Here is a 57,671-nt window from a genome sequence, read left to right on the forward strand (position 1 = left end):
CACCTGAAGCCGCCGCGCGAACATGTCCACAATGCGCGCGACTTTGCTCACTCCGATGATCTTGCCGTTCGGAATGTAGCCGACGTGACATTTCCCGAAAAACGGCAGCATGTGGTGTTCGCAGAGACTGAAAAATTCAATGTCGCGCACGATGACCATATCGTCGGACTCCGCCTCGAACAAAGCGCCGTTCACCACCTTTTCGAGCGTTTGCGTATAACCGCGGGTGAGGTAGCGGAGGCTCTTTTCCACACGGGCGGGAGTGTCGATCAGCCCCTCGCGTGTCGGGTCTTCCCCCATCTCCACAAGGAGATCGTGAATCTGCTGCTTCATGATGCCTCCCGGGTTACAGCACGCAGGCTGCGGCCTTGAGCCACGCGTCGGCCATGATCTGGTGGCCGCACGGGGTCGGGTGAACGCCGTCTCCGAGAATCTTCGCCGGATCTCCCGCTTTCGCCGCCGCCTCCGAGAGGACGCTCTGGAACGGAACGAATACGGTTTCATACTCTTCGGCAAGAGCTTTGACGACTTTGCGCCGCTCATTGATCTCGACGACCCAGGCCGGAGCCACCACGCCGGTCTCCAGCACGAACGGCTCGCACAGCACGAGCGAGCACTTCGGAAGTTTTTCAAGCGTCCAGTCGATCAGCTTCCGATAAAATTCCGCGTAGCGGGGGATTTCCACGCCGTTTCCGCTGGCAAATTCATGCCAGGTGTCGTTTACGCCGATCAGGATCGACAGCACGTCCGGATTCAAATTCAGCGTGTCGATTTTCCAGCGCGCATAAAGATCCACCACCCGGTTTCCGCTGATGCCGCGGTTGATGACCACCGGTTCGGCGCCGAGATGGTCCGCCTGCAGCCGCGCCGAGATGAAGAACGGATAACCCATGCCGAGACTCGTCGACGGATCCTGGCTGCATGTGCGGCCGCAGTCCGTGATCGAATCTCCCTGAAACAGAATCGTTTTGCTCATATTTCCTCTTGTTTAGTTCAACATGACCTGGCCGCCCGTGACCGGGATCGCCTGGCCGGTTTCGTAAGATTGGCAGACCGCGTAGACGATCGCTTTTGCCACGTCCGAGGGGTAGCAGCCGCGGTGCATCGGGATCTGTTTTTCGTAATGAAGTTTCACGTCCGCAACGGTTTTGGCGCCCGGAACCTTGCCGCTGTTCAGGTACTGCACGAAAAGTCCCCTGGTCGGATCCGACCAGAGCGGCCCGTCGAAGAAGTTCCCCGGGCAGACGCTGTTGACCTTGATCCGGTCGGTCACAAGTTCGAGCGCAAAGCTCTGCGTGAGCCCCACCGTGCCGAATTTGCTGCCCGCGTAGGCGCCGTTCCGGTTGCTCCCGACAAGTCCGCTCTTGGAGTTGACCTGCACGATGTCGGTCCACGCCGCGCAGCAGCGGTTCTGCCGCGCCATGACGGCGGAAACATGCTTGACGCAGAGAAAGTAGCCCGTGTAGTTCACGCTGGTGACGAACTCCCAGTCGCGCTTCTCGAAACTCTTGACCGAACCGGCCTTGAGTACACCGGCGTTCGCAACGAAGAGGTCGATCCCCCCGCATGTGAGCACGACCGAGCGGACCATCGCTTCGACCGATGATTCGTCCGCGATGTTGACCGCGACCGCGCAAGCGCCGCCCGGCGCCTTGAGTCTTGCCGCGGCGGACTGCGCTCCAGCCGCATTCAGGTCGGCGATGACAACCGTCGCCCCTTCGGCGGCAAGCTCTTCGGCGATTCCATAGCCGAATCCCTGCGCACCGCCGGTCACGACCGCGACTTTGCCGGAGAGCCTCACGCTCGCGCCGCCGGCGACCTTCTTCCGGTAGGATTCCGCCTCCCAGTTTTCGATGAAGCCGCGCCCCGCGTCGGAGAGCGTCCGCGGTCCGCCGAACGCCGCCGTGAGCTGCTGAACGAGCGCTCCGTCCTGCGCAAGCAATGCGACGGTTTCGGCGCCTCTGCCGGTCGCCCCGGCGCAGAACACCGCCTTGCCGGGGACTTCCACCACGAACGGTTTGTAACCGTATTTCTGTTCAAATGCGAGAATCTCCGCTTCGGTCGGATCGTCGGAGATCAGCGAATAGGATTTCGCATAGACAATGTGATCGGGCGTGAATGCGCCGCGTGCCGTGCGGAAGGGGGCCAGGGTTTTCACCGTCTTCGGCGTCTTGCCGTCCCCGAGCCAGCCGCGCAGTTTCGGCGCGAGTTCAAAGGCGAAATCCTCGTCGAGTTTTCCGGTTTCCGGCACGGTTGCGATGCCCGCTTTCTCGTAGACGGTGCGCAGCGTGGACATGATCCGGCTGTAGGCGTTGTCGATCTCTTCAGCGGAATTTCCGCCGACGAAAACGCCGTGGTTCTGCAGAAAGATCATCGATGCGGGCCGCCCGTGAGCGGCTTCGTATTTCACACTCGCATCATGGACGGTTTTCGCGAGCGTGAAACCGGGATCGGTCTCCGGAATCCAGAGCGCCTCCGGAAAGAGTTTCGCACATTCGGCCGGCCCGTTCTGCGAGCAGGTCAGCCCGTTGACCGCCGCCGGATGCAGATGCACGATGTAGGTGAACGGCATGAGTTCGTGCAGCGGCGCTTCCACCGAGGGACGGCGCGCGGCATTCCCCGTCACGGCGAAGGCCATGAGCTTCGTCACCATCGCTTCCCGTTCGGATGCGTCGGCGTATTCCGGCAGGGAAAAGACCCGGCGGATCACTTCGCGCTCCATCTTTACGAAATCGGACTCCGTGATGTCGGCCAGTGCGACTCCGCTGGGCTTGACATAGAGGAATTTTTCATCTTTGCAGGAGGTGTTCCCGCCTCCCGCAAGAACATAGGAGGGGTCGGCGCCGTAGCGGTTCGAGAGTTCGCGGATGATCGCAAGTGACATGATGAATCTCTTCCCTTTCTCTTCCCTGGAGGATGTTTCCGGTTTAAACGAACAAAGGCTCCCGAATTTTTCCGGGAGCCGCGCGGGCCCTGTCTGCCGGGCTTATCCGCGTTTGGCGAGGACCTCTTTCTCGTAGGCTTTCGCCTCGTCGATCCAGCAGGAGCCGGGGACGTCGTGGCGGCGGCAGTACTCTTCCCAGACTGCACCGAACGGAAGGGTTTTCGCCTCCTCCATCCAGGCGAGGCGGCTGCTCTTGTCGCCGGACTTCTCCGCCTTGCGGATGAGAGCGGCCGGTTCGGTCAGAGCCATCAAAAGCGCCTTGTACATGTTGCGCGCGCCGATCGTCCAGGCCATGACGCGGTTGATCGAGGCGTCGAAGTAGTCCAGCCCGATGTGGACGCGCTTGTCGTAGTTGTGGCGGACGATCTCCTCGGCGATCGCACGGAGTTCCTCCGTCATCGTGACGACGTGGTCGCTGTCCCAGCGGACGCCGCGGCTCACATGCAGCAGAATCTCGTCGAGGAACATCAGCGTGCTCGTGATCTTGTCGGAGATCACTTCGGTCGGATGGAAGTGGCCCGCGTCGAGGCAGAGCAGTTTGCCGTTCTTCATCGCGTAACCCATGTAGAATTCGTGCGACCCGACCGTGCAGCTTTCGGCGCCGATGCCGAAGAGCTTGCACTCAACCGCATCACGGTTGTAGCGCGGATTGCATGGAGACGCGAAGATCTTGTCGAGCGAATCGGCCAGCCGCTCGCGCGGGGAGAGCCGGTCGAACGGGGTGTCCTTGAAGCCGTCCGGCACCCAGAAGTTCGTGATGCATGTGTTGCGCAGTTTTTTGCCGAAGCTCTCCGCGATCGTACGGCAGGCGATGCCGTGTTCGACCCAGAACCGCCGGACGCCCGCGTCGGGGCTCGAAAGGGTCAGTCCGTCCCGCATCATCGGATGCGAGAAGTAGGAGGGGTTGAAGTCAAGCCCGAGATCGTGCTCTTTCGCCCAGTCGACCCAGCGTGCGAAGTGTTTCGGCTCGATTTCGTTGCGCTTGACCGGCCTGCCGTCGGTTTCCGCGTAGATCGCATGGAGATTCAGCCGCTTTTTTCCGGGGAGGAAGGAGAGCACCTTTTCGATGTCGGCGCGCAGTTCGTCGGCGTTCCGGGCGCGTCCCGGATAGTTGCCGGTCACGGCGATGCCGCCGTCGAGCGCGTCGCTGTTTTCAAATCCTGCAACATCGTCGCCCTGCCAGCAGTGAAGGCTCACCGGAATCTGGTCGAGCCGCTTGAATGCCGCTTCGACATCCACACCGAGATCTTCGTAAACTTTCTTCGCCGCATCAAACATGGAAGCCATCTTCTTACTCCTTAGGTTGCATTCACTCTGATTGACGATCCATTTTTCTGGTAATATAGCACTCCGCTGAGAGAGTGCAAGCCCCGAATCGGGTTTTTACACTTCCCGGCCGGCGAAAAACGCGAGATACCAGCGCAGCAGTCTCTCCCCCGAGAACATCCAGATCAGGCTGCCGAACGCGAGAAACGGCCCGAGCGGAACCGTCGTGCGGGCGAGTTTTTTTCCGCCGCGGAGCGCGCAGGCGACCCCGTAAATCGAGCCGAGCAGACTGCCCGCCAGCACCGAAAAGAACGCTCCGGGCAATCCGAGCAGAATTCCGGCCGCGGCAGTGTACTTGACATCCCCCCATCCGAGCACCTCCCGCTTTGCAACTGCGCGCCCGACGATGGCGAAAAGTGCGAGAAGTCCGCCCGCAACCGCTCCCGAGCCGAGAGCGAATCCCGCAGCGAGAAAGCGGTTTTCCACGCCCCAGATCGACGGGAACGCCGCCGAAGCCGCGACGCCGAACAGCATCGCCGGGAAGGTCGTCGCATCCGGAATGAGCCGGTGTTCGAAATCGATCCAGATCGTTGTGATGCAGAGCAGCGTCATCGCAAAATACGCCATCACCGTCGCGGGCGGCTGCCGGAAGGCGCCGACTTTCACGACGAGCAGTGCGAAGAGCAGACCGGTCAGCGTTTCAACGATCACGTAGCGCGGCGAAATCGGCGCCTTGCAGCTGCGGCAGCGGCCCCGCAGCACGAGATAACTTGCGATCGGAATGTTGTCGTACCAGTGGATCGGCGTGCCGCACTTCGTGCAGTGCGACGGCGCGGTCACGATCGATTCCCCGAGCGGCATCCGCCAGATGCAGACGTTGAGGAAACTCCCGAGACAGCTTCCGAGCAGAAAACTTGCGAGCAGAAAGAACCCGATCACGAATTCGTCGCCGAATCCCGCGCGCGTCCACCAGTAGTAATTCGCCTGATCGGTCAGGCGCAGAAGTCCGTTCAACATGATGGTTTCCCCTCCATCCCGGCGCGCATCTCTTCGATCGGGGCGGGCAGTCCGGTCCAGATTTCAAACGACTTCGCCCCCTGATAGAGCAGCATCGCGCTGCCGCCCGCGGCGGGAAGTCCGAGCTCTTTCGCGCGTTTGAGCAGCGGCGTGTCGAGGTAGATCGTGTCGAACACCGCGAGTTTCAGGTCGGGCGTAAGCAGTTCGAGGTCGAACGGCGGCGGATCCGCAAACTTCAGCCCGAGACTCGTGGCCTGGATGAGAAAGTTCGTCCGGGCGAACCAGTCTGAGAGCGTCCCGTTGTCGCGGGGGGAGGCGGTGTCGAGTTCGAGCGAGGGGAAGCATTTGCTCAGTTTTTCAGCGAGCTCCTCCGCCTTTTCGATGGTTCGGTTCGCGATACGGATCGTTTTTGCGCCGCGTCGCGCGAGGTGGAACGCCGTCGCATGAGCCGCGCCGCCGCAGCCGATGAAACAGAATTCCGCTCCTTCAACATCTTTTCCGAAATTTTCCCGGAGCGCCGTTTCGAGACCGTAACCGTCGGTGCTGGTTCCGGAGAGGCGGCCGTTTTCATCGACCGTGACGGTGTTCACGCTCTGCGCGGCAAGCGCGTCGGGATCGACTTCGTCGAGAAACGGGATGATCGCCGCCTTGTGAGGCACGGTGCAGTTGAAGCCGGCGAGCTGCCGCTTTGCGAATTCGACAAAGTCGCCGAGTTCGGCCGGGCGCACATGATATTTCACATAGGGGGAGCCGAGGTGGTGGAATTCGAATGCGGCGTTCTGCATCCCGGGGGAGCGGCTGTGTTCAACGGGATCGCCGATGACTGCATAGTTTCTCATGAAAAATTTACCGTTCAAACTGGAATTTTGTTCAATCCGGCGTTAATATACATGGTGTCAATGGTTATGGCAACAGCGAAAAACAAAAAATCGAATTGAAACCGGAGAAAACAGCGGAAATGAAGAAAAATCTGGCGGCGGCATGCGCCTTCGCGCTTTTCATTCTGGCAGCGGGAACCGGCTGCGAGGCGTTCAAGGAGGCGTGGGAGGAGGCGGTCACCTACGAGGATACCCCGGAGGAGGTCGAGGCGGAGGAGGCCGAGTCTCAGCAGAAAAAGTATGAACTTTCTCTGCATGCGATCGTAAAATATCCGCGGGCGACGGAGAACGAACAGGATATCCCGACGCTCGACGGGAAAACCATCTGGATTCGGAAGAACCAGCTTTTCAGCAGCAAGAACATCAAGCGGGTCAAGGCCGTTCCGCGTCCCGGCAACCCCGATCTCTACGATCTCGAGATCAAGGTCGACCGGTTTGGACGGCTGCAGTGGCAGCTGCTTTCGGGAAATCATGCGGGAGAACCGGTCGCGCTGATTGTGGACGGGACCTATTTCGTGAGTTTCTATCCGGAGCAGCCGGAGAACGACTCGACTTACTGGATCTTTCTGCGGGTCGGTCTCGATCCGGTTACGGCGCGCGGCATTGCCCGTAATGCGAAGAAAAACTATGAAATTATGAATCCGGGTGCATTCAGTCTGTTCTGAGCCCGGCGCATCCGGGGAATGAGGAGGAGTTGAAGAGACGATGAAAAGAAAAAAAATCGCGTTGTGGGCGGGGGCTCTGTCCATTGCGGTGCTGTTTTCCGGCTGCGAAGCCATTCAGGAGGCGTGGGAGGAGGCGATGGATCCCGACGCCGAAATCACCGACAACCCGAACAGCACGGAGTACAGGCGCAAATACGTCATTCATGTGAATTCGATCGTCCGCCATCCGAGCCGTTCTGGTGAGCTTGAACGGGAGATCCCGACGCTCGACGGCGGGACGGTCTGGATCAACACGAATCAGCTCTTCAGCAGCAAGAACATTCAGGACGCCCGGGTGGTTTCCCGTCCCGGCGACCCGGATCTTTTCGATCTGCAGTTTCTGGTCGACCGGTTCGGAAAGCTGCAGTGGCAGATGCTCACGGGAAATTTCGGCTCGGAGCAGGTTGCGCTCGTGGTGGACGGCGTCTACTTCGCAAGTTTCTATCCCGAGCCGCAGATGGATGGCGCGGGCGACTGGGTCACGCTGCGGGTCGGGCTGAACGCTGTGACCGCGCGCGGCATCGCGCGCAACGCGAAGAAGAACTACATCAATCTGAATCCCGACGTGATGCACTGGTTCTGACGGAGAAGGAGTTTCGCTGATGGGCAGAAAGAACGGTTATCCCTACCAGGCCGGTGTGATCGACGTCGGCGCGCATTCGACGCGGCTCGATCTTTTTGAGGTGGCTTCGGGGGGGCGGATCACGCTTCTGGAGAGCCTTTCCAGAACGGTGAATCTCGGGTACGACGTTTTCCGGCACGGTTCGGTTTCGCCGGAGAATCTGTCGGCGCTCGGAACGGTCATGGCGGATTTCTCCCGGAAACTCGCCGAATACCGGGTGCGGAGCTGCCGGGTCGTGGCGACTTCGGCTGTGCGCGAGGCGTTCAATCGGGAACTGGTCATCAACCGGATTCGCAGCGTCTCGAATCTTTCTCTGGAAATCCTTGAGAGTCAGGAGGAAACCAGAATCTGTTTTCTTTCCATGCGTGAGGCGCTGCGCCGGACGCTGCCGTTCGACGAGCTCGCGGGACTCTGCCTTATCGTCGGCACCGGTTCGCTGCTGGTGAGCTGGTTCGACGGAGGGCTCATGCGTTTTTCGGAGGCAGTTCCGCTCGGGACGAGCCGTCTGGTCGATGCGTTCGGACGCTCCTCGTTCTCAATCGAGCAGATTCTTGAAACGCTCCGGTCGCAGGACATCCGCCAGCGGCTGCGCGAAACTGTGGGATTGGATCCTGCGCGGCCGGTGACGCTCGTGGCGATGGGGGCTTCGGTTCGGATGCTCACCGGCGGCTTCGCCGGCGAGAGCCCCGAGGGCGGTGAGGATGAGGTGTTGAAACTTTCCTGTGACGATCTCGCCGCCGCTGTCAAGCGGGCGGTCGCCGCGGACCCGGCGGCGCTGGCTGCCGAATACAAGATTCCGGAGAGTTCCGCAGCGGGCGTGTCGGCATGCGCGGCGATTCTCGGATATTTCCTTGAGGAGTTCAACTGTGAAATGTTTCTCTGCCCCGGGGCAACGACCCGCACTGCGCTGATTCAGGATCTGGTCCGCCGCAGCCGGAAAGGGGAGAAGGATCCGTTTCACGACGATCTCGTCGCTGTCTGCGGCGCGGTCGGGCGCAAATACGGATACGACGCGCAGCACGCGGCCAACGTGGCGGGGATCGCTGCGGCGCTGTTCGAAAAGCTGCGGAGAAATTTTGAATTTGCCCCGCGTGCGGCGGTGCTGCTTGAGGTCGCCGCGTTTCTGCATGACATCGGGCGGTTCGTCGATACGCGCCAGCACCACAAACACTCGTGCTACCTCATCAGCAACCTGCAGCTGCCGGGGATGAGCGATACGGAGCTGCGGGTGGTGGCGGCTGTGGCGCGCTACCATCGCAAATCCGGCCCGAAGGAGTCGCATCCGGAGTACATGCTTCTCTCCGCCGAGGACAAGGTTACGGTGTTGAAACTTGCGGCGATTCTGCGCGTGGCCGATGCGCTCGACTGCACCCGGCAGGGGCGTTTTCGGCGGATGAAACTTATTCTGCGCGGACACACGCTGGTCATTCAGGTGCCGGCTTCGGGGAGTTTTCGCCAGGAGCGGCTCTATCTCGAACTCAAAGGGGGGATGTTCAACGAGGTGTTCGGCCTTGAGCTGAAGATTGAGGAGGTTCCGTTTGCATCATGACGAAGAAGAAGGAAACAGAGTTCAACGACAGCGAGCTTTTCATCAGCCGCGAGCTTTCGTGGATGGATTTCAACGCGCGGGTTCTTGACGAAGCGGAGTGTGTTGCCAATCCCGTGCTGGAGCGGTTGAAGTTCATTGCGATTTTCAGCAGCAACCTCGACGAGTTTTTCATGGTGCGCATCGCGGGGCTGCGCCAGCTTGTGAAGATGGGCAAGGAACTGCCGGACCCGGCGGGAAACCGCCCGTCCGACCAGCTCCGGAAGTTGCGCAAGAAACTTGAAAAACTGCTGCGCCGCCAGCACGACTGTCTGACGGACGAAATTCTCCCGGAACTTGCGAGACACGGGGTGCGGCTGGTTACGCCGGCCGGGATCGCTCCGGCGGTGCGCGGGGAGTTGTCGAGTTACTTCCGGGCGCAGGTTCTGCCCGTTCTGACGCCGCTGGCGGTCGATTCGGCGCATCCGTTCCCGATTCTGAACTCCGGTTCGATTGAGATCGCGGTGAGCATGCGTCCGGCGGGGCGGGACGAACTGGTCTACGCGTTTGTGGAGGTCCCGGAGTTGCTGCCGCGGTTCGTGGAGGTGCGCGACGGACAGCCGGGACGCGCATTTATGCTGCTTGAGGATCTGATTATGGACAACCTCGGGACGCTCTTCACGGGCTGTGAAATCGAAGAGTTTTTCCCGTTCCGCATCACAAGGGACATGGATTTTTCGGTCGAGGACAGCGACGCCGAAGATCTCATGCAGAGCATCGAGAAGAATCTGCTTCAGCGTCGCCACCGCGAACCGATCCGGATCGAACTCATCGCCGGCAGCCGCGGGCCGCTTGTGAAGTGGCTGGCCAGGGAGTTCCGTCTCGACGAGCAGTTCTGGTATTTCGTGCGCGGTCCGCTGCATTTGAAACAGTTTTTTGAACTGGTCGGCAAGGCACATCTGCCGGAATTGCTCGAACCGGCATGGCCTCCGGTGATGCCGTCGGCATTCTCCGGGGAACAGACGGTGTTCGAGACGATCTCCGCACACGGCAGCGTGCTGGTCGCGCCGCCGTACCACTCGTTTGCGCCGATCATCCGGTTTCTGGAGGAAGCGGCGGAGGATCCGGATGTGCTTGCGATCAAGCAGACGCTCTATCGCGTGAGCGGCAACTCCCCCGTGGTGCGAGCCCTGCAGCGTGCGGCCGAGAACGGCAAGCAGGTGACGGTCGTGGTCGAGCTCAAGGCGCGTTTCGACGAGGGGAACAACATCGTCTGGGCGCGGCTGCTGGAGGAGTCCGGCGCACATGTGGTCTACGGAGTGGCGGGGCTGAAGGTTCACTGCAAGGCGCTGCTGGTGGTACGGCGTGAAGAGGGGGCGATCCGTCGCTACGTGCATCTCGCGACCGGAAACTACAACGACAAGACCGCGGCGATCTATACCGACATGGGAATCATGTCGTGCGATCCGGATCTCTGTTTCGACGTGGCGAACCTCTTCAACGTGCTGACCGGCTACTCGTCGCCTCCGGCGGCGTGGCGCAAGATCGCGGCTTCTCCTTTCGACATGCGCCGCCGGGTTTCCGCACTGATCGAGCGGGAGATCGAACACTCCACGCCCGATCATCCGGGGCGGATCATCGCGAAGATGAACAGCCTGTCGGACGAGAAGATCATCCGGCTGCTGCACCGCGCGGCCGACGCGGGGGTCGAGATCGACCTCATCGTGCGCGGAATCTGCGGCTACAAGCCGAAGCCGGGGCAGGAGAATGCGCGGGTCATGAGCATTGTGGACCGTTATCTGGAACACACGCGGCTCTTCTACTTCGGCAACGGCGGGGATCCGGAGTACTATCTTGCGAGTGCGGACTGGATGTACCGGAATCTCGACCGCCGGGTCGAACTTCTGTTCCCGGTCGAGGATGAGCGGATCCGTGAAATCTGCCTGCGGCTGCTGCACTTTCAGCTCGCTGATACCGACAAGGGGAGACGGCTGCTCGGCTCGGGCGTTTACACCAGGCCGAAGGTCGATCACTATTCCGGTGCGCGCAGCCAGTACAACAGCTACCGTTATTTGAAGGAGCTTGCCGAGCGCGAAAAGCTGCGGACGACGGGCGAGGCGCTGAAGGTCTACACGAGCCCCGACCGCCCGGTTCCGAGTTTCAGCGACCTCTCCGGCGATGAACCCGGGGAGACGGAGGAGGAATGAGCGCCGTCCCGACGATCCGTCCGTTCCGTCCCGGCGACGAAACCGGCGCGGCGATGGTTGCGGCGGCCTGCTTTGAAGATTCGATGCGTCCGTTCTACACGGAGGAGGGGGCGCGTAATTTTGCGGCATACATTTATCCGGAGGCGATCGCGCGGCGACAGAGCCGGGAGCATCTGATGTTCGTTGCTCTGCTCGACGGGGAGATCATCGGCCTGATTGAGCTCGAAGGGTTCCGGCACATTTCGATGCTCTTCGTCTCGCCGGAGTTTCAGCAGTGCGGCATAGCGTCGCGGCTGCTCGAGCGGGCGCTGCGGTTTGCGAAAAAAGCGTCGCCCGGGCTTGCGGAGATCACGGTGTACTCTTCTCCGGGGGCGGTCGGGGCGTACCGGGCGTGGGGGTTCGTCGAGAGCGCGCCCGCATGCGAGGCGTCCGGTGTCCGTTATACACCGATGAAGCTGGTTTTGTGAACGTTTTCGAGCGGAGAAATTCCGACAGCGGAAAGGGAGGTGCCTCATGAAATGGACTGTTGTGTTTTTCGGTTCCGTGGGTTGCTTTGTCATCTCTCTGGTGCTCCTGGGGATTCTCTTCGTTGCGGGAGTGAGTGTCGGCTGGTGGTGGCTGATCCCGGTGGGGTGCATGCTTCTCTCCGCCGTCGCCGGTCCGCGCGGGGTGAGGGAGCAGATGTCGGCGATACGAAATGCGTTCCGCGATTTTCTCGAAAACGGTGTCGCGCTGCGTCCGGTGAATTCGGCGGATTTTCCGCCGGAATATGTGGAAAAAATTGTGCAGGCAGCCGATGAACTCGTCGCCGCCGGAATGATCCGCGTGGGAGAATTTCAGGGCCCGGAAGAGCTGTTGAAACAGGAGAAACAGAAGTTCCGCTGTATTCTCCGCTCTTCGGACGGAACGCTCTGGGCGGAAGTCTGTGCGATGCGACCGAAGTTTCCCGCCCGCTGTTTGATGTACCTGTTCGGATACGGGCGCTATTGCCGGCGGGCGTCGGTGGAAATCTCTTCGTTTTTTGCGGATCGTTCCATGATGGATGTGGTGAACGGGAAGAAGATCGCCGCCATGCGGGAGATTCCGGGCGTCCGTTTGGAGTGGCGTCCGGGCGAAGAACCGCGCAAACTGCTCTGGACGGCACTGGAGTTGAGGCGGAAGATCGAAGACGGCGGCCGGAATCCGGCTCTGCCGCTCTCGTTTGAAACGTTTGCAGAGACTTCGCGGCGGTGGGGGCTCTACCTTTCGATCCGGAATTCCACCTTGCCGCCCCCCTCGGACGAGGAGCTGCGGCGCGAGAATTTCAGCGATGCGGCGATTGCGAAGTTCCGCCAATGCCGTGAACGCCCCGCTCCCGTCGGGCCGGAACCGCGGCCGGAAGTTTCTCCTGCCGAAGCGGCTCTTCCGGCGGAAGTGGTTTCGGGGAATGCGTCCGAGCCGGTTTCTCCGGGGAGCGTGACGATTTCGGGGGAAATTCCGCTTTCGGATCTTTCAGCCGCGATCGATGAGGAGGAGGCGGGCAAATTCCGGCGGGCGGTCACGAACCTCGGAATCATGACGCTGCTTTCGGTGGTGAATGTGGTGCTGATCGTCTCCGGCGCGGAGGTGTCGTTTCCATTTTCGGCGTTTTTCCCGGGGCTGGCCGCCGCAGTGGGAAAGGAACTTGCCGTGGAGACGGGGGGCGCTTTCTGGAGTTTCTTCGGCGTCGGAGTCGCGCTCTGGTCGATCCTGCTGTACGCTGTCTGCTGGGTGCTGGCGAAAAAAATCCGTTGTCTCATTCTCGTTGCTTTTCTGCTTTTTGTGCCGGATTCTCTGCTGCTGGCTTTGTTTGTCCCGGGTGGAGGAGTTTCGATCTGGATCGACGTGGTGTTTCACGTGTGGGTTCTTTTGTCGCTTTTTTCCGGTGTCCGTGCATGGTGGAGCCTGCGGCACAGAGCGCCGTAAGCCGCCCGGGTGATCATGGAAAAAGATCGGGCGTGTGCGGAATCTCCTCGACGCCCGCATCATGGGCGCGAATCCAGCCCATGAGAAGCGCGACGATCCCGGCGATTTCCTCCTCGGTCAGCGCCCGCCCCTTCGGAATTCCGTGCCATTTCTCCAGGCATCCGCGACAGCAGCAGCCGGTCGCGTGCTGGGCGACGAAACAGGGGTGGCCGCGCATCGGGGTCTGTCTGCCGTCGTTCGAAATTTCCGCCGGGGCGAGCCGCTGCCGGATGAACTTTGCGCATTGCGCCTCGATTGCGGCGTGTCCATACCGGGCCAGGCTGAGCAGTTCCGTTTTCCGAAGCCGGAAACGGCTTCGGAACTTCGACTGCGCGAGGCGCGGCGCCGCTTCCTCGTAACTTTGCACGGCAGATCCTTCCGGCGTTTTTCCCGTCACGCGAGCTGCTGAACGTCGAGACGGTAGCCGGTGCTGTATTTCTTCGGGTTGCTGATTTCAACTTCGACGAAATAGACCGCCGGATCGAGTTCTCCGGAACGGAAGGCGGAATCAAGTTTGATTTTTTTGCCGGCCTCGTTGTAGAGTTCGATTTTAAGTTGTTTGCCGATTTCGATTTCCGGATTGTCCGGGACGAGATTCAGATCGACTGCGCAGGCGCTGTCCAGTTCGAATCGGAAGAAGTCGACCGGGTCGTCGAATCCGACCGCATCGGTGACGGATGCCGTCTCCGCATCATCCCAGTTCAGCCGGGTTGCGGTGGTGCGGTCATTGTTGTCGACGGGAGCGGCGGAGTAGCGATCGGTGATGTCGAGCGTGTAGGCACTGTTGAGTTTCCCCTTTCCCTTGTCGCCGGATTCGACCATCAGATAGACCGGCATTGCGGGAAGGAGCAGGTTGTCCAGTGAGCCGCTGCCCTGTTTCACGGTCAACGTCTTGATCTTCTTTCCCTGGCTGTATACCGAAAGCGTGAGTTTGTCCGTGACGTTTGAGAGTGTGACCGAAACGGTTCCCGCACGGAGGGGATCAATCCGGTAACAGTCCGCCGCGTCGCCGTACCCGACCCAGCCCGAGACGGATGCGTTCCCGCCGGCGTCGAGGTCGATCCATTCGGCTTCTTCAACGCTGTTGTCGGCCGTGGCTTCCGGGAAGAGGTGGTCGTTGATGGTCAGCGTATAGGAGCTGTTCTGCTTCCCTTTGCCCTTGTCGCCGGATTCGACGGAGAGGTAAGCGGTTCCCGCCTCCAGCAGATATCCCCCCTTGAAAGCGTCGGAGTTGTCTTTGGAGAGTGTGACGTCCTTGAGCTTCTTGCCGTCGGCACGGTAGAGCGTGAGCTTGACTTTGGCGGAAAGCCCGGTGACGCCGACGTAGAGCCGGCCCGCCGACTCCGGATTGATCCGGTAGAAATCCACCGAGTCGCCGAAGCCGACCCAGCCGTCGGCGGACGCGTGGCCGTTTTCGTCGAGAGGAAGGATTTCAGCTTCCGCGATGGAGTTGTCGGCGGAGGCTTCCGGAAAGAGATATTCGTTGATGTTCAGCTTGTAGGCCGTATTCTGCTTCCCCTTGCCCTGGTCGCCGGACTCGATCGAGAGATACGCGGCGTCTTCGAGCAGGTAACCGCCCCGGAAAACGTCGGTGCTGTCTTTGGAGAGCGAGACGCTTTTGAGTTTCTTGCCGTCGGCGCGATAGAGGGTGACCTTGACCTTTGCGGAGAGGTTTGTGACGCTGACGAAAAGGGTTCCGGCCCGTCCGGGATCGATCCGGTAGAAATCGGTCGCATCTCCATAGCCGACCCAGCCTGTTGACGAGGCGCTGCCGTCCGGAGCGAGGGTGAGCGTGTCGGCGGCCTCCGTGGAGTTGTTGTCGGTCGGAACCGGGAAGTAGTTCTCGCGAACATCGAGTGTGTAGGAGGTGTTCTGCTTCCCCTTGCCCTGGTCGCCGGATTCGATCGAAAGGTAGGCGGCGCCGTCGAGCAGGTAGCCTCCCTTGAAGACGTCGGAGCTGTCTTTTGAGAGCGAGACGCTTTTGAGTTTTTTGCCGTCGGCGCGGTAGAGGGTGACTTTGACTTTCGCTGAGAGTCCGGTGACGCCGATGAAGAGGTTGCCGGCGCGCGCGGGGTCGATGCGGTAGTAGTCGACGGAGTCCCCCAGGCCGACCCATCCGTCAATTGCGGCGTTTCCGGCCGGGCTCTGCGGCAGCCGGGTGGCGTCGTGAAGGGTGTTGTTCATGGAGGCTGCGGGGAATTCGGTCCCGGTGACGGAGAGCGTATACTCTCCTGTGCTTTTGCCTTTGTCGCTGCTTTCGAGCATCAGATAGTAGGTCCCGGCGGCGAGCGTGGCGGGCTTCATGGAAAATTTGCCGCCGGAGATCGAAAGCGGTGCGGCCTTTTTCCCGTCCGAATCATAGAGGGTCGCTTTGACCCGGAGACTGGAGCTCAGGCTGCCGATGATCTGGAAGATCCCGTTGGTCAGATTGAGTTTGTAGCAGTCCGTGAGGTCGCCGTCGAGGCCGAGCGTCTCGGTGTGCGGCGTGTTGAACAACAGATCGGTGGCGGTCGCGAAAGCGCCGCCCGCGTCGGGTACGGGTGGATAGGACATGATGATTTCTCCGGAAAAATTCAGGTTGTTTCAATTGTTCTTAATCTAGCGCATTTGCTGAAAATATCAAATCCCGGCGGAAGATTCATTGAAAAGATGCCGCTTTTGCGCTATATTCCCTCCATGAGGGAGCATCAGAACCGGAGAGAGGGGATGGGCAGCAGAACCAGTACACTGAAATTTTCCGAGAGCGGCGTCCGCGGCATCGTCGGCGAGGGGCTCACCGCACGTCTTGCGGCGGAACTCGGCGCGGCGTTCGGATTCTATCAGGGCGGCGGGCGCATCGTCGTCGGAAGGGATACCCGTCCGACCGGCGGGATGTTCGAGCAGGCGGTTACGGCGGGGCTGCTCGCCGCGGGCTGCGAGGTGATGCGCGCCGGGATCGTGCCGACTCCGACGCTGCAGTTTTCGGTCAAGGCGAACCGGGCGGCGGGGGGGATCGCGATCACAGCGAGTCACAATCCGGCCGAGTGGAATGCGTTGAAGTTCATCGGCGCGGCCGGGACGTTTCTTTCGCCCGGGGAGGCTGCCGAACTGTTCGACCTCTACAATCAGGGGAATCTGCCGTACCGGTCCGAATCGGATTTCCGCGACATTCGTCCGCTGGACGGAGCGTTTGCGGCGCACGAGGCGCGGATTCTGGAAGTGATTGATTCCGATGCCGTGCGGCGGCGAAAGTTCCGGGTCGCGGTCGACTGCGTGAACGGTGTCGGCGCACTGTACAGCCGGGGATTTCTGGAGAAGCTCGGCTGCGAAGTTTTCGTTGTAAACGCTGTTCCGGACGGCGGTTTTTCCCGCCCCCCCGAGCCGCTGCCCGAGAATCTCGGCGAACTTTGCCGTGTGGTGCGGGAAGCGCACTGCGATGTCGGTTTCGGGCAGGATCCGGACGGTGACCGGTTGACCGTCGTGACCGACGAAGGTGTCGCACTGACCCCCCATCACACGGTAGCGCTGGCGGTCGATCAGGTGCTCGACGGCGGGGATCCGGGGCCGGTGGTCGCGAATGTTCAGACCTCCCGGCTCGTGGAGGAGATCACCCGAAGCTACGGGTGCGAATTTTATGCGGCGCCGGTCGGAGAGATCAACGTGGTCGAGAAGATGATCGCCGTCGACGGCATGATCGGCGGGGAGGGCAACTGCGGCGGTGTGATTGATCGGCGCGTGCATCCGGGGCGCGACAGCTTCTGCGCAATGGCGCTGATTCTCGAACGGCTCGCTTTTTCGGAACGGAAGCTCTCGGAGATCGTGGCGGATTTTCCGCCGATAGCGAACCTCTCGTGCCGCTTTTCCCTGCCTCCGATCCGCTCCCGCGCGGTTCTGGCGGAGATGACGCGGCGTTACCGGCAGTACGATCCGCTGACCTTCGACGGGCTGCGGTTCGATCTGCCGCAGGGGCGGATTCTCATGCGCTCCTCGAATACGGAGCCGTTGCTGCGGCTGAATGTCGAGTGTGCGGACCGGCAGGGCGCTGAGACTCTGCTCGAACGGTTTCGCACGGAAATCCAACATCTCATTGAGGAGACTCCCGCAAAGTGACGCGTCCTTCGGTTTATTTTTTCGACATGGATCATACGCTCATCAACCACGACTGCGATGTGAGCTGGAAACAGTTCGTCGTGAAGCACGGCCTCGCGCCGGAATCGGACCTGGCAGAGGCGGATCGCTATTTTGACGACTACAATGCCGGAACGCTCGATGTCGAAGAGTTCTACGGGTTTCAATTTCGGGAGTTCGTCGGAAGAAGTGAGCCGGAGATGCTCGAATTGTCGCAGCTCCATTTCCGGGAATTCGTCGAGCCGCACATCTACGGGGAGGGGAGGCGTCTGGTCGGCTCTCTGCTGGAACGGAATGTGCCGGTGGCGATTTTAACGAGCACGAATTCGATCGTCGCGCGGCCGATTGCGGCGGCGCTCGGAATATCCGAGGTGCTCGGCACCACTCTGGAACTGAAGGACGGCCGCTTCACCGGCCGGATCACCGGTCCCTACGGCGCTCGCGAGGGGAAGGTCGAGATCGCCCGGGAGTGGGCGGCGCGCCACGGCGTCACACTCGCGGATTTCGCCTATTACGGTGACAGCGTCAACGATGTGCAGATCCTCGACGCGGTCGGATTTCCGAACACGGTCAACCCCTCCGGCGAACTTCGCCGCATCGCCGGGGAGCGCAACTGGCCGATCCTGACCTGGCGGGAGGGGTGATCATCATGCCGGCGACTTATCTGGAACATTTTGTGGTCCGCCACCGCGAGGCCGACCGTAACGGCGACCTCCGGCTCGCCGGCTGGTTTGATTTTCTTCAGGAAGCGGCTGCGAATCATGCTTCCCAGCTCGGAGTCGGGCTCGAAATGCTGCGGAACAACCACATGATCTGGGTGTTGTCGCGCCTGAAACTTGCGATGGAACGCTCTCCGCGGATCGGGGAGCGCGTCACGGTCGAAACCTGGCCGAACGGCTTCCGGCGGCTGCATGCCGCGCGCCAGTTCCGGGTCATCGGCGGGGACGGTGCGGAGATTGCGCGTGCGTCGAGCCGCTGGCTGCTGCTCGGACTTCCGCGTCTGCGTCCGTTGAAACTTGAGGCTCTTCCGGTCGAACTGCCGGACAACTCCGCGTTGCCGGATTACTTCGAACTGGAGGAGAAACTCGCTGCACGCACGCTCACGCCTGAACTCGAAGTTCCCGTCCGCTACTCGATGGAGGATGTGAACGGCCACATGAACAACGCCGAATACGCGGGGCTGGTACAGGATTTCGCCGCTGCGAAACGGGGGGAGCCGCCCTGTTTCCGGACGGTGGAGCTTCACTATCTTTCCGCAGTCCGTTCGCCGGACGTGCTCTCCATCGGCGGTGAATTCGACGGGAATACGCTGTTTGTCGAAGGAGCGGGGCGGAACGGCATGATGAGTTTCACCGCGCTGGCGACCTTCTGACGGATCAGAGCTGTCTGCAGAACGCCCGGAACCGGCAACCGGAACACGCCTCCCGACGGGGCGGGAAGTCATCAAGGCACACTTCGCCGGACGGACGGACCGCATTGAGCATCTCCGCTGCGCCGGCTTGAATTTCCCGCAGTGTGCGCGCGGCGTTGAGTTCGATCCCGGACTCCCGCAGAACTCCTTTTTCCGGGATAAGTTCGAATGTTCGCACCCGGTTCGGAGGAATGTGCAGAACGTTCATCGCATGAAAACGCAGCAGCAGAGCCGTCGTATCGGTCCCCGAACTCTCCACGAACGAGAGCACTCCCTTCTCCTGAAACGCGAGAAGCGGAACCACATAACAGTGCACTCCGCCGGGAATCGTCACTTCGAGCGGAGAGTCGATCGCGCGGCGATGAAGGAAACGGACGGACGCAAGGATCGGCCACACGCCTGATTCGAGCGCGTCAAGCGCCTGACGAAGTTCCCGCTCGAGCCGTTCCCGTACCGCACCGGAGCCGGCGGAGTCGGAATAGTAGAGCGTTTCCAGCATCGGCGCGGCGTGGTCACGTCGGAACTCTCCGTGCAGCATCCGGTGAAATTCCCGGTGAAACCGACTCATGACCGCGCCGGAAAGATGTGGAAATCCGGCCGGAAACTCAGGGTCTTCCGATTCATGCGGCGCATAGAATGCCGCACGCAGCTCCGACCCGATCAGACGCCGCAGATAGCCGCTCTCCGACAACAGCGAACGCATTTCGTGCAGGTTGCGCAACTCCGGAACGGCATCCGCGTCATGGCCGCCGCGCGCCCCGTAATAGTGAAGAAAACAACTCCGGCGGCAGAAGTTCCACATCTCCTGCCGCCGAACCGACCAGCTGAACGCGATGTCGGCCGCGCTGCGGATCATTCTCAGAGTTCGACCTCAACAGCCCTGCGCATGCGGAACACTTTTTCCAGCGCCTCGTCGGTTGAGTTCCCCCGTGCGAGACAGACGCCGAGACGGCGATGCCCCTTGAGTTCGGGTTTGCCGAAGAGCCGGATCTGCGTGTCGGGTTCAGCGAGCGCCCCGTCGATGTTTGCAAAGCGGACCGCTTTCGAGTTCCCGTCTGCAACAATCGCCTTCGAAGCCGACGGCCCATGGAACGCGATGTTCGGAATCGGCAGACCGAGGATCGCGCGGGCGTGCAGATCGAACTCCGAAAGATCCTGCGAGATCATCGTTACCATGCCCGTATCGTGCGGACGCGGACTGACTTCACTGAAGATGACCCGGTCGCCGCAGATGAAGAGTTCGACGCCGAAAATGCCGTATCCGCCGAGTGCGGCGGTGATCGCTCCGGCGATTCTCTGCGCTTCCGCGCGTGCCTTGTCGCTCATCTTCTGCGGCTGCCATGACTCCTGGTAGTCGCCGTCGACCTGATGGTGGCCGATCGGTTCGAGGTACGAGGTCCCGCCGACATGACGGACGGTCAGCTGCGTGATCTCATAATCGAATTTGACGAACCCCTCAACGATGACCTTGCCCGCTCCGGCGCGGCCCCCCTCCTGAGCGATTTTCCAGGAGTTGTCGATGTCCGCTTCGGAACGGACCACGCTCTGTCCGTGACCGGAAGAGCTCATGATCGGTTTCACCACACACGGAATTCCGATTTCGCGAACCGCGGCGTCGAATTCTTCACGCGTGGCGGCGAACCGGTAGGGGCTGGTCGGGAGCTTCAGCTCCTCGGCCGCAAGACGGCGGATCCCTTCGCGGTTCATCGTGAGTTTCGCCGCGCGCGCTGTCGGGACGACGTGATACCCCTCCTGTTCCAGTTCAACCAGTGTATCGGTTGCGATCGCTTCCACTTCCGGTACGATAAGATCGGGTTTTTCCTGCTCGATCACGCGGCGCAGCTCCGCGCCGTCGAGCATGTTGATGACGTGCGACCGGTGGGCGACCTGCATGCCGGGGGCGTTTGCGTAGCGGTCGACCGCGATGGTCTCCACCCCGAACCGCTGCATTGCGATCACCACCTCTTTGCCGAGTTCGCCCGCCCCGCAGAAGAGCACCTTGCATGCGGAGGGTGTCAACGCCGTTCCGATCGTCCTGCCCATGATGAATCCTTCCCTGAAAAACTGTTTCCCGTAAAGCGGAAGGGCGGATTTTCTCCGCCGCCCCCCGCTGTTTTCGTCTGTCGAACTAATATACTGCCGCCCCGCAGGAAAAGCAAGGCGTTTTTTGTGGTTTCAGAAGAGCGGCATGACCGCTTCTCCCGGAACCCAGCCGTCCTGCCCGTCGGCGCTGATCCGGACGAATTCTCCGTTTCGGTCGAGAATTCGCGCATCACTGCCGCCGGGAACGGTCGCAATTATGCTGCCGCTCGATTTGCCGGGGAGCGACCGCAGTTCGACCGTTTCGCCGAGCACGATCGCACGGTCCGGATGGTAACTCCCGTTCAGCTGAAAGTGAATCGCCACTGCCGAGAGGATCACCACCGCCGCCGCTGCCGCCAGCGTGATCCGCACCAGCGGGGTCGGAATCATGCGCCGGAGTGCCGCGACAAGCATCAGCACTGCCAGAGCGACCGCACCCGCGAGCAGATAGTGATCCGGCCGCAGAAAATCGCGGCAGTGCACGAGCCGGGACTCCTTTCCCTGAGAAAGTTTCAACTGATCGTCGACCAGCTGGAGATCCTCCGCAATGACCGGGTCGCGCGGCGCGAGCCGGTGGGCGCGTTCAAAATATCCCTTCGCCAGCGGCAGCTCGCCGAGCCGGTAAGCCGCTTCCCCGAGGTTGTAGAGAACATGCGGGGAGGGGGCCCGGTCGTTCAGAACCTTGCGATACTCTTCCAGCGCGGTCCCGTAGTTGCCCGCGGCGAACGCCTCTCCGCCCCGCGTGAACGGGTCGGCTCCCGCGGCAGGAAGCGCGAAAACGGCCAGAAGCAGCAGAAGCGCGTACTTTTTCAGTCCCTTGATGAGCAGTTCGACGTTCGCCCGGCTGAACAGCGCTTCCCGGGCGGCGGCGGGCATGAATTCCGACGCGGTCTCATCTTCGAGGAATTTCCGCAATTCCGGATCTTCGACCCGGGCGGCGATTTCTCCGGGTGTCGCGCCCGGCGGCAGACGCAGCGCCTCCGCCAGCAGCGGGTGAACCCCGGTGGTCATGAGATGCCGGAATTCCTCTTCAGTGCGGGCCGCCTTGAGTCCGGCAATGAGTTTTGGGGTCTCCTTCTTCAGAAGCCGTGCGCGACGGAACTCCGGATCGTGAGCCGCCCGGTGCCGCCGCCGTGCTGCAAGCTCGATGACGAGCGCAACGAGTCCTGCAACGACCACGATTCCTGCCGCAGCCGGAATCGCGTTGCGCATGAGCGGCAGCCGCACTCCGCTGCCCGGATCGGTCCGGTGCGTGTGCCGGACGGGGGAGGGGCGCCCGGAGCTTTGCGACGTTCCGGGCGCGGCGGACGTCTCCGCCGCGGAATCGTTTCCTCCCGCCGTGTAGCCCGGCGTGAGCGGCAGTTCGCTCTTTTCTACCGTCAGCTTGAGATCGAGATCATGCACGGCATATTTTCCGGTCGCGGTGTCGAAGGTTGCGAACCGGAGACTCTTTTGAAACTCTCCGGTCTTGAGCGGGACGACCGCGTAACGGATGCGGATCTCATCCTCTCCCTTCTGCACTTCGGCCGGGAATACGCGCATGTTGTCAAACGCGAGTTTCGGCGCGATGAGCGTATCGGCGGTGCCTCGGCCTTCGAGTTTCAGATAGAAGGTCAGCGCTTCGCCCATCTTCGCGAGGTTGCGGTCGAATCCGCCGGTAAGTTTCCACTCGCCCACAAGTCCGAGGTTGATGCTTCCGGCCGGCGCGGGAGGAAGCGGTTTCACTTCGAACGGTTCCGGAGCGGAGATCGCCAGCGTGTACGGTTTATAGTTGAAGTCGTCGAACATGAAACCGAATCCGAACGGAGTGCGTTCCTCCTCTCCGGGCATGACGATGTTCAGCGTCAGCGACGCCCCCGGCTCGATCCGTCCGGCTTTGAGCGGACGCAGTTCCGTGTTGAACTCGAATTTCAGGCAGCGGCGGCCGTCGTGAACCGTAGGCCGCACCGAAGGCTCCTCGAAGTTGGCCGTGCGTCCGTCGGACCAGGTGTAGCTGCGCGAGATCAGGTCGTCGATTCCCGAGAGTTCCGGCAGCTGGACGAGACGCGGCCGCAGTGACTCAAGCGCATAAACCGTGATCCGCACCGGAATCGCCTCGCCGACGTAATAGCTTCGGCGGCCGCCCGGAATCGAAAATTCTCCTGTGATCGCATCCTTGAATGAAACACGTTCGCCGCGGTCATTGCCGACTTTCATCTCCGAAAGCGGAACGACTTCCACTTCAAGCTGTTTCGTCATGACCTCCTCGCCGTCGACCTTCACCGGAAACGCGGGGATGACGAGCTTCCCCGCCGCCGTCCCGACAATGCCGATGCCGATGCTGCGGCTTGCCCGGCCGTTGATGACGCGGGTGCTGTTCTGGCGCATGTTGGTCAGCCAGCGACCGTTTTTGAGCGGCGGAAGCTGGATCTGATTTTCCAGGTTCCCGTCGACTTCCAGGAAGAAGTAGAACGGTTCGTTCTCCGGAACGGAATCCCGGTCGACCGACACTTCGATTCCGGCGGCCATCGCGAGAGCCGCCGCAAAAAACATGATTGTAATGATGAACTGTTTCACGTTACCAATCCTTTTCCACTTTGCGTTCTCTGTACGAGGGGCGAACCCGGTCGCGCAGTGTTTTTTCTTCATCCTGCATCATCTGCAGCAGCTGCTCGGCGGTCTCCTCGGAGAGTTGACCCTCTTTTTCTTCGTCCCCGGCTTTGCCGGTTTCGGAGTTTTCCTCCGCAGCTTCAGCCTCGGACTTCTGCTTTTCCGACTGCTCCTGATCATCCGACTTCTGTTCGGCGTTCTGCTGCCTGGTGGAGTCGGAACTCTTTTGGCCGTCGTCCTGATTCTTCTCCTCGCCGGATTGCGGCTGCTGTTTATCTTCTTCGCCGTTTTCGCCATTATCGCCTGGGGAGGCGAGGGCGCGAGCCGCTTCGTCGAGGTGTTTCTGCGCCTCGTCGCTCTGATTCTCCCGACGCTTCTGCGCGGCTTTTTCCAGCTCCTGCCGGGCGCGTTCGGCCTGTTCGCTCATCTGTTTCTGATTCAGTTCATCGGCTTGCTGTTTCAGCTGCTCGGCTTCGCGCTTCGCCTGTTCGATGGCACGATCCGTGTCCTGCTGATTCTGCTGATTTTGCTGATTCTGCTGATTCTGCTGATTTTGCTGACTCTGCTGATCCTGCTGACTCTGCTGATTCTGCTGACTCTGCTGATTCTGCTGATTCTGCTGATTCTGCTGATTTTGCTGATTCTGCTGATTTTGCTGATTTTGCTGACTCTGCTGATTCTGCTGATTTTGCTGACTCTGCTGATTCTGCTGATTTTGCTGACTCTGCTGATTCTGCTGATTCTGCTGATTCTGCTGACTCTGCTGACTCTGCTGACTCTGCTGACTCTGCTGACTCTGCTGATTCTGCTGATTCTGCTGATTCTGCTGATTCTGCTGTTGGGCCTGCCGGGTCTGCTGCTGCGCCTTTTTCTGTTGTTCCTTGAGTTCCTCAATCTTTTTCTTTAAGATTTCTGCCCGGCGGCGATCTGTCGCGAGACGGGAGAGATGGTTCGGCATATCCCCGGATGCGCTGAGGCTCTGCCGGTAAAGCTCTTCCGTCTTTTCGATCCGCCCGAGCGTTTCATCGAGCATCTTCAGCGCGGGATCGAGCTGCTGCGCCTGCACCGACTCCACCGCTTTCTTCAGATTTTCCTCCGCACTTTTGTGAGCCGCAATACCGAGGTTGAACAGCGACCGGGCTCGAACCTCTTCGTCGCCGACCCCTTCGCGGATCGCCTGCTCGTAAAGTCCGGCAGCCTCCTCCTCGCCAGCAAGCTGTTTTTCACGTGCCTGGTTGTAAAGCTCCGCCGGAGTTGCCCCGGTTGCACAGAACGGCAACAGCACCGCCAGCGGCAGAACCGCGCGCCAATGGAACGGACGCTCCCCGAGCAGCAGATAAATGGCAAACAACACCACCGCCGCCGCAAGCAGAAACGGGAAGTCATCATACGGAATCATCCGGTCGACCGCTTCCTGCTGCGCTTTGCCGAGCTGATCGATCCGTGCTTCCAGCTGGGAAATCCCGGGATCGGTGACCGTGCTGCGCAGATACATCCCGCCGGTCTCTCTTGCAAACTCCTTGAGCTTTTCCTCGTTGAGGCGGCTTGTGGCAAGTTCGCCGTCGCTCGTGCGTTTGAAGCCGCCGTTCTCATCCGGCACCGGCGCCGCAATGCGCGGATCCCCGAGACCGACCACGAAGAGCGGAATATTGCGAGCCTTGAGTTCCGCGATCGCAGCACTGCTGTTGCCGGAGAGTTCATCGCCGTCGGTAACGAGCAGCACCGCCCGGTTTCCCGCCGCCGCCTCGAATGCGTCAAGCGCGATCTTGATCGGCCGCTCCAAATCGGTTCCGCCGACCGGAATGCTCTCCGGCCCGAGCTCATCGATGTATTGCAGAAGTGTCGTCTTGTCCGACGTGAGCGGACATGCGAGAAACGCCCGCCCGGCGAACGCCACGAATCCGAACCGATCCGAACCGGTTCCCTCCACAAGTTCCCGGAGCAGATATTTCGCGTGTTCGAGCCGTGACGGTGCGACATCGGTCGCCCACATGCTCTTGGATACGTCGAACAGCACAAGAATGTCCCTGCCGAATCCCTGCTGGGAAATCACCCGGTAGGAACGATAGGGACGCGCCGCCGCCCCGACCAGAAGCAGCATCACGCCGACGAGCAGCGCAAAGCGGATTCTCCGTTTGGCGGGCGAATATTGCACGGCCGCCGGGTCCGATGCGGATTGTCCCAGCAGCAAGGTGAGCATTTTTTTCCGTTTCGAAGCCGCATAGAGCCCCGCTCCGGCAAAGAGCAAAAGCAGTGGCAATGCGAGCCACAGCAGTTGCGGATATACAAAATTCATAAAATTCATCCCCTCCTTTAATTATCAGGAATATAATAGTTTCTCCCGAATAATCAAGGGGGGAACGAAAGGAAATCTCGCAGAAAAAATATCCGCGAATCCCTGTTATCATATTTGAGGCGCAGAGGGAATCTCCGCACGGGAGAAACCCTCCGGCCGGCTGCCCGTCAGGGCGTAACGACGATGTTGTCAAGAATCTGGCTCTGATTCCCGCGCAGATAAATCCGGTTGAATTTCCCGAAATTCTGATCTTTTGCCGTGGCGATCACCTTCCCGTCGACCTTCAGTGTCAGCACTCCGTCGCGGAGCGTGAGCTCAAACCGGGCCGGAGTTTCGTCATCGAGCGCCGGGTGACCGGAAGGCGTGTTCGAGAGCTGTTTGCCCGTGGTGTTCCAGGCGAGCGGTTTCGCCTCGTCAAATTTCAGAATGCGCGCGAAACCCGTGCCGCCGGCCATGTCGGAGCGGACCGAATCCCAGCCGACTCCATAGCCGCGTTTCCCTTCCGCATCGGTCAGCGCGACAATGAGATAACGCTGGAAACTCGTGTGCGACGCTTCGAACGTGAGCTTGAACCCGCCCTGCAGCGGCTTCGGTAGATCACGGTACACGAGCGAATTGCTGATCTGGAACCGGGTCGAATTCCGCTTTTCGACGTAGGGCCGCGTCTCAGGTCTGCCGCCGGAGATCTGCTTCCACTGCCCAGGCCGTGAGCAGTTGTCCGCAAGAACCGCGCCCGGAACATCGAGTTCCTCCTCGACCACCGCGTCGGAACCGAGATCGAAGAACTCGTAGTTCGGCACTGCGTAAAGAACGGGGCTTCCCCAGTTCCCGGCCGCGTCCTTGCCGCGCAGCCAGACGAAATGCGCGCCCGGCGTATTGAGCACTTCATCCGGCAGCGTCAGGCGGAAGGTCTTGATTTTACCCGCCTCGTCGAACGGTTCGCCATTCGTGACGACGCGTTCTTCCTTCACATCCCCGAGAATCGAAATCAGCCCGAGTTTCGCTCCGTCCGCCTCAAGCGTAAGCGGTTTGGCAAGGTCCATCGGGCGCGGATTCACGGCGACCGCCGTACGCCAGCCGTTCCAGATCTCCCCCGGAAAGCGGCTGTCGCGCGGGTAGGGGGTCAGGTTGAAGGTGTAGTCGAGCTGTTTGCCGCCGATCGGCTCCCGCAGCAGCACCGGCTCACGGTTCGTCGCGCGGACACTCACGGACTGCATCGGCTTTTCCGGATCGAATGCGGTCGCCACGCCGATGGCGAAGGTTTCCGGCACGCTTGCCGGTTCCGGAACCGTGAAGGTGAGACCTCCCGTACGGACGCTGGTCGCATAACCCGGTGAGAAGGTGAAAACATTCTTGAGCTGCACGCTCTTCGGCAATTCGGAACCCGGAACGAGCGTCCCGCCCGGTTTTCCGTCCGGCCCCTGCGGTGCGAGGTAGTAGACGTCGCCGTTCCAGACCACTTCGAGAGCGGTGACTTCCGACGCCGTGTCCCGCACCGTCACCGCGAGCGATCCCCCGCGATTGTGCGAACGCTGGATCTTATCCACGACCGGGCCGGCGCCGTCCCCGTAGCCGAGTTTCTCCCAGATCGTCGGATGGACCGCCTCTTTCGGCGGCGGCGGCGGAGGAACGAACTCTTTTCCGCGCAGGTGTGCAATCACCCGGCAGTAGAGGTAGGGATCTCCCGCGAATCCGTCGAAGTCCCAGCCGGGCTCGAAGTTCGCTCCTTCCTCCCAGTCGTTCCAGCTCGCCAGCATGATGAAGTCGGGATTGCTCTTGAGCGAGTGCAGAATCGTCGTTTCGAGTGTGCGGCCGTCGAGCCCGTACTGGGCGACGCCGGTCTGCCGCCACGGCTGGCTCGTGCCGTCGAACTTCGGATACTGCATGTCCGTGATCTTTTTGCCGAATTTGTGGCCGTTTGCGAAAATCACCGCGGGATCCTGCTCCTTGAACTGCCACGCGCGCGTCACTTTGTTGCGGCGGTGGTGATTCGCTCCGTCGACCATCGAGGCGATCTGCGGAATGGAACCGAACCGCGTCACCGCGCCGAAGACCATCCAGTGAACCGGACCCGCCTCGGATTCAACTTTCCGGAACATCGCCTCGAGCGCTTCGGGTTTCACCGGCCAGCCGTAGGTCTGGAAGTAGTAGACCGGTTTGCCGTCGATGCGGTAGAATCCGGGTTTGGAGGCGTATTTCTTCAGAAAGCGGATGGCCCGCTGCGCCATGACATCCGTGTTCTGCGCGATCGTGCCGTGGCGGAACGCGACCTCGTCCATGAAGAACACCTGGAAATTCTCCTCTTCGGCGATGTTGAGAATCCGCTCGATCATGTCGGTAGGAGCCTCCTGAATGAAGGCGATTCCCTTGTTGTTGTCCGGATGGAGCATGACCGCGACCGAATCGAGGCCCGCGGCCTTCATGCAGCGGATCTGCCAGCGGATGATCTCCGGATTCGCCGCGTCATAAGGGCCGACCAGCGGATAGCCGTTGCGGTTCCAGTCGAGACGCCACGGTTCGTCGTCGGAGGTCATCGTCGAATCCATGTGCAGAAACGGAAGCTGCCGGTCCGGGTAGGGGAAGCCCCACCAGATGTGCCACTCCTGAATGTAGGTCGGTTTGTCCTTCAGAATTCCGAAGCTCTCGGAACTGAGTTCGGGGCCGGCGGCGGAGAGCGCCAGCGTTGCGGAGGCACAGGCCGCCGCGGCCAGTTTGGTCAATGGAATCATCGTTGGTTGCTCCTTGGGTGATGAGCCGGAATGGCTTTATTCGTTTTTCAAATCGCGGATGCTCTCCCGCTCATTGAATTCCACATCGATAATCAATTCTCGCGAATGAAACTTTTCACGGTGCAGAATCAGGTCGAGCGCCGTGCGGCTGATTTTTTCTTCCGGAACGGTGACGTTCGACAAACTCGGAAACGTGAACTCCTCGATGCCCGCGTAACTCAATGCCGTGACGATGCTCACGTCCCCCGGGCAGCTGCGGCCGCTTTCGGCGATCGCGCGCAACGCCCCGATCGCACCCGGGATCGTATCGACCACCAGGCCGGTTACGTCCGGAGCGAGTTCGAGCACCTCGCGGGTCTGGATGCATCCGCATTTCATCGGATCCTGCCAGAATTCGATCGAGCTGGTCGGCAGAACGACGTCGCGCCAGCGCAGACGGTACTCCCGGATCGCCTCTTTCATGCCGCGGACGCTCTCCTGCTGGGCGATGGAGTGCGGTTCGTTCGGGATGAAGCCGATCCTGGTATGTCCCGCCTTCAGCAACGCCGACATTTTCAGGTAGCCGGACTGGAAGTGATTGCTGCCGATTGAGCAGATGTTCCGGTAGATCGAAATCCGGTCGAGTTCGCCGATGATGACGACCGGAACGCCGATTTCATCGAGCCGTCTGAGCACCGGTTTCGGAGTCGGCAGCCCGGCGTTCAGAATCACTCCGAGCAGATTCCGGCAGTTGCCGGCCAGCTCGAACAGCGAATCGAAATCCGACTCCGGATGGATCTTCAGATTCACCACCTGCAGATTCGAGTGCATCGCCCCGATTTCGAGTTTGTTCTGCTTCTCCCAGAGCGGATAGGAAAAATAATCCGGCGAAGCGATCAGCACTTCGCCCCGTGATCGGATCGACACCCGTGCTGAGGTCGTTTCGCTGTCGTGCGGCATGATGAAGGTTCCGCTGCCGACCCGGCGCGAGAGATACCCTTCCTTCACGAGTTCCTCCAGCACCCGGGTCATGGTTGAGCGGCTGACCCCGAACTCCTCGGCGAGTCGCCGCTCCGGAGCGAGGCGGGTTCCGACCGCCTGACTCCGGATGTTCTCCAGCAGCGCCTCTTTGACCTGGCTGCGCGGTGTGAGTGGTGTCGCAATCATGGATGAAACTCTCTGAACTAGGGCCCGACCCAGAGCCGGATCGTTGTCGTATATGGATCCACGCATCCAAGGAAGGTCCCATTGAAGCCGCTGCGGGAGAACTCCGCATGACCGTCGTAAAGAAGCACGCCCGCTTTTCCGGAGTGGTTGAGACTGTAACTTTCAAAGGAGCCGTAATTCATCTGAGACCATTGGTTGGTTGTCGAATTGATCTGGACATAATTGTCGTAGGTCGTGACGAACTTCGACGGAGAGCAGTGGACGAGTTTGTCGGAGTTCTTGTCCGTATAATTGCTTCCCGGAGGCGCGACGGATTTAAACGAATTGCCCGAGACTTTCCAGAAGCCGTCCTGATTGACATTAACCTTGTCAGAGGTATGGATGCCGCGTTTCGCATAACAACGGTATTCGTGCTCAAATTTTCCGAATGGATAGACCGAAGGGCACGCCCCAATCCAGGTCACATTTTTGCGGGTTGTGTTACAGGTCGGCAGATAACCGAGATTGCCCACACTGACCGCCCAGGAATCTGTCGTCAGTGATCCGGAAACATTCACAGAAGGGGCAACCTTCAGTTTCGGTCCGTAGAGCCACCCCTCGTAATCCTGTCCATACTGCGCGTCGGCCGTGCCGATCTGCTTGAGATTGCTCAGGCAATTCGCGCTCTTCGCCCGTTCACGCGCCTGGTTCAGCGCCGGCAGCAGCATCGACGCCAGAATCGCGATGATCGCTATCACAACAAGGAGCTCGATCAAGGTGAATTTCTGTTTTCTCATGTTCCCTTTCCTTCATGTTAGATAGTGCCAAAGTGCGGGTCATTTTTTATTTTTATCAAATGGCTTAATCCAATTTGATATATATTATGAAACATTTCCATCGCGATGTCAAGAGGGAAAATGTTTTTTTTCGGAAAAAAGAGGAAATTCACGGGGGTCGTGGAAAAATTCCGGACACCGTGTTATATTAAAACGAATCGATTCACCACCTTGCGTATGGAAGGGAAAACTATGGCCGTTGCGCTGCTCGATTACAATATGGGGAACCTCGGTTCGGTGCGGAAGGCGCTCGAAACCGTGGGAGCCCGGGTCGAACTCGTCGAGTCCGCCCGGGAACTGGGGAAATTCAACTGCTGCATCCTGCCCGGGGTCGGGAACTTCGGCGACGGAATGGAGAATCTGCGCTCGCGCGGATTCGACCGGGCGATCCCGGAGCTGCTGAACCGCGGCGGAGCCTTCTTCGGCGTCTGCCTCGGCATGCAGATGCTGCTCGAAGCAAGTGACGAGGCGCCGGGTGTCGCCGGACTCGGGCTCTTCCCCGGCCGTGTCGTCCGCTTCCCGGAGGGGAGGGAGAAAGTCCCGCACATGGGGTGGAACAGCGTCCGTTTTCGGCCGGAGTGCCCGCTCGGGGAAGGGCTGCCGCCGGAGAGTTTCTTCTACTTCGTCCACTCCTACTATGTCCCGGTTTCGGAGAGGTACACGGTTGCGGAGTGTGAATATATCGTGCCGTTTTCCGCCTGCATCGGGCGGGGACGCTGTTTCGCGGCGCAGTTTCACCCGGAGAAGAGTCAGCGGGCCGGATTGCGGCTGCTGACGAGTTTCCTGCGGTTTGCGGGGGAGGTGGAGTAATGGCGACCCCGAAACAGTGGCGCGCGCTTTATGATGATCTCTTCGCGCTTTACGGGGAGCTCGGCTGCCCGCTTGACCATGCGACGCCGTTCCGGCTGCTGTGCGCAGTCATGCTTTCGGCCCAGTGTCGCGACGACCGGGTCAACGAGGTGACGAAGGAGCTCTTTTGCGCCGCTCCCGATCCGGAGTCGATGGCGAAGCTCGACGTCGCACGCATCGCGGAGATCATCAAGCCGTGCGGCCTCTACCGCAACAAGAGTGAAAATCTTTCGAAATGCGCAAAGATGCTCGTCGAACAGTTCGGCGGTGAAGTTCCGCGGACGATGGACGAACTGACGAAATTGCCCGGCATCGGCCGCAAGAGTGCGAACGTCGTACTCGGCAATGCGTTCGGCATTCCCGGCTTCCCGGCCGACACGCATGTGATCCGCGTGTTGAACCGCATTGGATACGTTTCGACTTCCGATCCGGTCCGGATCGAAGCCGAAGTCAACGCGAAAACCCCGCCCGAGCTCTGGACGAACTTTTCCCACCTGATCATCGTTCACGGCCGCCGCGTCTGCCATGCCGGAGCCCGTCCCGAATGCGACAAGTGTCCGCTCACCGATCGCTGCAAACATTTCCGGAGCCGCTGAAATGGGATTTCTCAAGAAAAAATTCCGCAGCGTGAAAAAGCTGCCGACCTGGATCTACTGGCTGCCCGCGCGGTTCATGCAGCTCTATGTCCGGCTCTTTTTCCGGGTGCGGATCGTCGACCCGAACGACCACATCGGGCAGGCGCGCGGAGCGGTGTCGGTCACGTGGCACAATCGGCTGATGTTTTTCGCCGTGCTGTTTCCGGCGAAGGCGCGGAAACGGACGGTCGCGGTGGTCAGCGCCTCGCGCGACGGGCAGTACATCGCGGACTTCATCTCCATCCTCGGACTGAAGAGTCTGCGCGGCTCCTCCTCGAAAAAGGGGGCGAACGCCTACCGGGCGGGGATCAAGGCGATTCGGGAAGGGTACAACGTGAGCTTTACGCCGGACGGCCCGCGCGGGCCGCGGTACGTGATGAAGAGCGGCCCGGTCGCACTCGCGTCCGTGACCGGAACCGGCATTATTCCGATCGCAGTGAACGCCTCGCGCTGCTGGAGCGTGAAAAGCTGGGATCGCTTCCAGATTCCGAAACCATTTTCGACGCTGACGCTTGTGCTTGGCGACATGATCCCGATTCCGGAAAATCTCGACGAAGCGGGCATCGAGACTTACCGGAAAAAGGTCGAAGATATCCTGAATGAAATTTCCGTGGATCCGCCGGAGCACTCCTGAGCGGGACGGGTTTCCTCTGATAAATGGAAGCGGGGACTGGATTTTTCCGATGACACGTTGTATATTGCGGAAAAAGGATTCCGGCGGGAGAAAATAAGGAGCGGTTATGCGGCAGAAATTGTTGTTGCTCGGGGCGGTGCTCTTCGGGGTGATCGCGTTTGTTCTCACCTATCAGCAGCTGGAGGCCGAACGGCGCAGCATCCGCGGCACGTCGCAGACCGTGGTTCTGATCCGCCTGACCCGGAACATGGTCGAGGGAGACGAACTCAAACAGGGAGACCTGGCACGGTTTGAGACGGAACGTCGTCCGACCGAGGGCGGGCTCAGCCGCGAGATTCCCTGGTCGGAGGTTTCGCGCGTGATCGGCCGCCGTCTTGAAGTGTCGATGTCGGCGGGGCAGGTGCTGCAGAGCACCGATCTGAAACCTCTTTCGCAGCGGCAGGGGTTTTCCGGTGTGATCCAGCAGGATTTCCGGGCGGTGGCGATTCCGGTCGACCCGGTCTCTTCGGTCAACAATCTGATTCAGCCGAACGACAACGTCGACGTGATCGGCACGTTCCGGTTCCCGGATGTGCGCGGCGACAGTTCGCTCGATACCGTGACGCTCACGATTCTGCAGAATGTGAAGGTTCTCGCCGTCGGCAACCGCTGGGGCGCGAATGCGCTCGATCCCAACGCGGCGCGCAGCTACGGAACCGTCACGCTGCTGCTCTATCCGGAAGAGGTGGAAATGATCGTCTTTGCCGCGCAGAAGGGGAAACTTACGCTTTCTCTGCGCAATTTCGAGGATGAACGGATCGCGCGCGACATCGAATCGCGCAGCGTGAACTTCAAGCTGCTCGAACAGGAGATTCCGAAATATAACGAGAAGCGCGAACAGCGCCGGATGCTCAAGTAAACGGAAGGGAGAGCGTTCCGATGCTCGAACTTGAAATCCAGCAGCCCGGCGCGCCGACGACGGCCGCACGACTTCCTTCTGGCGCCTATCTGGTCGGTACGGGGAAGGATTGCCATATCCGGATTCCACGCCCGGAGATCTCGTCACGCCACGCTCAGCTGATCGTGCGCGACGACCGTCTGGTGGTCATGGATCTCGGCAGTCGCAACGGTACGGAGATGGAGGACGGCAGCACGCTGTTTCCGAATCAGCCCTATGAGATTCCGCTCGGTACGCGGATCCGGATCGGCAAGGCGGTTCTGCGGGTGCGGCGGCTGAAGGAGGAGGGAACCCCGCTCCCCGCTGCGCCGGCCGGTCCGGAGGCTTCGGCCGGCCGGAGCGATGCTCCCGCCGCGGTGGCGTCCGCAAGGAACAATCCGGCGAAAGCCGTTGAAAAAAAAGCGGATCTGGATATTCTCGAGCCGCACAAGCAGGAGATTCCCGTGTTGCGCATTTCCGGTGTGCCGGAGCATCTGCGGCCGATCGTTCAGGAGATCAAGAAACATGCGCATGCGGAATTGCTGAAGCGGCTGAATCTGAAGAAACTCGCGGTTTCCGGCGTGAGCGGTGAGGAGTTGTCGCGGCAGGCCCGTTCGATGATTCGTGAAATCCTGTCGCAGCTGACGATTCAGCTCCCGGCGGAACTTGATATTGCAGTCATAGAAAAGGAGTTGTTTCAGGAGGCGGTCGGACTCGGGCCGCTCGAATCGCTGATTGAACGTGACGATCTGACCGAAATCATGGTGAACGGTCCCGACCAGGTGTACGTCGAAAAGGGGGGCGTCCTCTACCGGACCGACACGGCGTTCGCGGGGAACGGGCAGGTGCTCTCCGCGATCGAACGGATCGTCTCTCCGCTCGGGCGGCGCATCGACGAGAGTTCGCCGATGGTGGACGCCCGCCTTGCGGACGGCAGCCGTGTGAATGCGATCATTCCGCCGCTCTCGCTGGTGGGGCCGACGATCACGATCCGGAAATTCTCCCGCAAGCCGCTGATGGCGGCCGATCTGGTCCGGTTCGGTTCGCTTTCGGTTGATATTGTGAAGTTTCTCGCTATTTGCGTGGCGGTGCGCAAGAACATTCTGATCTCCGGCGGAACCGGTTCCGGAAAAACAACGCTGCTGAATGTCCTCAGTTCCTATCTTCCGAACAGCGAACGCATTGTGACGATTGAGGATGCGGCGGAACTGCAGCTGCACCAGGAGCATCTTGTACGGCTTGAATCGCGCCCGCCGAACGTGGAAGGGAAAGGGGCGGTCACGATCCGCGACCTTGTGCGCAACGCGCTGCGCATGCGTCCGGATCGAATCGTGGTCGGCGAGTGCCGCGGCGGCGAGGCGCTCGACATGCTTCAGGCGATGAACACCGGCCACGACGGAAGTTTGACGACGATCCATGCGAACTCCGCCCGGGATGCGCTTGCGCGTCTTGAGACGCTCGTGCTGATGGCCGGATTCGACCTGCCGCTGCGGGCGATCCGGGAGCAGATCGCTTCGGCGATTCAGATCGTCGTGCAGATCAGCCGCGAGCGGGACGGCAGCCGCAAGCTGGTCAACGTCAGCGAGATCACGAAGATGGAAGGGGAGATCATCACGATGCAGGATCTTTTCGTCTTCCGACAGACCGGCTGGGATTCGCAGAACCGCATCGTCGGCGTGCATGAGCCGACCGGAAATCTGCCGACCTTCATGGAGGAGATCGAGCGGGCGAAGCTCGATTGCGATATTTCGATGTTCAACCCGGAGCAGAGGAGGGAGGGATAAATGCTGAACAACTCATTCTGGCCGGGACTTTTCGCCTTTTTCAGCGTCTTCCTCGCGACGATGGTGCTGATCGAGTTCGGAGTCTACGTCGCCGCGCGCTACCGGGAGCGGTTTCTGGAGGAGGCGAGCACGGAACTCGATGATGTGCTCATCCAGATGCCGGCCGGACGGGTGCTGGATCTGAGTCTCGGCGTGGCGACCGCGGGGATGATCGCCGCGGCGATTCTCTTTTCCACGCGGGTGGAGTCGTTTTCGTGGAAGTGGGGATGGCTGCTGATTCTCGGGATCGGGGTGGTGCTGTTCTGGCTGCCGCGGCTCGTGCTGCGTTATTTGAAGGTGCGGCGACTTCAGAAATTCAACATCCAGCTGGAAGAGGCGCTCGGCATGATTTCAAGCTCGCTCAAAGCGGGGTTCAGCATCAATCAGGCGCTCGACGAGGTGGCCGACCAGAACATTCACCCGGTCTCGGTCGAGTTCCGGCTGCTCACGCAGGAGATCCGGCTTGGCGTCCCGCTCGAACAGGCGCTCGAAAACATGAACCGGCGGCTCGGATCGGAGGATTTCGAACTTGTTGCGACTGCGATTCTGACCGCGCGCCAGACCGGCGGCGAGCTGACCGGGACGCTCGAGCGCGTGGCGGCGTTGATCCGCGAACGCGTGAAGATTTCGAACAAGGTGCGGGCGCTGACCGCGATGGGGCGGCTTCAGGCGCTCGTGATCGCTTTGATGCCGTTTGTGCTGATGTTCATGATGTCGTGGGCGAGTCCGGCGCTGATGGATGAGTTTTACGCCAGTCCGCTCGGCATCGTCGCGGTCATCATGGTGGTGGTGCTCGACGTGCTGGGGTTTCTCTGGATTCGGAAGATCACGACGATTGATGTTTAGAAGAGGGGGACGCGGCGGATGTACGGATCATTCATGGTATTCATTACGGCGCTCTGTGCGGCGTTTTCGGTCGGTTGTCTCGCGCTGATGGCAGGGCGTTTTCTGCTGGAGATCGACCTTTCGGAAAAGGTCGAGCGTGTTCCGCGGCGGCTGCCGGTTCTGATCCGGCTGCTGCTGCCGTTCATCACGGTGACGCGGCCGCTGGCCACCGGGCCGTCTCTGGCGGGCTGGCGCGATCTCGTCGCACCGAAACTCTGGATGGCGGGATTGGGGGATATGCTTTCTCCGGCTGATTTTGTGGCGTTGCGACTTGTGTTTTTTCTGGTGGCGCTGCTGTTGCTCGGTTTCGGACTGCTGGCGGGTTATTTCTGGGGGTGGGCTCTGCTGGCGCTGCTGATCGCGCTGTTTCCGGGCTTCTGGCTTTCCAGCGAGATCAAGCGGCGGCATTTGTCGATCATGAAGGCGCTGCCGAACGTGCTTGACCTCCTGACTCTCTCGGTGGAGTCGGGACGGGATCTGCTCTCGGCGCTGCGCGACATCCTCGTACGCCGCAAACTCGACCCGCTCGGCGAGGAACTCATGCGGACGTTTCAGGAGATTCAGTTCGGACGCAAGCGGACCGAGGCATTGCGCGCGCTGGCGCAGCGCGTGCGGCAGACCGATCTCACGGCCGCGCTGAATTCGATCATTCAGGCGGAGGAGTTGGGCGTTTCCATCGCGCAGATTCTGCGGATTCAGAGCGATATGCAGCGAAACAAGCGGTTCACGCTGGCCGAAAAGCTCGCGAACGAGGCTTCGGTGAAAATCATCATGCCGATCATCATCTGCATTCTGCCGGCGGTGATGCTGATTCTGATCGGGCCGTTCGCGCTGCGGGTCGTGTCGATGTTCCAGTAGGGAGGGGAGGGGAAGAGAGGATGATCTTCAATCTCGACTCACTGCGCTATGTGGCGCGTCGTCCGGTCTGGGCGCTTTCGTGGCGGCAGCGGCTGTTCGGGATGATCGGGCGGCGGTTCGATCCGGAGAACGGAATCGATGCGATGGTCTTCCCGCGCTGCGGTGCGGTCCATACGATGTGGATGTCGATTCCGATCGATGTGATTTTTCTCGATTCCGGTTCGAAGGTGCTGAAGGTCTGCCCACGGGTGAAGCCGTGGCGGTTCGCCGTTTCCTGCCGGGGGGCCTCGACCGTGGTCGAACTGCCCGCCGGAGCCGCGGAGGAGAGCGGTACGGAAAAGGGGCAACACCTGAATTTAAATTCGACATTATCGCCTGAGACGATTGAAAAAATGCGCAATCGTGCTATTCTAAAGACGGAAAATGCAACCATCTTGCCGCGGGAAGCGGGCGGGAGAGAGGAATGAAATTAGTTTTTGTCAACGGTCCGAGGAGCGGCGAAGAACTGGAGTTCGCTCTGCCGGAGATCACGGTCGGCCGCGAGGATGACAACATTCTGCGGGTTCCTGCCGCGGGAGTCTCCCGGTATCATGCGAAGCTCTGTCGCTCCGGAAACGGCGCCTGGCATGTGAAGGATCTCGGCAGCACGAACGGCGTCAAGGTGAACGGACAGAAGATCGACGGCGATCAGGAACTCAAAGAAGGAGATTCGGTCGAATTCGGCGATCAGATGATCCGGGTCAGCGGATTCCGCGATACGACGCCGCAACTGGTGTTCAACCCGGTCGACGGTGATGCGGTTTCGCCCGAAACGCGTAAAACTTCTGCGTTTTCAGCGGAGAGCGCGATCCCCGAGCCGCCGCCCGCGTCATCGACCCGCAGGGGCGGAGCGAAACTGGAAGATCTTTCGGCGCTCTTTGCGTCTGGTTCCGACAAGCTCTTCGATCCGAAGATGAAGGAGAAGCAAAAGGAGAAATCCGGGACAGACGGCGAACCGCATATAGAGAAAAAACGGCTTTTTTCCGGTGTGTTTTTCTATGTGCTGACCGCGGCGCTTGCGGTGATCTGCATCAGCGCGGCGGTTCTGGCGATGTCACCGAAGGAGAAGGCTCCCGGTCAGGCGGTTGCACAAAAGGTGGCCGGACCGTTTTCGCTTTTCTTCGAAAAGCAGGTGATTTCGCGCGATAACGTATTTCGTTTCACGCTGCTGCTCGAAGAGGAGCGGCTGGAGTTTACGATTGACGACATCAAGTCCCAGCGGCACGTGAGCCGGACTGAGAAGATGAGTCCGGAGAGCGTGGAGGTGTTCCGCAGTCGCGTGAACGGCTCCGGCATCTGGAATGAGGTGTCGACGCCGCCGTCGCCCGGCGCGGATGAAAGCCAGATGCGGCGCGTGATGATTGCCGACGGAACCCGGGTGCGGGAGCTCTCCTATCTCGGCAGCTACACGCCGAGCAGCTTCGGGCTGCTGGAGAGCATGGTCAGCGACCTTGCCGAAAATTACGGACTCCAGACCATTTCTCTCACTCCGGAGGAGCTTCGCAGCCAGGCCGAGCAGAATTTCGCCAAGGCGGAGGATTACTACGGCAACCGGGAGGCGAGAGGGAGCAATCTGCGTGACGCGATCCGCCGCTATCGGCTTGTGGTCGGGGCGCTGGAGCAGTTTTCGCCGCGTCCGCCGCTCTGGGACCGGGCGCGGAAACGGCTTGAGGAAGCCGAATCGCTCCGGGCGCGGAAACTCGATAATCTGGAGGTCGAACGGGTGCGGTTCGGGCAGGTTCAGGATTTTGACGGGATCCGCAATGTTCTGCTTCAGACGATGGAGCTTGCCGACGAGGATTCCCGGGAACATCAGATCGCACGGGAACGGCTGTATAAACTGGATACCTGGCTCAGGGGGCAGAGACGATGAAAAAGGGAATGCGGATGATCGTTTGCGCGTTTGCCGCGGCCGGGATTCTGATCGGTTGTTCGAAAGCGCCGGAAAAGGCGGTTGTGACCGTGACCGGCCCGGAGGGCATGGTGCTCAGCGTGAACGACCAGAAGGTCGGGGCGGCCCCGGTGACGTTCAAGCTCAACGGGGGAACCTATCTGTTCAAATATCACGCGCCCGGTTATGAGCGCAAGTGGGAAACCGTCAAACTGCAGGCGGGCGAACAACGGAAGATTCCGGTTGAGCTGAAGCGGGAGAGCGCGTCCGTGCTGATCGCCACGAAACCGCTCGGAGCGCAGCTTGTGGTCGACGGGCGTGTGCTTGGTTCGACGCCGATTGTGCTCAACAAGGTTGTGCCGGGCCGGGAGTACAGCGGACAGCTGCGGATGCCGGGGTATGCGGAGCGCGCGGTTCAATGGTCCGTTGACAGCGCCCGTCCGAAACGGGTCATGATCGATCTGGATGCGAACATGGTGAAGGTGGAGTTTCTGAGCCGGCCGGCCGGGGCTCGATTGCACCTCAATGGCCGTGAAGTCGGGACAACGCCGTACCGCGGGGAGTTGACCGAAGGGAAGTACAAGCTGCGGTTTGAACTTGCCGGATACTCTCCGCTGGAACAGACCGTGACGTTGAGTCGAGGAGAGAACTTCAAGATGGAATATCCGCTTGCGCCGTTGCCGGGCGGAATATCAATCAGCAGTGTTCCGGAGGGAGCGGCAGTGTACATCAATGGCAAGAAGCGTGGAGTGACGCCCTGCGTGCTGACCGATCTGCCGGCCGCGGTTTACGAGGTGAGGGCGGAAAAGGATGGTTATGATCCGGTTACGCGCAAGGTGGAGATCACTTCCGGCTACAAGGATGAGATCAAACTTGTGCTGTTGTCCAGTACGGGGGAATTGGAACTTGATATCCGGCCGGCGGGAGTGGCTGTGCTGCTCGACGGGAAGGAACTCGGGAAAACCGAGGAGAATCCGGAGTCGAACATGATTACGAAACCGATCCGGGTCAGCGGTCTGGCTCCGGGGGAACATATCGTGACGGTTTCACATCCTCGCGCGCGTCCTCAGGTTCGGACCGTGAAGGTGATGGTGGAAAAGGGGAAGCTGACGCGTCCGAAGACGATCACGGTGTGGATCGCAAATTGCGAAATCAAATACCGGGATGGTCGCATTGAGGTTGGGACGCTGTTTCAGGAGGACGACAATTCGATTTTGTTCGGTCCGGAACCGGGGATTCGTTACGAGGTCAGTCGCGGCGATCTGGAGTATGTCAAGCGCCTGACGGTGGAATAAGGGGATTTGAGAAGAAAAACCGGGGGAGGTGGTAAATCCCCCGGTTTTTCATTTATCTCACCTGAGGTTGTTCGAGGGCATCAAGTCTTTGTTCCAGATGGCGGCGCCTTTGAGTATACTCATTGGTGATGAGAGCAAACTCGGTTTCGAGGATCTCAATCTCCTCAAGCAATTCGAGGCGAGCTTTGGTTTTTTCGATCGATTCTCTTGTGTTTGTCTGCGGATTCGACATACTTCCTCCATGAATGTTGTGGTTTGACGGCAGTTGGTCTGCTTGTTTTTATGTTTGCGATATGTGAGCACCGCTGCGAGTTCCGGAATCTGCTGGAGTCGTCTGGTGACCATTTTGTGGAGAGCCTGGCGGGATACGCCGCGGGTTTCGGCAAGTTCGCTCAGGTTCAGTTCCGGACATTCGAGCTTCTGTGTGACCAGAGCGAGGGAACGGATATCCAGAGCCGCCATGAATGTGATGACTTCCAGCAGATCGGCGCGGGAGTAACGTCGATCCTGTTCCGCTTTGCGCATTCGGTTTTCGGATGGCAATCGTCTGCGCGACAGGATTTGTTCATTTTGCTTTTCCGGCGGGGAGCTCAAGGTCATCAGCGGAGGATCAGCCGCTGTTCGGCAATGCCGTTTCCATTTGCAGGTTCGGCATTCGATCAGTTTGTTGTAACGTTTCCCGTAACACTCCATTCCTTCTCCTTTCCTTTTTCCTGTTGATCTGGTGTGGCTGATCGCTTCACCATGTTAGGTTGTGCTTAAAATATATGTAACTGTTTTCTTAATGTCAATGTTTTAAAAAATAAAAAAACAAGATATTTTTCTAAATTAAGTGAAAAATATATTAAAATGGTGTATATTTAAGGATGGAGTTAATGTATATTGTCTGCAGGGAAGCTCAGGAGAAGAAAATGAAGGCACATGTGAATGGATGGGAGACGATCGAGAGACAGTTGTCGCAACTGGGGAGAAAGCAGGGGGAGCTTGCCCGGTTGTTGCAGATAACGCCGGCGGCGGTATCACAAGTTAAGAAGGGGGTATATTTGCTGAATCCGAAGCAGTTGGAAAAGATTGCGACTTTTCTTCAATTTGACGCGGTGATGCGGAATGAGTTTTACACGGAGTTGTTCAATGCCCGTTTGCTGGGAGGCGGGGTCAGCTCGTCGTCCGGAGGCGTCCGTTACCGTGTCAGTCGGGAGCGGCATGAGGTGGAAACGGGGCGAAAGCGGGAGATTCCGCTGGGGGATCTTGAATTGCTTGCGGACTATGTCGCGCCTCTGGAAACGATGCGGAATTATTTATTGCGGAAAAGCCCGGAACGTTATTTGGGTACGATCAGCGGGGAGGAGGTATGTGCGCTGCGTGTCGGGGCCGAGTTTGAGCAGGCTGGATTGACATCGGGGAGTTTGATTATGATCGAGAGTGGGAGAATTCCGGATTCTGGTGGATTGAGTCTGGTTGGGATGCGGGATGGGCATTATCTGCTGCGTGAGTTCATAGCGGAAACGGATCGCATCGTGCTTCGGCCGATGTTGCTGGATTCCGGAGCGGAGTTGGAGCTCAAGCGTTCCGAGGTATCGGATTATCTTTTATGGGTGCATCCGGTTCTGGAGTTGACGCTTCGTTTCTGCAAATGATTTTTCCGGGAAAAAGTCATGATTCTGTGATCTCAGCTTTGACTATTTCGATTTTGGGAGTATTGTATGGAATTGTCATAGATTGCGGGGTGTAGCGCAGTGGCTCAGCGCGTCTGCTTTGGGAGCAGAAAGTCGTGGGTTCGATCCCCACCACCCCGACCATTTTTTCGATTCTCCGCCGACCGGACTTCCGGTCGGTTTTTTCGTTTTGGGGCTGATTTTGAGGCTGAACTGGACCTTTTGCAGCGCCGGAGAGAATCCACTGTTTTCACATTTCCCTCTGTGTTTTCGATGATCTCCCGACAAATTCTCCGGGGAGCAGAGGTCGCAGGCTTTTCGATTGGAGAAGCAAAAGTCGGGGAAACACACAGAATGATCCGACCTCTTGATTTTGGGAATTGAAAAACGAGATTCTCCGCTTGCGAAAAAATATGTTGTAATAGATTCATTATCAATCCAATAATCAAAAAGCCTGCAGGGTAGAGGTCGGAAGTTTCAGTTGCAACAACCCTAGGTTTTCTGTCTCGAAGAACCTGAAACCCGTGATGCGATTTCATGATTCTGTCTCCCTGTTGTTTTTCGTGTTAGGGTATCTTTTATATAAGCGCACGGATTCCGAAAATCAACTGCCAAGTCGGACCTCATCACTCTTCCGGCTCGGAGAAACGTTCCAGAAGCCGATCCCGGAAGAGTTCCGCCGCCTTGGAAAAGACCTGATACTTTTTCCAGACGATGTTCAATCCGGACTCCAGTTTCGGCTCCAGCGGACGAAAGCAGAGTGCGCGGTTGCCTACGGCGTCGATCAGTCCGTCGAGCCCCAGCGCGTAACCGATCTTCGCTTCAACCAGCAGCGCAGCATTGTAAATGAGGTTGTAGGTCGCAACGATGTTGAGCTTTTCAAAACTTTTCCCAAACCATTCGGCATACGCGTTTTTCACTGTGCTCTGCCGGATGTTGATCCGTGAACAGATCAGCGGGAGGCTCCGAAGATCTCGAAGCGTGATTGCCGTTTTTTCCGCAAGCGGAGAATCTTTCCGCATGACGACTCCCCAGACATCGCGAATGGGAAGCGCAACGGAATCGTACTTGGAAATGTCCACCGGCTGAATCAGAATGCCGAAATCAAGAATGCCTTTGTCGAGCCGCTCCATGACATCCTCGGCATTGCCGCTGTAAAGGTTGTAGCGGATATCGGGATACTCTTTCTGCAATTCTCCGATCGTATCGGCAATGAGGCGCATGGCTTTTGACTCTCCTCCGCCGATGTGGACGCTGCCGCCGATGTTCTCCCCCATCGCGTTGAAATCATTTTCGGTCCGGTTGACGATCTCCAGAATCTCTTCCGCGCGTTTTCGCAAAAAACGTCCTTCCGGCGTCAGAGTGATGGTGCGGTTGCTGCGAATGAAAAGCTGCTGACCGAGTTCCTCTTCCAGATCCTGCAACTGACGCGACAACGTTGGCTGGGTCACGTGCAGGAATTTTGCCGCCCCGACGATCGTCCCCTCGCGCGCGACCGCGAGAAAATAACGCAACACCCTGATTTCCATAAGCACGCCTCCCGGTTCTCTCCAATCAACATAGCATCGGAACAAATGCCTGTCAAGCATAAACGGGTATAATAAATAAGTATTTGTTATTGATGAAAAATCGAATATAATAAATAACGGACACGGGAAGTCAAAGCAGAGACGTCATGGTGGTGATTCAAACGGAAAACCAATGAAAAAAGCGAGGTCAGGAATGCGGAAATTGTTTTTGCTCGGAATGTTGTTTTCTCTCTTTTGTTTTGTCAACCAACTGGAGGCGAAGGAAAATATGAAACCATTGAATGAAAAGGAAGAAAAAGTCGTCGAAATATCGATGCACACGGCGCGCGGAAAAATGCCGGAACTCCGGAAGGCGCTGGCCGCCGGTCTGGACGCCGGATTGACCGTCAATGAGATCAAGGAAGTGCTCGTTCAGCTCTATGCGTATTGCGGATTTCCCCGCAGTTTGAATGCGCTTGGGAACTTCATGACACTGCTGAGCGAGCGCGAAGCGGCAGGAATCCGGGATGCGGCGGGGAAACTCCCGGGGCCGTTGCCGGAGGGAAAGAGCATCGATTTCGGAACGGCAAACCAGACGAAACTCTGCGGCGCGCCGGTCAAGGGGGCGCTCTTCGACTTCGCTCCGGCGATCGACGAGTATTTGAAAGCGCATCTGTTTGGAGACATCTTCGGGCGGGACAATCTCGACTGGCGGACCCGGGAACTTGCCACCATCGCCGCGCTCGCTGCGATGGACGGCGTAGACAGCCAGCTTGCCAGCCACATCGCCATCGGGAAACACAATGGTGTAACGGAAGCACAGATCAGCTGGATTCTCGAAGTTGTAAAGGGGAATTCCCTGAGTGCCTTCCCGCGCGGCGAGGAGAATACCGCCTATGCGAAATATTTCATCGGGAAGTCCTATCTTGCGCCGCTGACGAAAGACGAGAGGCTCCATGTTCCGGTCTCGAACGTGACTTTCGAACCCGGCTGCCGCAACAACTGGCACCGGCATACGGGCGGACAGCTCCTGATCGCGGTCGGCGGCGTCGGCTTCTACCAGGAGCGAGGAAAAGAGGCGAGGAAACTTCTGCCCGGAGACGTGGTGGAGATTCCGCCGGACGTCGATCACTGGCACGGCGCGGCTCCCGACCAGTGGTTTTCCCATCTCGCGATCGAGTGCAATCCGGAAACCAACAAAAATACCTGGCTCGAACCGGTCTCCGGTGCGGATTACGCCAGGGCGACCTCGGGAAAATGAAGCTGGATTCGAACCCTATGCAGGAAGAGAAGGATTTCTCTCTGATCCGCAATCTCAGGGACGCCGGATGCAGAGCGCCTCTGATCGAGAAAATCCTCGCCCTGCATGAAAGCGGCAAGCTCCGGGAAGAGCTGCGTCTGCTGGCACGCCAGCGATGCGGGTTGCTGGAGAAAGTTCATGCAACCCAGAAAAAAGTCGATTGTCTGGATTATCTCGTATTCAATCTGAAACAGGAAAAACAAACCAATTGCGGGAGGTAAATCATGAAAAAGAGAACGATGGCATTGATGATGGCGGCTTCCTTCTTCGGAGCCGGCGGCTGTTCGGCGGAGAACGTTGCGGCGCAGAAGGTGGAAACCGAACCGGGCAAAATCCTGATCGCCTATTACTCGTGGAGCGGCAACACCCGTTTTGCGGCGGAACAGATTCAGAAGCTGACCGGGGGGACGCTCTTTGAAATCAAACCCGCCAAGGCGTATCCGTCCGATTACAGCGCGTGCGTCGATCAGGCGAAACAGGAGTGCCGCGACGAGTTCAAACCCGAACTTGCGACGAAAGTCGAGGATTTTGCGAAATACGATGTCATCTTCGTCGGCACGCCGAACTGGTGGAGCACGATGGCGCCGCCGGTGAGGAGCTTTCTCGCCGGCTATGACTTCAGCGGCAAGACGGTGATTCCGTTCGTCACGCATGGCGGCGGCGGAATGGCGCGCTGTGAACGGGATATGCGGAAGGTTTGTCCGAAAGCGGCGTTCGGCAGGGGCGGCGCGTTCTCCGGCGGAAGCATCCGAAATGCGGGAGATGCTCTGAACAAGTGGGTCAACGAGGTCGTAACCATCCGGAAATAAAGGAGCTCCTCATGAGAACCTTTGAGAAAATTTCTCTGCTCCTGCTGACGGCGTTTGGTGCGTTTCTCCTTGTGGCGGAGGAGTTTTCAAAGGAGTCGATGGACTTCCTTGCCGCACGTCCGGCCGGAGTGCAGGAAGAGACTGCGCAGGCGGTTCGCGATGCTCTCAACGGCAATGTTGAGGCACTGAAGAAAGTTCGGGCGGGCATGCTTCAGGATGCGGCTCCGCCTGCCGGAGTCCGGGTGGAAAACACCCGGGTCGGGGATCGGAGAATCCGCTTCTATTATCCCGGAAGCGAACCGGGGAAGGCGGTCGTGCTGTATCTCCACGGTGGCGGGTGGACGCTCGGAGGATTGGAGGGGAGCGCCCGTTTCTGCGGCGATCTCGCGAAGGATTCCGGGCTGGATGTGGCGACGCTCGACTATCGCCTTGCGCCGGAGCATCGCGCTCCGGCGGCGCTGGAGGATGTGCTTGCGGCAGTCCGGCTGCTCCGGGAGCGCGGATACCGGCGGATTTATCTTGCCGGCGACAGCGCGGGCGGCAATCTCGCAGCCTCCGCCGCAGGAAAGGAGCGTTCCGCCATTGCGGGAGTGATCCTCTACTATCCGGTCGTGCTTGCAAAGAACGACCGTTCGGAATCGTGGCGGAAATACGGAGTGGGGTTCGGGCTGGACGGAGCCTTGATGGAGGCGTTCAACGAATCGTATGCGCCTGGTGCTCTCGCGGAGGATCCTGCGGTCTCTCCCCTGCTGGCAGAAGAGTTCGTACACTATCCCGAAACGTTGATCGTCGCGGCGGAGTGCGACGTGTTGCACGATCAGGGCAGGGCGTTTGCGGAACTCCTGAAAAAGAACGGTGTTCCGGTGACGCACCGGACGCTTCCCGGAACGATTCACGCGTTCATGACCTATCCGGGGATGGAAAACGCGTATCAGGAAGGCGTGCGTCTCGCAACGGAATTCCTGGCAGGAAAGGAGACTCAAATGAAAAACCTCATTGCGCCGGAGAGCATCGTGCGGATCTCGCGGATCGAAGTCGATCCCGCACAGCTTCCGGAATATCTCGCTCTCGTGACCGAATGCGGGCGCGAATCCATGGCGAAAGAGCCGGGTGTCTATATGATGTATTCGATGCAGGAGAAGGCGCATCCGGAACGGATCACGATTCTGGAGATCTACGCGGACCGCGCCGCCTATGAGCACCATATTCAAACGCCGCATTTTCAAAAGTACAAGCAGAAAACGTTGAAAATGGTCAAACAGCTGGATCTGCTCGATCAGAATCCGCTCGTCCCGGAAATGAGAATGAAGTAACTCCATGAACAGACGCGAATTTCTGAAAACATCATTGACGGCAACGGCAGTTATCGCCGGAAGCGCCATTCTTGGCGGAACGCTGGTACATGCCTCGGCAAACTCGAAAGGTGGAAAAATGAAAATTCTGGTCATTACGGGAAGTCCCCGGAAAAATGGAAATTCCAGCACGCTTGCGGAACATTTCATCCGTGGCGCGGAGGAGGCGGGGCACAACGTCGTCCGCTTCGATGCCGCGTTCAAGGAGGTTCATCCCTGCATTGGTTGCAACCAATGCGGCATGAACGGCGAATGTGTGTTCAAGGATGATTTTGAATTTGTCCGGAAACATATCCTTGACGCGGGGATGGTGGTCTTCGCCACGCCGATGTATTACTTCGGCATTTCTGCGCAGATCAAGGCGGTGATCGACCGCTTCTACGCGATCAACGGCTCGATCCATGTGCCGAAAAAGGCCGCTCTGCTGATGACTTATGCCGACAACAACAAACGCAAGGAAAAAGCAATCACCGATCATTACGAGATCCTGCTGGATTATCTCGGCTGGAGCGATGCCGGACAGGTGATTGCTCCCGGTGTCTGGCCGGTCGGCGCGGTCAATCATACAAAATTTCCGGAACAGGCGTATCTGCTGGGGAAGAGCGTGTAACCATGAACCGACGCGATTTCATCAAGACGCTCGGCGTCGCTGGAGGGGTAATGCTGGTCGGCGGGGCGGCCAGGGCTCCCGTCCGGGATGAAATGGAAGTCCGGCAGGAAAGTTCCGCCGACCCTCTGCTTGCCGGAGTCTGTGACATTCACATTCATTGTCTGCCGGACACCCGGGCCCGTTGTATCGACGAGCTGACGCTCGCCCGTCAGGCGAAAGTGGCCGGATACCGGGCGCTGATGTACAAATCCAACGACTGGAGCTGTCACGACCGCGCTTATCTGATCCGGCAGGCTCTGCCGGAATTCGAGGTGTTCGGAAGTCTCTGCATGAACCGCGTTCATGGCGACAAGGTCAACGTCTTTGCCGCGGAACAGGCGATCAAAACCACCGGCTCACTCTGTCGCTGCATCTGGATGCCGACGCTCTCCGCCGCCTATCAGCACCGGTGCGACAAACTCCCGGGGCCGGGCATTCCGGTTCTCGATCCTCAGGGAAACGTTCTTCCAGAGGTCGTCCGGGTGATGGAACTCTGCGCCGAAGCGGACATCATCTTTGCATCTGGACACAGTTCGCCGCAGGAAAGCCTGATTCTGGCACGGAAGGCAAAGGAGATCGGAGTGAAGAAATTTGTCGTCACCCACGTCAATTCGCTGATCTGGAAGCTGACGCACGACCAGATTCGGCAGGCGGTCGATCTCGGTGCGTTTGTGGAGTATTGCTATCTGCCGCGTCTCTGGGGGCCGGGAAGCGGGAATCCGCAATTCGAACGGCAAAGTCACGAGGAGTTTCTGACTTATGTACGGACAATTCCGGAACGCAGCTTTATTTCGACCGATCTCGGTCAGCAGGGCAATCCGAATCCGATTGACGGAATGCGGCAGTGCATCCGGGAGCTGTCCGGGGCAGAAATTCCACAAAGAGATATTGATCTTATGGTGCGGATCAATCCTGCACACCTGATCGGACTTGACAAATGAAATGGAGGCAATGACATGAATCGACGTGATTTTCTCAAATCGGCGGCACTGGTCACGGCGGCCGGAGCCATGTTCGGAAAAGGGTCGGTTTTGAAGGCAGCGGAAACTCCCGCTGCGAAACCCAAAGGTCCGATTTTGAATTTCAATCCGCAGATGCAGTATCGCCCGATGGGACGGACGGGGGTGAATGTTTCCGCACTCGGGTTCGGGCTGCTTCGTCTGCCGATGCTCGCGGACGGGAAAACTGTGAACTCCGATCTGAGCGTTGCGATGATCCACCGCGCGATTGAAGGAGGCGTGAACTACATTGACACCGGACGCGTCTATCTCGGCGGACAGAGCGAGGCGGTCGCCGGGAAAGCGCTGAAAGGCAACTGGCGCGAGCGGGTTTACGTCACCTCCAAATCTCCGTGGTGGATCATGGAAAAGCCGGAGGACTTTGAGAAGTTCTTCGACGAGTCCCGCCGGACGATGGGATGTGACATGATCGACTTTTATCACATTCACATGATTATGCATCGCGGCTGGAAAGAGAAGGTGATCCCGTTCAAACTGATCGACAAGATCATGAAGCTCAAGGAGCAGGGAAAAATCCGCTTCGCCGGTTTCTCGTTCCATGATCGGCTTCAGCTTTTCAAGGAGGTAGTCGAAGCCGCCCCTTGGGACTTCTGCCTGATCCAGCACAACTATCTGGATTATGAGTATGAGGCCGGCTGTCTTGGGCCGAAATATGCCGCAGCCAACGGGATGGGGCTTGCCGTGATGAAACCGGTACGGACGGGATTTCTTGCGAATCTGCCGCCGTCCATGCGCGCGGCGCTCCGCTCGACCGGAGTGGAAAAGCCGGACACCGAATGGGCGCTTGACTACCTGTGGGATATTCCGGAGGTCAGCGTCGCGGTGAGCGGCATGGGGGCGATGGCGGATGTCGAGGCAAATCTGCGCTACGCATCGAAAGCGAAGCCGAATATGCTCACTCCGGATGAACGCAAGGCGCTCGGCGCGGCAATTCAGGCTTACCGGAACACCCCGGGACATATCAACTGCACCGGCTGTTATCAGTGCATTCCGTGTCCGCACAACGTGGCGATCGGCTACATCTTCGCCTACGTCTACAACAATTATCTTGTGCACAAAGACAAAAAGCGGGCGCTTGCCGACTATACGGTTGCGATGTCGCCGATTCAGCGCGGAGCGCCCGCCTCGGCATGTGTGAATTGCGGCGCGTGTCTCGCGAAGTGTCCGCAGAAACTCAACATTCCAGAACTGTTGAAACGTGTCCGGAAAGATCTGGAAGACTGATTGTGAGCACAAACGAGGTTCCGGAGTGATAATCCCGGGCAGAAACAGAAAAAACGGGAATTTGATTTGACTTACAGTAACTGTAACGTTTATCGTAGACAATAATACGATCGTTACAAGGAGTTCAGCAGATGAAAATCAGAAAAAATACCGTGAGATTCGGGCGGATCGGCGCGGCGGCTCTGTCTCTTTTCATCATGACAGCGGCCTTTGCCGGATTGGGTTCGTCAGCCGCCGCATGGCTGCCGGGAGTGCAGTTCGCTCCGGCTCTGATGTCATGTCTTGCGGTGTTTTCCCTGGGAGCTTTTCTAACCGTTCTTGGAATTGCGCTTCTGACGTTCTGCTTCGGACGCTTTTACTGTGCATTCATCTGCCCGCTCGGCATTCTGCAGGATCTGATCGGCTTTCTCTCCCGCCGGAAAGGCGGGAGAAGTTCGAATCTCCGCAAAACCCGGTATGCGATTGCCGGAGTTGTATTCGGCATGCTGATTGCCGGTTGGAGCGGCGGACTTCTGTTCCTCGATCCTTATTCGAATTTCGGACGATTGCTTAGTTCGTTCACGATCGGCGGCTTGATTCCGCTGATCGTGCTTGTGTTACTGGTGATTTGGCAAAAGCGAATTTTCTGTACAGCGATCTGCCCGGTTGGAACCGTACTGGGACTGTTTGCCAAACACGGGATCTTCCAGTTGCGTCTGACGGAACAGTGTGTCAAATGTGGCCAGTGTGTCAAAGTGTGTCCAGCCGGATGCATCAACCCGGCGGCGGGAACGATTGACAACGAGCGGTGTGTCCGCTGTATGAACTGTCTTTCCATCTGCCGACTTCATGCGGTGAAGTTTGGTCGTCCGGAAAAGAATACGCAGAGCTTTGACGAGGGACGCCGGGCGTTTCTGGTGAATGGCACCGTTCTGATCGCCGGGCTGGCCGCGGGAGTGACTCTGGCAAAAGTCGGACTGGGGAAGCTGGCCGACTACGCGAAACGTTTTTCCTTTCTTCCTCCGGGAGCGGGTAATGCGGAACGGTTCGCCGCCAGATGCACGGCGTGCCAGCTCTGCACGGCGAACTGCCCGGCGAAGATCATCGTCCCGGCTCCGGGAGGAGACGGTCCGGTTTCGCTCGACTTGAATCGCGGGGCGTGTTTCTATGACTGCAACCGCTGTTCGCAGCTCTGCCCGACCGGCGCGCTCCGTCCGCTGACGCTTCAAGTCAAACAGAAAACGAAAATTGCGGAAGCGAAATTCAATCCGCGCGTCTGCATCGTGTTTCAGGAGGGGGAGAAGTGCGGGAAATGCGCGAACGTCTGCCCGACCGGTGCGGTGACGCTCCGTCCGACCGGTGCGCCGCGTCCTGTCAATACCGCTCTCTGCATCGGCTGCGGAGCCTGTCAACAGGTCTGCCCCGCCGTCCCGGAAAAAGCGATGACCATCGCTCCGGTCGAACAACAAACCTTGCTGGAGGGATAAAATGGATCAGTTCAAGGATCTCGGTTTTGCCAAACTCGACCTGAGCCGTGCAGACCGCACCGGTCAGGGGGAAACCGTCTACTGTCCCGGGAAAACGCCGGAACAGCTGATGGAAATCATGCGGACTTTCCAACGCACCGGGGTACGGGTGCTTGGAACAAAATGTTCGCCGGAACAATTCGCCTTTCTGCGGAATCACTCCATCCCGGTGGAGTACGACGAGACTTCAAGACTTCTGATGTCCCCGTGGGGCAGAAAAACGGAACTCGCCGGGCTGATCGCCGTCTGTACCGGAGGAACGGCGGATCTTCCCGTGGCGGAAGAGGCGGCGCAGACGGCGGAATTCTTCGGAGCGAAAGTGGAACGGTATTTTGACGTCGGCGTCGCGGGACTCCATCGGCTGCTGGCGAAAATCGACGCGATCCGCAGGGCCGACGTGGTGATTGCCGCAGCCGGAATGGAAGGCGCTCTCGGAAGTGTACTTGCCGGACTTGTGGAGTCTCCGCTTGTCGCGGTTCCGACCTCGGTCGGATACGGTGCCAGTTTCGGCGGCGTCGCCCCGCTCCTGGCAATGCTGAACTCCTGCGCGGAAGGGATGTCCGTCGTCAACATCGACAACGGATTCGGAGCAGGCGTGCTCGCCTGTCGGATGATCCGGATGATGGAGAGGAGAATGCAATAAAAATATGTCTCTGTTGCGGAAAAGAATCACAGTCCATGCTTCGGGATGATTTTATTCTGAAGTGTTTTGTAACGATAACAATCAAACAGGAGGTGCAGCATGTCGCTCGGATTCACGGAAATCATTTTAATCGCGCTCTTCATTCTGATCGTGTTCGGAGCCAAGCGGATTCCCGAACTGGCCCGTGCCATGGGCCGGGCTTCGTATGAGTTTAAAAAGGCAAAAGAATCTCTGAGCCTGGAAAGTCAGGAGCTGATGACCGCAGCGGAAAACGCGGCGGAAAAAGAGGATCGGAAGGAAACCGGGAAAGAGGCATGAAAGCGCCGGAAAACACCCTGATCGCGCACCTGGAGGCGTTGCGGCGGACACTGCTGAGCTGTGTCGTCGCAACGGCGATCCTTTATCCGGTCGGGTATCTGATCTCCCCCCGGGTGATCGGAACACTGGTACGCTGGAGTTTTTCGGAGTCGGTTGGACGGCTCCACTACTTCGCTCCGATGGAGGTATTCTGGGTGCAGCTCAAACTGGCGCTGATTCTCGCTCTGGTCATGGCGTATCCATGGAATCTGCTGCAGGTCTGGCGTTTTCTGCTTCCCGCGCTTTACCGGGAGGAGCGCAAAGCGTTCGGATGGTGGATTTTATTCGCGTCCGTCCTGTTCTTCGGAGGAGTCGTATTTTGCGGCGGGGTGATTCTGCCGATGCTGATGAACTTTTCCGGCGGATTCGCCACGCCGGAACTTCAGCCGATTCTGGGACTGGCGAACTTTCTGAATCTCGCCGGCTGGCTGATGCTCGCGTTCGGCGTCATGTTTCAAGCGCCGATCGTGGTTCTTCTTGCCGTCCGGTTCGGCGTGATTTCCGCCGAGTCCTTGCGGAAGAAGCGGGCGTACATCATGACCGCGATTCTGATTGTCGCAGCCATTCTGACCCCACCGGACATCGTCAGTCAGGTCATGCTTGCCGTTCCCACCTGGCTGTTATTTGAACTTGGATTATTTCTCGCAACCAAACTGGAATTCAAACAGGGAGAGAAAAACTCATGAACAGACGTGATTTCCTGAAGAGTGCCCTGACGCTTGCCGCATTCACCCCGCTAGCCGGCATTCTGACCAAAGCGGTGGAACCCGTGAAAGCCGGAGCCGTTCCGAAAGTGTATTTCACGCGGAATCTATCGCCGGAATCGGTGATCCGCATGTACCGGACGCTCGGAATTTCGCTGCCCGGCAAGGTTGCGGTGAAGGTGCATTCCGGCGAGAAAGGCAATCAGAATTTTCTGCGTCCGGAGTTTCTCCGTCCCATGGTCGAGGCGGTCAACGGGACGGTGGTCGAGTGCAATACCGCTTATGAAGGGGCACGGAATTCCACGGCGGAACATCGGCAGCTCATCGCGGAACATGGCTGGACGAAACTCTTCACCGTCGACCTGATGGATGCCGAAGGGCCCGATATGGTTCTGCCGATCCCCGGAGGGAAGATCCTGAAGCGGAACTATGTGGGAAAGAATATGGCAAACTACGACTCCATGCTGATTCTCTCCCATTTCAAAGGTCATCCAGTTGCCGGGTATGGCGGGGCGCTGAAACAGCTCTCAATCGGCTGCGCGTCGATCAAGGGGAAAGCGCTGATCCACTCCGGCGGGGTTTCCGGCGATCAGGTCGAGTGCTGGAAACACATGGCTTCGCAGGAGGTGTTCGGAGACGCCATGGCGGAAACGGCCGGAACGATTGTCGATTATTTCAAAGGGAAAATCGCGTTCGTCAACATGATGTGCAATCTGTCGGTCGACTGCGACTGCTGTGCCGTGGCCGAAGATCCCTGCATGAAGGACGTCGGAATCCTCTCCTCGACCGATCCCGTCGCGCTCGATCAGGCGTGCATGGATCTGATCCGGCGCTCGAAGGATCCCGGACGGGATCACTTCCTTGAGCGGGTCACTTCCCGGATGGGAACCCGGGTGATCGACACGGCCGCCCGGCGCGGAACGGGCTCTCTGCGGTACGAACTCATCCAGCTCGATCCATCGAGTTCCACCAAGCCGGCCGACCGTTTCGCTAGGGAAGCGTGACGTCCCAATTCCCGACTGAAAAATACGCTGTTGCGACTGTGGGCATCTGGCCCGGCGAAAAAGCATGGGGGGGAGTCCCCCCCTCACATGACGGCGCAGTATTCGGCCCTGGAGGCATGAAAATCCTGCGTTTACCGGCTTTTGTACGACCGTTTGCACAGCTTTTTCCGAACGACTTTTCCTGTGGCGTCCGGTGCGGTTTCTGCATGGTCGGATTATTCCATGGACAGATGCGTCACCTCGAAATCGAGGCCGGGCCGGGATACATCCGGAGTCCGATCGGATCGGTAGAAGAAGAACAGTTCTCCGCGAAGATTCTCCCGGGAGACGTTGCCGCTCTTTCGCAGTTCCTTCCCCAGTTGGAGACGGTAGACGCGTTCGCGGCCATCTCCACGCAACTCGATTTCCCCGGAATAACGTCCCGACCAGTCCCGCGAAGGCAGGATCAGTTGAACCGGCCCGGACTTCGCGCTGCGGACCCGCAGAACCAGGTATTCCGGAGAACGGCCGATTTTTCCCGGATCGAAACCGAACAATGCCGCCGGAGCCTCACGCTCTTTCGAGGCCGGGAAAACCACTCCCAGAGAAAGTCTTCCGTTCCGGCGGAGCTTGCGGGTCTTGCCGGAAAGAGTCGTTCCGGTTTCCTTCATGTCCACAAAATACCGGAAGACGCCGGGCGTCAGCAGGTCGGCCGCATCCACGGGCAACTCCTCGGCTGTGACCGCGATCAGAACCGGAACCGGCTCTTCTGCCGGAATGTAATTCACCTTGCCGTCCCGGGCCGCCTGCGCGGAAAGGAAATCGAAGGAGACAATCGGCACAAACGGTCGCGGATTTTCCCACTCCATGACGAATGCGCCGACTTCGGCCATGATCGCAGACTGACAACGGAGCCCGACTTTCGCCTCCGGCAGCTGGGAAACCGCCCACCAGTCCCCAATGTTGGTCTGTCCGAGCAGCGGAATGTCCATCACCGTTCCATCCGTGTAGTGAATCCGATAGGCTCCGGCCGGACTGTTCGCCTTGCCCCATCCGGCAGTGTGCAGAAAGAAGAGCCGGGAAACCCGCCTGCCGATCTTGATATTGCGGATCGCCGCGGGAAAACGCGGACGGGCAGAGCCGCGCAATACCAGACAGGAACGATCCGAATTCCGGGCAGGATCGAGAATGTGGAACAGAATGCCGCCCGCTTTCTGCCGTCCGAGCGGAACCATCCGGAAATCGTTGCGCCCCTGATCGAGCCAGCCGCCCTTGCCGTCGTTGTCGACCTCATCGGCGAACCCCCGGTTGGCGTAGGGCGCCAGGTCGACCGGAGACAGGCGCGATTCGACCGCGGAGTATTCGCGATTCTCCGCTTCGGCGAGTGGCCGCGCCTCCGTCCACAGAACCGGAGCCGCCGCCACATAAGCGATCAGGTTGCCGAGATAAACTGCCGCCGCGCTGTCATTGTTCCGGCAGAGCGTCGCATTCAGTTGCGACAGCACGATCCGGCCCTTTCCACAGGTTGCATCGACAATCGCATTGGAGATCAGGTCGGTCTTGTTCAGGCCCGGTCCCCGGACGGCGATGGTGTTCACGGTATATGGAGCAAAGGAACCGCTGACCACATAACCGTGATCGGGATTCGCCCACGTGTCGAACTCATCCCGGGAGAGACCGCGGAACACCGGGTGGCCGGGGACTACCAGGTCGACGAAATTGTTTCCTTTTTGAAACACTTTCTGGCCCCCCGGAATGGAGGAATCTGGATTCTGCTGTTCAAGTACCAGAAGTACGCCGCCGCGTTTCCGGACCAGATCATCCACTTCCGCCGACAATCCGAGATTCACGGTCTGGGGATCGGGATACTCCGCCGGTACGACCAGGCAGCCGCCGTCGGGAACCGCCGAGGCGGAAGCCACGATCTGGAACTTTATCCCGAAGCCGTTCAGGATTTCCCGCAGTTCCGCCACATTACGGGGGGAGCCGGTATCGAGCAGGCATACCGGCCGGACCGGTTCGATTTTCCGGCCCAGCACGGAGCGGGGCGCGACAAAAAGATCGAACCAGTTCTGCCCGACCGTTTCTCCCCCGGCATTCAGGAGCGTCAATCGCAGCTGCGCCTGTCCCGCGGGCAGTTCAGGCAGAGACAGCTCGTACGGTACTGAGGCTTTGGTCAGCGGGGCGATCTCCGGAACATCTGTTTCGCCGCAGGGGAGATTCCTCCCGTCCGGCAGGACGATTGAAAACCTGGCCTTCAACTCGGAAACCTTTTCCGGTGAACTATTTACGACCGATAGAGTCCAGCGGCTGCTGTCGCCGGAAAAAAGATTGTGCGGGAAAAGTCCGTTGTCCGAGTGCAGAACCGGCAACAGAGGCTGCGTCCAGACCGTTGCATTCGGATTGGATTCAAACCAGGGAGCGAATCCCGCATACCGGTCATCGAGCCGGTAGAGTGTGAAAATCCGCTTGCCGAACCGCCCCTGCGCCCAGGAGGCGAACCCCGGCTTCAGCACCCGTTCCAGCGGTGCGCAGCCGATAAAGCCGATCCCTTTCGGGTTTCCCCAGGTCGGCGTGCGGGCCGCATACTGCAGGTATTGGTCGACGTCCCCGGGGCGGAATCCCGGTTCAGCCTTGATCCCCCAGCTGAAGCCGACCGTCTCCCAGCTCACGAGGGGACGTGTCAGGCGTTTCCGGGAGTCGCTGCCGTAGAGCCTGCACTCACCCTCATAATGGTAATCGACCCGATCGCGCCAATGCACCCAGGGTTCATGCAGCGCCGTGTATTCATGCCGGTCGTGAAAGTCGGTGTCGAGTTTCGCATCGCCGAAGTCATGCCACTGGGCAGCTCCGGAAAAGGTGCTCACAGGGCGACTCTGCCAGTCATGCCGCCGCATGAGTTCGACCTGCCGGTTCATGAATTCCTGAACTTTCGGGCGACCGAAGTGGGTTACTTCGTTGCCGAGGCTCCACATCACCACCGACGGATGGTTGCCGGTCGCATTCAGGAATTCCAGCAGTTCCGGAAAGTTGTTCTTTTCAAAGGCCTCGGTGTCGAGAATATTCGTGAAACACCAGGCCCATTCATTATAGATCATCATCCCGAGTTCGTCGGCGATCCCGTAAGCGACCGGCATCAGCGGCATGTGGGCGGTACGCACGATGTTGTACCCTTCAGCTTTCAATTGCTTCAAATATCGTTCAAGCTGCCGTGGAGCATTTTCCAGATCTCCCGGAGCTCCGCCGTAGTTGCGCGAGCTGATGTTCTGACCGAAAAGATAAATCGGTTTCCCGTTCAGGTGAAACTTACCGTCCACAATCCGGAAATCGCGGAAACCGAACCGTTCCGCGGCGCACGCGAGCGTTTTTCCGCCCGCATTGACCCGGAAGGTCAGAAAATAGAGATACGGCCGTTCCGGCGTCCAGCGGACAGGAGTCTTGAGTGGAATCTCCATGCGACCGGAATTCCGCCCGGGTGCGAGCATCAATGCAGGCAGGGATTTTTCTCCGGCACGCTGCTGTTCATCGCCATGCACGGCGGAAGAAACCCGACCGGACAATTCCGCCTTCACAGCTTTGCCGGTATGGTTCTCCAGTTCATAAACGACCGCCAGTCGATCCGTTTTCAGATCCGGCGCCAACCTGAGACTGCGGATCCTGATTTCCGGTTCCAGCGACAGGGCGACGCTCTGCCAGAGACCGCCCTTGATATCGCCGGCCCCCCACAGGGAACCGTATGCGTGGGTCGGTTTATATCTGGCTCCCTCCTTGTTGTGCCAGAGTCCGAGATTATCCGAAAGAATTCGGAGCGTAAGAA

At 59.2% G+C, this 57,671-nt stretch carries 50 protein-coding genes and 1 tRNA gene (2 of these 51 cut by a window edge); 33 read left to right on the forward strand and 18 right to left on the reverse strand.

All coding sequences use genetic code 11. The features are described 5' to 3' along the window. From folE to aroE, 6 genes are all read right to left on the reverse strand, one after another. Positions 1–333, reverse strand: partial view of a GTP cyclohydrolase I FolE gene (gene folE / locus Q0K10_RS02085; protein ID WP_294502508.1) — the 5' portion only. The gene continues 207 nt to the left of window position 1, outside the view; 333 of the gene's 540 nt are visible here — the first part of the coding sequence; it begins with the start codon at positions 331–333; its stop codon lies off the left edge, out of view. A gap of 13 nt (positions 334–346) precedes the next feature. After that, entirely contained in the window at positions 347–976 is a 630-nt protein-coding gene (locus Q0K10_RS02090; RefSeq protein WP_294502510.1) for an SGNH/GDSL hydrolase family protein, read from the reverse strand. Between the two features lie 12 nt (positions 977–988). Beyond that, complete coding sequence (locus tag Q0K10_RS02095; RefSeq protein WP_294502512.1) at positions 989–2,884, reverse strand: SDR family NAD(P)-dependent oxidoreductase; 1,896 nt, start codon at positions 2,882–2,884, stop codon at positions 989–991. 102 nt (positions 2,885–2,986) lie between these two features. Next, on the reverse strand, positions 2,987–4,231 hold the full coding sequence (locus Q0K10_RS02100; RefSeq protein ID WP_294502515.1) for an L-rhamnose isomerase: 1,245 nt from the start codon (positions 4,229–4,231) through the stop codon (positions 2,987–2,989). 96 nt (positions 4,232–4,327) lie between these two features. After that, positions 4,328–5,227 (reverse strand): A24 family peptidase, encoded by a 900-nt coding sequence (locus Q0K10_RS02105; protein ID WP_294502518.1) that lies wholly within the window; start codon positions 5,225–5,227, stop codon positions 4,328–4,330. Next, positions 5,221–6,066 carry a shikimate dehydrogenase gene (aroE, locus tag Q0K10_RS02110; protein ID WP_294502520.1) on the reverse strand — a complete coding sequence of 282 codons (846 nt, stop codon included), beginning with the start codon at positions 6,064–6,066 and terminating at the stop codon, positions 5,221–5,223. Before aroE ends, Q0K10_RS02105 begins: the two co-directional genes overlap by 7 nt. 119 nt (positions 6,067–6,185) lie before the next feature. On the opposite strand from aroE, the gene Q0K10_RS02115 reads away from it, so the two are divergent. From Q0K10_RS02115 to Q0K10_RS02140, 6 genes are read left to right on the forward strand one after another with little or no spacing between them, the layout of a single operon-like run. Then, positions 6,186–6,770, forward strand: a complete 585-nt coding sequence (locus tag Q0K10_RS02115; RefSeq protein WP_294502522.1) for a hypothetical protein — start codon at positions 6,186–6,188, stop codon at positions 6,768–6,770. Positions 6,771–6,810: 40 nt separating this feature from the next. Continuing rightward, complete coding sequence (locus Q0K10_RS02120; RefSeq protein WP_294502525.1) at positions 6,811–7,392, forward strand: hypothetical protein; 582 nt, start codon at positions 6,811–6,813, stop codon at positions 7,390–7,392. Between the two features lie 19 nt (positions 7,393–7,411). Next, complete coding sequence (locus Q0K10_RS02125; RefSeq protein ID WP_294502527.1) at positions 7,412–8,980, forward strand: HD domain-containing protein; 1,569 nt, start codon at positions 7,412–7,414, stop codon at positions 8,978–8,980. After that, a complete protein-coding gene (gene ppk1 / locus Q0K10_RS02130; RefSeq protein WP_294502530.1) occupies positions 8,977–11,163 on the forward strand; it encodes a polyphosphate kinase 1 in 2,187 nt (728 codons plus the stop codon). Before Q0K10_RS02125 ends, ppk1 begins: the two co-directional genes overlap by 4 nt. Then, complete coding sequence (locus Q0K10_RS02135; protein ID WP_294502532.1) at positions 11,160–11,630, forward strand: GNAT family N-acetyltransferase; 471 nt, start codon at positions 11,160–11,162, stop codon at positions 11,628–11,630. The genes ppk1 and Q0K10_RS02135 overlap by 4 nt, the downstream gene beginning before the upstream one ends. Positions 11,631–11,676: 46 nt before the next feature. Continuing rightward, a complete protein-coding gene (locus Q0K10_RS02140) occupies positions 11,677–13,107 on the forward strand; it encodes a hypothetical protein (protein ID WP_294502535.1) in 1,431 nt (476 codons plus the stop codon). A 13-nt stretch (positions 13,108–13,120) separates the two neighbouring features. On the opposite strand, the gene Q0K10_RS02145 is transcribed toward Q0K10_RS02140, so the two are convergent. Both Q0K10_RS02145 and Q0K10_RS02150 read right to left on the reverse strand, forming a co-directional pair. Beyond that, positions 13,121–13,513 carry a DUF4186 domain-containing protein gene (locus Q0K10_RS02145; protein WP_294502537.1) on the reverse strand — a complete coding sequence of 131 codons (393 nt, stop codon included), beginning with the start codon at positions 13,511–13,513 and terminating at the stop codon, positions 13,121–13,123. A gap of 26 nt (positions 13,514–13,539) precedes the next feature. After that, complete coding sequence (locus Q0K10_RS02150; RefSeq protein ID WP_294502539.1) at positions 13,540–15,699, reverse strand: hypothetical protein; 2,160 nt, start codon at positions 15,697–15,699, stop codon at positions 13,540–13,542. Between the two features lie 153 nt (positions 15,700–15,852). On the opposite strand from Q0K10_RS02150, the gene Q0K10_RS02155 reads away from it, so the two are divergent. From Q0K10_RS02155 to Q0K10_RS02165, 3 genes are read left to right on the forward strand one after another with little or no spacing between them, the layout of a single operon-like run. Continuing rightward, entirely contained in the window at positions 15,853–17,235 is a 1,383-nt protein-coding gene (locus Q0K10_RS02155; RefSeq protein WP_294502541.1) for a hypothetical protein, read from the forward strand. After that, positions 17,232–17,897, forward strand: a complete 666-nt coding sequence (locus Q0K10_RS02160) for an HAD family phosphatase (protein WP_294502543.1) — start codon at positions 17,232–17,234, stop codon at positions 17,895–17,897. The genes Q0K10_RS02155 and Q0K10_RS02160 overlap by 4 nt, the downstream gene beginning before the upstream one ends. 5 nt (positions 17,898–17,902) lie before the next feature. Then, on the forward strand, positions 17,903–18,625 hold the full coding sequence (locus Q0K10_RS02165) for an acyl-ACP thioesterase domain-containing protein (protein WP_294502545.1): 723 nt from the start codon (positions 17,903–17,905) through the stop codon (positions 18,623–18,625). Between the two features lie 4 nt (positions 18,626–18,629). Here Q0K10_RS02165 and Q0K10_RS02170 read toward each other — a convergent pair whose 3' ends face one another. The 7 genes from Q0K10_RS02170 to Q0K10_RS02200 all read right to left on the reverse strand — a co-directional run bounded on the left by Q0K10_RS02170 (position 18,630) and on the right by Q0K10_RS02200 (position 30,282). After that, positions 18,630–19,520, reverse strand: coding sequence for a hypothetical protein (locus tag Q0K10_RS02170; protein ID WP_294502547.1), 891 nt, complete (start codon positions 19,518–19,520; stop codon positions 18,630–18,632). A gap of 2 nt (positions 19,521–19,522) precedes the next feature. Next, complete coding sequence (gene purT / locus Q0K10_RS02175) at positions 19,523–20,707, reverse strand: formate-dependent phosphoribosylglycinamide formyltransferase (RefSeq protein ID WP_294502549.1); 1,185 nt, start codon at positions 20,705–20,707, stop codon at positions 19,523–19,525. Positions 20,708–20,839: 132 nt separating this feature from the next. After that, positions 20,840–23,302 carry a BatD family protein gene (locus Q0K10_RS02180; RefSeq protein WP_294502551.1) on the reverse strand — a complete coding sequence of 821 codons (2,463 nt, stop codon included), beginning with the start codon at positions 23,300–23,302 and terminating at the stop codon, positions 20,840–20,842. 1 nt (position 23,303) lies between these two features. Further along, complete coding sequence (locus Q0K10_RS02185; RefSeq protein WP_294502553.1) at positions 23,304–25,631, reverse strand: VWA domain-containing protein; 2,328 nt, start codon at positions 25,629–25,631, stop codon at positions 23,304–23,306. 167 nt (positions 25,632–25,798) lie between these two features. Then, positions 25,799–28,360, reverse strand: coding sequence for a hypothetical protein (locus Q0K10_RS02190; protein ID WP_294502555.1), 2,562 nt, complete (start codon positions 28,358–28,360; stop codon positions 25,799–25,801). A gap of 36 nt (positions 28,361–28,396) precedes the next feature. Next, on the reverse strand, positions 28,397–29,506 hold the full coding sequence (locus Q0K10_RS02195; RefSeq protein WP_294502558.1) for a GntR family transcriptional regulator: 1,110 nt from the start codon (positions 29,504–29,506) through the stop codon (positions 28,397–28,399). Between the two features lie 17 nt (positions 29,507–29,523). Beyond that, positions 29,524–30,282: a type II secretion system protein gene (locus Q0K10_RS02200; protein WP_294502561.1), complete on the reverse strand. Its 759-nt coding sequence runs from the start codon at positions 30,280–30,282 to the stop codon at positions 29,524–29,526. 231 nt (positions 30,283–30,513) lie between these two features. Between Q0K10_RS02200 and hisH the strand changes: the two genes are divergently transcribed. The 10 genes from hisH to Q0K10_RS02250 all read left to right on the forward strand — a co-directional run bounded on the left by hisH (position 30,514) and on the right by Q0K10_RS02250 (position 40,146). Next, the gene (hisH, locus tag Q0K10_RS02205) at positions 30,514–31,131 is read left to right on the forward strand and encodes an imidazole glycerol phosphate synthase subunit HisH (protein WP_294502563.1); all 618 of its coding nucleotides are present in this window, start codon (positions 30,514–30,516) and stop codon (positions 31,129–31,131) included. Next, positions 31,131–31,766, forward strand: coding sequence for an endonuclease III (gene nth, locus Q0K10_RS02210; RefSeq protein WP_294502565.1), 636 nt, complete (start codon positions 31,131–31,133; stop codon positions 31,764–31,766). Before hisH ends, nth begins: the two co-directional genes overlap by 1 nt. Before the next feature lies 1 nt (position 31,767). Then, complete coding sequence (locus Q0K10_RS02215; RefSeq protein ID WP_294502568.1) at positions 31,768–32,439, forward strand: lysophospholipid acyltransferase family protein; 672 nt, start codon at positions 31,768–31,770, stop codon at positions 32,437–32,439. A gap of 106 nt (positions 32,440–32,545) precedes the next feature. After that, the gene (gene cpaB, locus Q0K10_RS02220) at positions 32,546–33,337 is read left to right on the forward strand and encodes a Flp pilus assembly protein CpaB (RefSeq protein ID WP_294502570.1); all 792 of its coding nucleotides are present in this window, start codon (positions 32,546–32,548) and stop codon (positions 33,335–33,337) included. Positions 33,338–33,357: 20 nt separating this feature from the next. Then, on the forward strand, positions 33,358–35,139 hold the full coding sequence (locus Q0K10_RS02225) for an ATPase, T2SS/T4P/T4SS family (RefSeq protein ID WP_294502572.1): 1,782 nt from the start codon (positions 33,358–33,360) through the stop codon (positions 35,137–35,139). Continuing rightward, positions 35,140–36,024: a type II secretion system F family protein gene (locus Q0K10_RS02230; RefSeq protein ID WP_294502575.1), complete on the forward strand. Its 885-nt coding sequence runs from the start codon at positions 35,140–35,142 to the stop codon at positions 36,022–36,024. 18 nt (positions 36,025–36,042) lie between these two features. Continuing rightward, positions 36,043–36,921: a type II secretion system F family protein gene (locus Q0K10_RS02235; RefSeq protein ID WP_294502577.1), complete on the forward strand. Its 879-nt coding sequence runs from the start codon at positions 36,043–36,045 to the stop codon at positions 36,919–36,921. A gap of 20 nt (positions 36,922–36,941) precedes the next feature. Beyond that, on the forward strand, positions 36,942–37,388 hold the full coding sequence (locus tag Q0K10_RS02240) for a DUF192 domain-containing protein (RefSeq protein ID WP_294502580.1): 447 nt from the start codon (positions 36,942–36,944) through the stop codon (positions 37,386–37,388). After that, entirely contained in the window at positions 37,385–38,833 is a 1,449-nt protein-coding gene (locus Q0K10_RS02245; RefSeq protein ID WP_294502583.1) for an FHA domain-containing protein, read from the forward strand. The genes Q0K10_RS02240 and Q0K10_RS02245 overlap by 4 nt, the downstream gene beginning before the upstream one ends. Further along, positions 38,830–40,146, forward strand: coding sequence for a PEGA domain-containing protein (locus tag Q0K10_RS02250; RefSeq protein WP_294502586.1), 1,317 nt, complete (start codon positions 38,830–38,832; stop codon positions 40,144–40,146). Before Q0K10_RS02245 ends, Q0K10_RS02250 begins: the two co-directional genes overlap by 4 nt. Positions 40,147–40,203: 57 nt before the next feature. On the opposite strand, the gene Q0K10_RS02255 is transcribed toward Q0K10_RS02250, so the two are convergent. Then, positions 40,204–40,671, reverse strand: coding sequence for a hypothetical protein (locus Q0K10_RS02255; RefSeq protein WP_294502588.1), 468 nt, complete (start codon positions 40,669–40,671; stop codon positions 40,204–40,206). 386 nt (positions 40,672–41,057) lie between these two features. On the opposite strand from Q0K10_RS02255, the gene Q0K10_RS02260 reads away from it, so the two are divergent. Together Q0K10_RS02260 and Q0K10_RS02265 are read left to right on the forward strand one after the other, a co-directional pair. Further along, positions 41,058–41,783, forward strand: coding sequence for a helix-turn-helix transcriptional regulator (locus Q0K10_RS02260; protein WP_294502591.1), 726 nt, complete (start codon positions 41,058–41,060; stop codon positions 41,781–41,783). Between the two features lie 85 nt (positions 41,784–41,868). Beyond that, positions 41,869–41,945 (forward strand) — tRNA-Pro (locus tag Q0K10_RS02265). Between the two features lie 482 nt (positions 41,946–42,427). Here Q0K10_RS02265 and Q0K10_RS02270 read toward each other — a convergent pair. Beyond that, a complete protein-coding gene (locus Q0K10_RS02270; protein ID WP_294502593.1) occupies positions 42,428–43,330 on the reverse strand; it encodes a LysR family transcriptional regulator in 903 nt (300 codons plus the stop codon). Between the two features lie 268 nt (positions 43,331–43,598). Here Q0K10_RS02270 and Q0K10_RS02275 point away from each other — a divergent pair, with 268 nt between their 5' ends. The 12 genes from Q0K10_RS02275 (at position 43,599) to Q0K10_RS02330 (ending at position 53,875) form a co-directional block, all read left to right on the forward strand. After that, positions 43,599–44,570, forward strand: a complete 972-nt coding sequence (locus tag Q0K10_RS02275; RefSeq protein ID WP_294502596.1) for a carboxymuconolactone decarboxylase family protein — start codon at positions 43,599–43,601, stop codon at positions 44,568–44,570. Beyond that, entirely contained in the window at positions 44,567–44,830 is a 264-nt protein-coding gene (locus Q0K10_RS02280) for a hypothetical protein (protein WP_294502598.1), read from the forward strand. The genes Q0K10_RS02275 and Q0K10_RS02280 overlap by 4 nt, the downstream gene beginning before the upstream one ends. Positions 44,831–44,833: 3 nt before the next feature. Then, on the forward strand, positions 44,834–45,418 hold the full coding sequence (locus tag Q0K10_RS02285) for a flavodoxin (RefSeq protein WP_294502600.1): 585 nt from the start codon (positions 44,834–44,836) through the stop codon (positions 45,416–45,418). A gap of 11 nt (positions 45,419–45,429) precedes the next feature. Next, positions 45,430–46,731 carry an alpha/beta hydrolase fold domain-containing protein gene (locus tag Q0K10_RS02290; RefSeq protein ID WP_294502604.1) on the forward strand — a complete coding sequence of 434 codons (1,302 nt, stop codon included), beginning with the start codon at positions 45,430–45,432 and terminating at the stop codon, positions 46,729–46,731. A 118-nt stretch (positions 46,732–46,849) separates the two neighbouring features. Then, the gene (locus Q0K10_RS02295; protein WP_294502606.1) at positions 46,850–47,380 is read left to right on the forward strand and encodes a flavodoxin family protein; all 531 of its coding nucleotides are present in this window, start codon (positions 46,850–46,852) and stop codon (positions 47,378–47,380) included. Between the two features lie 2 nt (positions 47,381–47,382). Next, positions 47,383–48,360: a DUF6282 family protein gene (locus tag Q0K10_RS02300; RefSeq protein WP_294502609.1), complete on the forward strand. Its 978-nt coding sequence runs from the start codon at positions 47,383–47,385 to the stop codon at positions 48,358–48,360. Between the two features lie 15 nt (positions 48,361–48,375). Further along, entirely contained in the window at positions 48,376–49,662 is a 1,287-nt protein-coding gene (locus Q0K10_RS02305; RefSeq protein WP_294502612.1) for an aldo/keto reductase, read from the forward strand. A 131-nt stretch (positions 49,663–49,793) separates the two neighbouring features. After that, positions 49,794–51,128: a 4Fe-4S binding protein gene (locus tag Q0K10_RS02310; protein WP_294502615.1), complete on the forward strand. Its 1,335-nt coding sequence runs from the start codon at positions 49,794–49,796 to the stop codon at positions 51,126–51,128. 1 nt (position 51,129) lies between these two features. Then, positions 51,130–51,810, forward strand: a complete 681-nt coding sequence (gene larB / locus Q0K10_RS02315; RefSeq protein ID WP_294502618.1) for a nickel pincer cofactor biosynthesis protein LarB — start codon at positions 51,130–51,132, stop codon at positions 51,808–51,810. A 99-nt stretch (positions 51,811–51,909) separates the two neighbouring features. Then, the gene (locus Q0K10_RS02320) at positions 51,910–52,128 is read left to right on the forward strand and encodes a twin-arginine translocase TatA/TatE family subunit (protein ID WP_294502620.1); all 219 of its coding nucleotides are present in this window, start codon (positions 51,910–51,912) and stop codon (positions 52,126–52,128) included. Beyond that, a complete protein-coding gene (tatC, locus tag Q0K10_RS02325; protein ID WP_294502624.1) occupies positions 52,125–52,853 on the forward strand; it encodes a twin-arginine translocase subunit TatC in 729 nt (242 codons plus the stop codon). Before Q0K10_RS02320 ends, tatC begins: the two co-directional genes overlap by 4 nt. Positions 52,854–52,936: 83 nt before the next feature. Then, entirely contained in the window at positions 52,937–53,875 is a 939-nt protein-coding gene (locus tag Q0K10_RS02330) for a DUF362 domain-containing protein (protein WP_366942931.1), read from the forward strand. A 215-nt stretch (positions 53,876–54,090) separates the two neighbouring features. Here the strand turns inward: Q0K10_RS02330 and Q0K10_RS02335 are convergent, their stop codons facing one another. After that, positions 54,091–57,671, reverse strand: the 3' portion of a protein-coding gene (locus tag Q0K10_RS02335; RefSeq protein WP_294502630.1) for a glycoside hydrolase family 2 TIM barrel-domain containing protein. Its footprint extends 544 nt past the window's final position; the window shows 3,581 of its 4,125 coding nt (coding positions 545–4,125); the start codon falls outside the window, past its right edge; the stop codon is at positions 54,091–54,093.

It is taken from the genome of uncultured Victivallis sp. (genome assembly GCF_944391105.1).
Taxonomy (GTDB): domain Bacteria; phylum Verrucomicrobiota; class Lentisphaeria; order Victivallales; family Victivallaceae; genus Victivallis.

What these genes read in the sequence shown, in the direction of transcription:
- cpaB (WP_294502570.1), top strand. Translation starts at nt 32,546, where the DNA reads ATGCGGCAGAAATTGTTGTTGCTCGGGGCGGTGCTCTTCGGGGTGATC.
- Q0K10_RS02195 (WP_294502558.1), bottom strand. Translation starts at nt 29,506, where the DNA reads ATGATTGCGACACCACTCACACCGCGCAGCCAGGTCAAAGAGGCGCTG.
- hisH (WP_294502563.1), top strand. Translation starts at nt 30,514, where the DNA reads ATGGCCGTTGCGCTGCTCGATTACAATATGGGGAACCTCGGTTCGGTG.
- Q0K10_RS02305 (WP_294502612.1), top strand. Translation starts at nt 48,376, where the DNA reads ATGAATCGACGTGATTTTCTCAAATCGGCGGCACTGGTCACGGCGGCC.
- Q0K10_RS02230 (WP_294502575.1), top strand. Translation starts at nt 35,140, where the DNA reads ATGCTGAACAACTCATTCTGGCCGGGACTTTTCGCCTTTTTCAGCGTC.
- Q0K10_RS02155 (WP_294502541.1), top strand. Translation starts at nt 15,853, where the DNA reads ATGGGCAGCAGAACCAGTACACTGAAATTTTCCGAGAGCGGCGTCCGC.
- Q0K10_RS02150 (WP_294502539.1), bottom strand. Translation starts at nt 15,699, where the DNA reads ATGTCCTATCCACCCGTACCCGACGCGGGCGGCGCTTTCGCGACCGCC.
- Q0K10_RS02125 (WP_294502527.1), top strand. Translation starts at nt 7,412, where the DNA reads ATGGGCAGAAAGAACGGTTATCCCTACCAGGCCGGTGTGATCGACGTC.
- Q0K10_RS02215 (WP_294502568.1), top strand. Translation starts at nt 31,768, where the DNA reads ATGGGATTTCTCAAGAAAAAATTCCGCAGCGTGAAAAAGCTGCCGACC.
- nth (WP_294502565.1), top strand. Translation starts at nt 31,131, where the DNA reads ATGGCGACCCCGAAACAGTGGCGCGCGCTTTATGATGATCTCTTCGCG.
- Q0K10_RS02100 (WP_294502515.1), bottom strand. Translation starts at nt 4,231, where the DNA reads ATGGCTTCCATGTTTGATGCGGCGAAGAAAGTTTACGAAGATCTCGGT.
- Q0K10_RS02320 (WP_294502620.1), top strand. Translation starts at nt 51,910, where the DNA reads ATGTCGCTCGGATTCACGGAAATCATTTTAATCGCGCTCTTCATTCTG.
- ppk1 (WP_294502530.1), top strand. Translation starts at nt 8,977, where the DNA reads ATGACGAAGAAGAAGGAAACAGAGTTCAACGACAGCGAGCTTTTCATC.
- Q0K10_RS02135 (WP_294502532.1), top strand. Translation starts at nt 11,160, where the DNA reads ATGAGCGCCGTCCCGACGATCCGTCCGTTCCGTCCCGGCGACGAAACC.
- Q0K10_RS02290 (WP_294502604.1), top strand. Translation starts at nt 45,430, where the DNA reads ATGAGAACCTTTGAGAAAATTTCTCTGCTCCTGCTGACGGCGTTTGGT.
- Q0K10_RS02245 (WP_294502583.1), top strand. Translation starts at nt 37,385, where the DNA reads ATGAAATTAGTTTTTGTCAACGGTCCGAGGAGCGGCGAAGAACTGGAG.
- Q0K10_RS02225 (WP_294502572.1), top strand. Translation starts at nt 33,358, where the DNA reads ATGCTCGAACTTGAAATCCAGCAGCCCGGCGCGCCGACGACGGCCGCA.
- Q0K10_RS02270 (WP_294502593.1), bottom strand. Translation starts at nt 43,330, where the DNA reads ATGGAAATCAGGGTGTTGCGTTATTTTCTCGCGGTCGCGCGCGAGGGG.
- Q0K10_RS02260 (WP_294502591.1), top strand. Translation starts at nt 41,058, where the DNA reads ATGAAGGCACATGTGAATGGATGGGAGACGATCGAGAGACAGTTGTCG.
- Q0K10_RS02140 (WP_294502535.1), top strand. Translation starts at nt 11,677, where the DNA reads ATGAAATGGACTGTTGTGTTTTTCGGTTCCGTGGGTTGCTTTGTCATC.
- Q0K10_RS02285 (WP_294502600.1), top strand. Translation starts at nt 44,834, where the DNA reads ATGAAAAAGAGAACGATGGCATTGATGATGGCGGCTTCCTTCTTCGGA.
- Q0K10_RS02185 (WP_294502553.1), bottom strand. Translation starts at nt 25,631, where the DNA reads ATGAATTTTGTATATCCGCAACTGCTGTGGCTCGCATTGCCACTGCTT.
- Q0K10_RS02235 (WP_294502577.1), top strand. Translation starts at nt 36,043, where the DNA reads ATGTACGGATCATTCATGGTATTCATTACGGCGCTCTGTGCGGCGTTT.
- Q0K10_RS02295 (WP_294502606.1), top strand. Translation starts at nt 46,850, where the DNA reads ATGAAAATTCTGGTCATTACGGGAAGTCCCCGGAAAAATGGAAATTCC.
- Q0K10_RS02090 (WP_294502510.1), bottom strand. Translation starts at nt 976, where the DNA reads ATGAGCAAAACGATTCTGTTTCAGGGAGATTCGATCACGGACTGCGGC.
- Q0K10_RS02275 (WP_294502596.1), top strand. Translation starts at nt 43,599, where the DNA reads ATGAAACCATTGAATGAAAAGGAAGAAAAAGTCGTCGAAATATCGATG.
- Q0K10_RS02120 (WP_294502525.1), top strand. Translation starts at nt 6,811, where the DNA reads ATGAAAAGAAAAAAAATCGCGTTGTGGGCGGGGGCTCTGTCCATTGCG.
- Q0K10_RS02280 (WP_294502598.1), top strand. Translation starts at nt 44,567, where the DNA reads ATGAAGCTGGATTCGAACCCTATGCAGGAAGAGAAGGATTTCTCTCTG.
- Q0K10_RS02165 (WP_294502545.1), top strand. Translation starts at nt 17,903, where the DNA reads ATGCCGGCGACTTATCTGGAACATTTTGTGGTCCGCCACCGCGAGGCC.
- Q0K10_RS02170 (WP_294502547.1), bottom strand. Translation starts at nt 19,520, where the DNA reads ATGATCCGCAGCGCGGCCGACATCGCGTTCAGCTGGTCGGTTCGGCGG.
- Q0K10_RS02310 (WP_294502615.1), top strand. Translation starts at nt 49,794, where the DNA reads ATGAAAATCAGAAAAAATACCGTGAGATTCGGGCGGATCGGCGCGGCG.
- tatC (WP_294502624.1), top strand. Translation starts at nt 52,125, where the DNA reads ATGAAAGCGCCGGAAAACACCCTGATCGCGCACCTGGAGGCGTTGCGG.
- Q0K10_RS02095 (WP_294502512.1), bottom strand. Translation starts at nt 2,884, where the DNA reads ATGTCACTTGCGATCATCCGCGAACTCTCGAACCGCTACGGCGCCGAC.
- purT (WP_294502549.1), bottom strand. Translation starts at nt 20,707, where the DNA reads ATGGGCAGGACGATCGGAACGGCGTTGACACCCTCCGCATGCAAGGTG.
- Q0K10_RS02105 (WP_294502518.1), bottom strand. Translation starts at nt 5,227, where the DNA reads ATGTTGAACGGACTTCTGCGCCTGACCGATCAGGCGAATTACTACTGG.
- aroE (WP_294502520.1), bottom strand. Translation starts at nt 6,066, where the DNA reads ATGAGAAACTATGCAGTCATCGGCGATCCCGTTGAACACAGCCGCTCC.
- Q0K10_RS02200 (WP_294502561.1), bottom strand. Translation starts at nt 30,282, where the DNA reads ATGAGAAAACAGAAATTCACCTTGATCGAGCTCCTTGTTGTGATAGCG.
- Q0K10_RS02240 (WP_294502580.1), top strand. Translation starts at nt 36,942, where the DNA reads ATGATCTTCAATCTCGACTCACTGCGCTATGTGGCGCGTCGTCCGGTC.
- Q0K10_RS02255 (WP_294502588.1), bottom strand. Translation starts at nt 40,671, where the DNA reads ATGCGCAAAGCGGAACAGGATCGACGTTACTCCCGCGCCGATCTGCTG.
- Q0K10_RS02300 (WP_294502609.1), top strand. Translation starts at nt 47,383, where the DNA reads ATGAACCGACGCGATTTCATCAAGACGCTCGGCGTCGCTGGAGGGGTA.
- Q0K10_RS02115 (WP_294502522.1), top strand. Translation starts at nt 6,186, where the DNA reads ATGAAGAAAAATCTGGCGGCGGCATGCGCCTTCGCGCTTTTCATTCTG.
- Q0K10_RS02250 (WP_294502586.1), top strand. Translation starts at nt 38,830, where the DNA reads ATGAAAAAGGGAATGCGGATGATCGTTTGCGCGTTTGCCGCGGCCGGG.
- larB (WP_294502618.1), top strand. Translation starts at nt 51,130, where the DNA reads ATGGATCAGTTCAAGGATCTCGGTTTTGCCAAACTCGACCTGAGCCGT.
- Q0K10_RS02190 (WP_294502555.1), bottom strand. Translation starts at nt 28,360, where the DNA reads ATGATTCCATTGACCAAACTGGCCGCGGCGGCCTGTGCCTCCGCAACG.